Source organism: Xanthomonas axonopodis pv. maculifoliigardeniae (assembly GCF_041519315.1).
Classification (GTDB): domain Bacteria; phylum Pseudomonadota; class Gammaproteobacteria; order Xanthomonadales; family Xanthomonadaceae; genus Xanthomonas; species Xanthomonas euvesicatoria.
Genome location: NZ_CP167998.1, coordinates 3904885 through 3962555, shown reverse-complemented (window position 1 = coordinate 3962555; position 57671 = coordinate 3904885). Strand labels below are relative to the sequence as shown.

The 57671-nt window shown below is 66.2% G+C and carries 36 protein-coding genes and 1 pseudogene (1 of these 37 running past the window's edge); 28 read left to right on the top strand and 9 right to left on the bottom strand.

Annotation, left to right across the window (positions count from 1 at the left end):
• The first annotated feature begins 197 nt into the window (after positions 1 to 197).
• The gene (locus ACDH77_RS16775; RefSeq protein ID WP_218488656.1) at positions 198 to 3077 is read left to right on the top strand and encodes a TonB-dependent receptor plug domain-containing protein; all 2880 of its coding nucleotides are present in this window, start codon (positions 198 to 200) and stop codon (positions 3075 to 3077) included.
• 294 nt (positions 3078 to 3371) lie between these two features.
• Here the strand turns inward: ACDH77_RS16775 and ACDH77_RS16770 are convergent, their stop codons facing one another.
• From ACDH77_RS16770 to ACDH77_RS16755, 4 genes are all read right to left on the bottom strand, one after another.
• Positions 3372 to 6287: a valine--tRNA ligase gene (locus ACDH77_RS16770; RefSeq protein ID WP_031424380.1), complete on the bottom strand. Its 2916-nt coding sequence runs from the start codon at positions 6285 to 6287 to the stop codon at positions 3372 to 3374.
• Positions 6288 to 6485: 198 nt separating this feature from the next.
• Entirely contained in the window at positions 6486 to 6911 is a 426-nt protein-coding gene (locus ACDH77_RS16765) for a DNA polymerase III subunit chi (protein WP_008571796.1), read from the bottom strand.
• Entirely contained in the window at positions 6911 to 7282 is a 372-nt protein-coding gene (locus ACDH77_RS16760) for a hypothetical protein (protein WP_218555524.1), read from the bottom strand. The genes ACDH77_RS16765 and ACDH77_RS16760 overlap by 1 nt, the downstream gene beginning before the upstream one ends.
• Positions 7282 to 8754 (bottom strand): leucyl aminopeptidase, encoded by a 1473-nt coding sequence (locus ACDH77_RS16755; RefSeq protein ID WP_008571794.1) that lies wholly within the window; start codon positions 8752 to 8754, stop codon positions 7282 to 7284. Before ACDH77_RS16755 ends, ACDH77_RS16760 begins: the two co-directional genes overlap by 1 nt.
• 107 nt (positions 8755 to 8861) lie before the next feature.
• Between ACDH77_RS16755 and lptF the strand changes: the two genes are divergently transcribed.
• Genes lptF through ACDH77_RS16740 form a run of 3 tightly spaced genes read left to right on the top strand, consistent with a single transcriptional unit; the run spans position 8862 to position 11351 of the window.
• Positions 8862 to 9944: an LPS export ABC transporter permease LptF gene (gene lptF, locus ACDH77_RS16750; RefSeq protein ID WP_008571793.1), complete on the top strand. Its 1083-nt coding sequence runs from the start codon at positions 8862 to 8864 to the stop codon at positions 9942 to 9944.
• Positions 9941 to 11047: an LPS export ABC transporter permease LptG gene (lptG, locus tag ACDH77_RS16745; RefSeq protein WP_008571792.1), complete on the top strand. Its 1107-nt coding sequence runs from the start codon at positions 9941 to 9943 to the stop codon at positions 11045 to 11047. Before lptF ends, lptG begins: the two co-directional genes overlap by 4 nt.
• 4 nt (positions 11048 to 11051) lie before the next feature.
• Positions 11052 to 11351: a hypothetical protein gene (locus ACDH77_RS16740; RefSeq protein WP_014091062.1), complete on the top strand. Its 300-nt coding sequence runs from the start codon at positions 11052 to 11054 to the stop codon at positions 11349 to 11351.
• 110 nt (positions 11352 to 11461) lie between these two features.
• Here ACDH77_RS16740 and ACDH77_RS16735 read toward each other — a convergent pair whose 3' ends face one another.
• The gene (locus ACDH77_RS16735) at positions 11462 to 11929 is read right to left on the bottom strand and encodes an RDD family protein (protein ID WP_031424375.1); all 468 of its coding nucleotides are present in this window, start codon (positions 11927 to 11929) and stop codon (positions 11462 to 11464) included.
• Between the two features lie 355 nt (positions 11930 to 12284).
• On the opposite strand from ACDH77_RS16735, the gene xerD reads away from it, so the two are divergent.
• From xerD to ACDH77_RS16635, 20 genes and pseudogenes are all read left to right on the top strand, one after another.
• A complete protein-coding gene (gene xerD, locus ACDH77_RS16730) occupies positions 12285 to 13256 on the top strand; it encodes a site-specific tyrosine recombinase XerD (RefSeq protein WP_011348590.1) in 972 nt (323 codons plus the stop codon).
• Between the two features lie 18 nt (positions 13257 to 13274).
• Positions 13275 to 13510 (top strand): annotated as a pseudogene (locus ACDH77_RS16725) (hypothetical protein); the annotation flags it as partial.
• Between the two features lie 226 nt (positions 13511 to 13736).
• Positions 13737 to 14534 carry a DsbC family protein gene (locus ACDH77_RS16720; protein ID WP_008571787.1) on the top strand — a complete coding sequence of 266 codons (798 nt, stop codon included), beginning with the start codon at positions 13737 to 13739 and terminating at the stop codon, positions 14532 to 14534.
• A 304-nt stretch (positions 14535 to 14838) separates the two neighbouring features.
• Positions 14839 to 18885: a phosphoribosylformylglycinamidine synthase gene (purL, locus tag ACDH77_RS16715; RefSeq protein ID WP_372353562.1), complete on the top strand. Its 4047-nt coding sequence runs from the start codon at positions 14839 to 14841 to the stop codon at positions 18883 to 18885.
• Positions 18886 to 19532: 647 nt separating this feature from the next.
• Positions 19533 to 22730: a YadA-like family protein gene (locus ACDH77_RS16710; protein ID WP_372353561.1), complete on the top strand. Its 3198-nt coding sequence runs from the start codon at positions 19533 to 19535 to the stop codon at positions 22728 to 22730.
• Positions 22731 to 22832: 102 nt separating this feature from the next.
• Positions 22833 to 24716: a S8 family peptidase gene (locus tag ACDH77_RS16705; RefSeq protein ID WP_303403610.1), complete on the top strand. Its 1884-nt coding sequence runs from the start codon at positions 22833 to 22835 to the stop codon at positions 24714 to 24716.
• 538 nt (positions 24717 to 25254) lie between these two features.
• On the top strand, positions 25255 to 32328 hold the full coding sequence (locus ACDH77_RS16700; RefSeq protein ID WP_372353560.1) for an ESPR-type extended signal peptide-containing protein: 7074 nt from the start codon (positions 25255 to 25257) through the stop codon (positions 32326 to 32328).
• Between the two features lie 223 nt (positions 32329 to 32551).
• A complete protein-coding gene (locus tag ACDH77_RS16695) occupies positions 32552 to 34435 on the top strand; it encodes a diffusible signal factor-reguated S8 family serine peptidase (protein WP_008576211.1) in 1884 nt (627 codons plus the stop codon).
• A 129-nt stretch (positions 34436 to 34564) separates the two neighbouring features.
• Positions 34565 to 36292, top strand: a complete 1728-nt coding sequence (gspE, locus tag ACDH77_RS16690; protein WP_338338779.1) for a type II secretion system ATPase GspE — start codon at positions 34565 to 34567, stop codon at positions 36290 to 36292.
• Between the two features lie 175 nt (positions 36293 to 36467).
• Complete coding sequence (xpsF, locus tag ACDH77_RS16685; RefSeq protein ID WP_003490504.1) at positions 36468 to 37685, top strand: type II secretion system protein XpsF; 1218 nt, start codon at positions 36468 to 36470, stop codon at positions 37683 to 37685.
• Positions 37686 to 37955: 270 nt separating this feature from the next.
• Positions 37956 to 38387, top strand: coding sequence for a type II secretion system major pseudopilin GspG (gene gspG, locus ACDH77_RS16680; protein ID WP_003490502.1), 432 nt, complete (start codon positions 37956 to 37958; stop codon positions 38385 to 38387).
• Positions 38388 to 38396: 9 nt separating this feature from the next.
• The gene (gene xpsH / locus ACDH77_RS16675) at positions 38397 to 38906 is read left to right on the top strand and encodes a type II secretion system protein XpsH (RefSeq protein ID WP_031424347.1); all 510 of its coding nucleotides are present in this window, start codon (positions 38397 to 38399) and stop codon (positions 38904 to 38906) included.
• Positions 38903 to 39319, top strand: a complete 417-nt coding sequence (xpsI, locus tag ACDH77_RS16670; protein ID WP_008576216.1) for a type II secretion system protein XpsI — start codon at positions 38903 to 38905, stop codon at positions 39317 to 39319. Before xpsH ends, xpsI begins: the two co-directional genes overlap by 4 nt.
• Positions 39316 to 39951, top strand: coding sequence for a type II secretion system protein J (locus ACDH77_RS16665; protein WP_005920740.1), 636 nt, complete (start codon positions 39316 to 39318; stop codon positions 39949 to 39951). Before xpsI ends, ACDH77_RS16665 begins: the two co-directional genes overlap by 4 nt.
• Positions 39948 to 40799: a general secretion pathway protein GspK gene (locus tag ACDH77_RS16660; protein WP_005913507.1), complete on the top strand. Its 852-nt coding sequence runs from the start codon at positions 39948 to 39950 to the stop codon at positions 40797 to 40799. Before ACDH77_RS16665 ends, ACDH77_RS16660 begins: the two co-directional genes overlap by 4 nt.
• Positions 40796 to 41917, top strand: a complete 1122-nt coding sequence (locus ACDH77_RS16655; protein ID WP_031424345.1) for a PilN domain-containing protein — start codon at positions 40796 to 40798, stop codon at positions 41915 to 41917. Before ACDH77_RS16660 ends, ACDH77_RS16655 begins: the two co-directional genes overlap by 4 nt.
• A complete protein-coding gene (gspM, locus tag ACDH77_RS16650) occupies positions 41901 to 42554 on the top strand; it encodes a type II secretion system protein GspM (RefSeq protein ID WP_005913511.1) in 654 nt (217 codons plus the stop codon). The genes ACDH77_RS16655 and gspM overlap by 17 nt, the downstream gene beginning before the upstream one ends.
• Positions 42544 to 43332, top strand: coding sequence for a type II secretion system protein XpsN (gene xpsN, locus ACDH77_RS16645; protein WP_218488666.1), 789 nt, complete (start codon positions 42544 to 42546; stop codon positions 43330 to 43332). Before gspM ends, xpsN begins: the two co-directional genes overlap by 11 nt.
• Before the next feature lie 5 nt (positions 43333 to 43337).
• Complete coding sequence (gene gspD / locus ACDH77_RS16640) at positions 43338 to 45641, top strand: type II secretion system secretin GspD (protein ID WP_031424343.1); 2304 nt, start codon at positions 43338 to 43340, stop codon at positions 45639 to 45641.
• Positions 45638 to 46477 carry a glycosyltransferase family 2 protein gene (locus tag ACDH77_RS16635; protein ID WP_372173036.1) on the top strand — a complete coding sequence of 280 codons (840 nt, stop codon included), beginning with the start codon at positions 45638 to 45640 and terminating at the stop codon, positions 46475 to 46477. The genes gspD and ACDH77_RS16635 overlap by 4 nt, the downstream gene beginning before the upstream one ends.
• Before the next feature lie 413 nt (positions 46478 to 46890).
• Here the strand turns inward: ACDH77_RS16635 and ACDH77_RS16630 are convergent, their stop codons facing one another.
• The 4 genes from ACDH77_RS16630 to ACDH77_RS16615 all read right to left on the bottom strand — a co-directional run bounded on the left by ACDH77_RS16630 (position 46891) and on the right by ACDH77_RS16615 (position 51875).
• The gene (locus ACDH77_RS16630; RefSeq protein WP_008573738.1) at positions 46891 to 47619 is read right to left on the bottom strand and encodes a UTRA domain-containing protein; all 729 of its coding nucleotides are present in this window, start codon (positions 47617 to 47619) and stop codon (positions 46891 to 46893) included.
• A 105-nt stretch (positions 47620 to 47724) separates the two neighbouring features.
• On the bottom strand, positions 47725 to 48300 hold the full coding sequence (gene pnuC, locus ACDH77_RS16625; RefSeq protein WP_008573740.1) for a nicotinamide riboside transporter PnuC: 576 nt from the start codon (positions 48298 to 48300) through the stop codon (positions 47725 to 47727).
• A gap of 223 nt (positions 48301 to 48523) precedes the next feature.
• On the bottom strand, positions 48524 to 50686 hold the full coding sequence (locus ACDH77_RS16620; protein WP_372353559.1) for a TonB-dependent receptor: 2163 nt from the start codon (positions 50684 to 50686) through the stop codon (positions 48524 to 48526).
• Positions 50687 to 50717: 31 nt separating this feature from the next.
• Positions 50718 to 51875, bottom strand: a complete 1158-nt coding sequence (locus ACDH77_RS16615) for a phosphotransferase enzyme family protein (RefSeq protein WP_031424331.1) — start codon at positions 51873 to 51875, stop codon at positions 50718 to 50720.
• A gap of 603 nt (positions 51876 to 52478) precedes the next feature.
• Between ACDH77_RS16615 and ACDH77_RS16610 the strand changes: the two genes are divergently transcribed.
• From ACDH77_RS16610 to ACDH77_RS16595, 4 genes are all read left to right on the top strand, one after another.
• A complete protein-coding gene (locus tag ACDH77_RS16610) occupies positions 52479 to 53318 on the top strand; it encodes a glycosyltransferase family 2 protein (protein ID WP_011348572.1) in 840 nt (279 codons plus the stop codon).
• 128 nt (positions 53319 to 53446) lie between these two features.
• Positions 53447 to 54481: a hypothetical protein gene (locus tag ACDH77_RS16605; RefSeq protein ID WP_218488668.1), complete on the top strand. Its 1035-nt coding sequence runs from the start codon at positions 53447 to 53449 to the stop codon at positions 54479 to 54481.
• 10 nt (positions 54482 to 54491) lie between these two features.
• Positions 54492 to 56399, top strand: a complete 1908-nt coding sequence (locus ACDH77_RS16600) for a glycosyltransferase family 2 protein (protein WP_372353558.1) — start codon at positions 54492 to 54494, stop codon at positions 56397 to 56399.
• 49 nt (positions 56400 to 56448) lie between these two features.
• Positions 56449 to 57671, top strand: partial view of a hypothetical protein gene (locus ACDH77_RS16595; RefSeq protein ID WP_218488685.1) — the 5' portion only. It continues 73 nt past the right edge of the window; only the first 1223 of its 1296 coding nucleotides appear in the window; it begins with the start codon at positions 56449 to 56451; its stop codon lies beyond the right edge, outside the window.

Below are 57671 nucleotides of genomic sequence, written 5' to 3'. Positions count from 1 at the left end.
TGAGGAAAGTCTTCGCTTGCAAGCGCTATGGGTCGAGCACGCGCGTGCGTGCAGATGACACCTTGTTGCGACCGCTGTCGCGCGGTGCGCTGCTGCACCGCCAGTTGCGATGCGTTAATGTTTCGTTTAAGAATTGGGAAGGACCGCAGGGCACGGGGGCGTGCGGACACTCAAGAATCCTTCTGGAGAGAGAAAGGATGAAGCGTCTGATTGGCCCCCGTCGGTCATGCCTGGCCGTGCAGTTGTCGTTGTGTCTGATTCCCACACTGGCCTGGGCGCAACAGCCCGAGGCCGCACCGAACACGCGTACGCTCGACAGCGTGCAGGTCACCGGCACGCGCATCAAGACCGCGGAATTGCAGGGCCAGGTACCGATCCAGACGCTCAATCGCGCCGATATCGAACGCACCGGCCTGACCTCCATCGGCGAAGTGCTGCAGGAGCTCACCGCGTCCGGTTCGGCGCTCAACGCCAAGTTCAATTCGTCCGGCAACTTCGGCTTTCCGCCCGATGGCAGTGGCGTGGGTGCAGGCTCGGCGCAGGTGGATCTGCGCCATCTCGGTTCCAAGCGTGTGCTGGTGCTGGTGGATGGCATTCGTTGGGTCAATGAATCCTCCGCCTCCGGCGTGGGTTCGTCGACCGATCTCAACACCATTCCGCTGGCGATCGTCGAGCGCATCGAAGTGCTCGAAGACGGCGCATCGTCGCTATACGGCTCGGATGCGATTGCCGGTGTGGTCAACATCATCACCCGTCGCACGTTCGACGGTGCGCAGGTCACGCTCAACTACGGGCAGTACGGCAAGGGCGATGGCGCCAACCAGGGCATGGATCTGGCCTGGGGTAAAAGCGGAGAGAATTTCAGCCTGTTTTTGGGCGCCAGCTACGTCAAACAGGATCCGATCTATGCGCGCGATCGTGCGCAGGCCCGCTTCCCGATTCCTGGCACCGGGCTGACCTTCGCCAGCTCGGCAACGCCGGATGGCCGCTTCCAGTTCGTCGATCCCAACACCGGCGTGCGCCAGAACCTTACGCCCAATGCCGGCGTGGGCACACCGCAATACGATGGCGGCGGCGGTTGCACGCGCAGCGACGACTATCACTGCTTCGGCACCGCAGACCGCTACAACTTTGCCGAGCAGAACCTGTTGCTGACGCCGTCCGAGCGCAAGGGCGTGTTTGCACAGTTCCGCTATTACTTCAACGACGACGTGCAGTGGTACGTCAAGGCGTTGGGCAACCGGCGCGAATCGACCAACCAGGCCGCACCGGAGCCCATCTTCCTCGGGCCCGATGCCGGTACCGGCAACCCGTTGGCCGACAATATCGTGATCTCCGCGCTCAATCCGTTCAACCCGTTCGGATTCGATCTGGATTCGGCCACCAATCTGATCCAGATCGGTCGCAGGCCGGTGGAAGGCGGGCCGCGGCGTTACGAGCAACAGGTCGATACCCAATATTTCGGCACCGGCCTGGTCGGCACGTTCGAAGGCGCAGGGCGGACCTGGTTCTGGGACGTCAACGGCATGTACAGCAAGAACAAGGCCGAGCAGACCAACTACGGCAGCTACAACCTCTACAACATCAACCTGGCGCTGGGCGACCCGGCTGCCTGCGCGGCCGTGGCCGGCTGCGTGCCGCTGGATATCTTCAGCGGTGCCGGCAGCATCACGCCGGAGATGTTGCGCTGGATCCAACCGGTGGTGCGCGACCGCAGCCAGAACGAATTGAGCCTGTTCACCGCCAATCTCAGCAGCGAGTTGTTCCAGTTGCCCGGCGGTGCGGTGTCGTTCGCCAGCGGTTACGAATACCGCAAGTACGAAGGCTCTTATCAGCCCGATCCGCTCACCGTGGCCGGGCGTTACAACGGCGTGCCCTCCTTACCCACGGCAGGCAGCTACGACGTCAACGAAGCCTATCTCGAACTCAATATTCCGATCTTCGCCAACTCGGCATTGGGCGACAAACTCGATCTGAATATCGCCGGGCGCTATTCGGACTATTCGACATTCGGTGGCGAATTCACGCCCAAGTACGGCCTGCGTTGGCAGGTCACCGATGAGTTCGTGTTGCGCACCAGTTATGCCGAGGGCTTCCGGGCGCCCACCATCGGCGAGCTGTTCGGTTCGGCGGCGCGTGCGGACCTGCAGTTGTCGGACCCGTGCTCGATCGGTCTGGGCGGTACGGCGCCGCGCGGCAGTGCGGCCAACTGCGCAGCACTCGGTGTGCCTGCCGGTTATCAGCAGGCCAACCAGCAGATCTCGGTCACCACCGGCGGTAACGCGCAACTCGATCCAGAGCGTTCGCGCAGTTTCAGTGCGGGCTTCGTCTTCAGCCCGGGATTTGCGAGCGATGCCAGCTGGTCCGACCGCCTCGACCTGGAGGTGACCTTCTATCGCCATCATGTGGATGGCGCGATCCAGGCGATCAATGCGCAGACGCAGCTGGATCTGTGCGTGGATACGCTGGATGCGTTGTACTGCGATGGCATCGGGCGGGCATCCACCGGCGGCATCAACGCCTTCAATAACCGCTTGACCAACCTGGGCTCGATCAAGACCGACGGCTGGGACGTGGATCTATTCTGGACCTTGCCGCAAACCGCATTCGGGCGCTTCAAGCTATCGTGGCAGAACACCTTGGTAGGCCGCTACGAGGCGCTGGGTGCGGCGGGTCAGCGACAGCCGCAAGGGCCGGGCATCGAGGTGGTGGACAGCGCAATTCCGGAGTGGACCAGCAACGCGGTATTGGATTGGTCGCTGGGTAACTGGACGGCTTCGTGGACTGCGCGGCACATTTCCAAGCTCACCGAGCAGTGCGGTGACGCGGTGGAGTTTGCGGTGTGTTCGGATCCGTCGGTGGGAACCAACCGCTTGGATGCGATCACCTATCACGACGCGCACGTGGGCTATCGCATCGATTGGCTCAAGGGCCTGCAACTCACGGCCGGCCTGAACAACGTCTTCGACAAGGATCCACCGATCTGCCTGTCGTGCTCCCTCAATGGTTACGACGCATCCACCTACGATATTCCCGGCGGACGCTTCTGGTATGCGCGTGTGGATTTGAAGTTCTAGTCCAACGGTGCCTGGCTGGTGCGATGCGTTGGCAAAACGGCACTGGCGCTGCGGCTTTCCTGCAGGGTCCTCGCCCGCCCACCATCGCAGGACACGCCGCAAGTACGTCCTTGTAGGCTCCTTGGCAGCATCCATGCCGCCAAGGGTCCCGCGACGGTGGGCGGGCAAGGACCAGTCGAGCTGGTCGGTGCGTATGTCTGCAATCAAGACATGACGGACATGCTGATGTAACGGCTGGTCCCGCAAGCGGCGAGGGCACTACGCCCTCGATACGCTAGCAGCTGATCAACCGCTTCAGATCTTGGCGCGCTGCTCGCGCAGGCCGGTGAGCTGCGTGGTCCAGTCGTTCAAGCGCGCACGCTCTTGTTCGACCACGGCGGCCGGTGCGTTCTGCACGAAGGTGGCGCTGCCGAGTTTGCCGTTGCACTTGGCGATCTCGCCTTCCACGCGCTTGATTTCCTTGTCCAGGCGAGTGCGTTCGGCATCCATGTCGACCAGGCCTTCCAATGGCACCAGCAGCGTGAGTTCGCCGACGATGGCGGCGGCCGACGGCGGTGTGTCCTGGCCAGCGTCCAGCCAGTCGATGCGTTCGAGTTTGAGCAGGAACGACAGCTGCGAGGCGAAGCGGGCAACGCGCGGGCGGTCGTCGGCAGTGCCGGCCTGCAGCAGCAGGCGCACCTGCTTGGACGGTGGCACGTTCAATTCGCTGCGCACGCGACGCAGCGCCGACACCATCGACTTGAGCCATTCGACATCGGCTTCAGCGGTGGCATAGCTGCTGGTGTCGACATCGCCGGGCTGCGGGAAGCTCTGCAACGAGATCGTCGCAGTGGTGATGCCCAGGCGCGGCGCGACCTGCTGCCACAACTCTTCGGTGACGAATGGGGTGAGCGGGTGCAACAGGCGCAGCAACGACTCCAGCACATACAGCAGCGTGTGGCGCGTACTGGCGGCCGCGTCGGCGTCCTGGTTGTTGAGCGCCGGCTTGGCCAGCTCCACGAACCAGTCGCAGAACGCGTTCCAGGCGAATTCGTACAACGACTGCGCGAGCAGGTCGAAGCGATAGTTGGCGTAATGCGCGTGGGTTTCTGCGGTGGCCTTGTCCAGGCGCGCCAAAATCCACTTTTCCGCTTCGGTGCGCGGCTGCGGCACGCCGGTAAAGCGTGCGCCTTCGGTGTTCATCAACACGAAGCGCGTGGCGTTCCACAGCTTGTTGCAGAAGTTCTTGTAGCCCTCGGCGCGGCCCAGATCGAACTTGATGTCGCGGCCATGCGTGGCCAGCGCGGCGATGGTGAAGCGCAGCGCATCGGCACCGTGGGCGATGATGCCGTCCGGGAATTCCTTGCGCGTGGCTTTTTCGATCTTCTCGGCCATGCGCGGCTGCATCAGGCCATGGGTGCGCTTGGCGACCAGATCCTCGATGCTGATGCCGTCGATGATATCCAGCGGATCGAGCACGTTGCCCTTGGACTTGGACATCTTCTGGCCTTGCGCATCGCGAATCAGGCCGGTGATGTAGACATCGCGGAACGGCACCTGGCCGGTGAAGCTGTCGGTGGCCATGATCATGCGCGCCACCCAGAAGAAGATGATGTCGAAGCCGGTCACCAGCACGCTTGAAGGCAGATAACGCTCGAAGCCGCGCTCGGCCATCGCCTGCGCATCCGGCCAGCCCAGCGTGGAGAATGGCCACAGCTGCGAGGAGAACCAGGTTTCCAGCACGTCGCTGTCCTGGTGCAGCGCAATCTCCGCACCCAGGCCATGTTTGGCGCGCACCTGCGCTTCGTCATGGCCCACGTAGCACTTGCCGGCCTCGTCGAACCACGCCGGGATGCGATGGCCCCACCACAGCTGGCGGCTGATGCACCAATCCTGGATGTTCTCCATCCAATGGCGATAGGTGTTGATCCAGTTCGGCGGCACGAACTTGATCCGGCCGCTTTCGACCAGCTCCAGTCCGCGCTTTGCCAGCGCATCCATCTTCACGAACCACTGGTCGGTGAGGTAGGGCTCGATCACCTGGCCGGTGCGATCGCCGCGCGGCACCTGCAGCTTGTGCGGTTTGGTTTCCACAAGGATGCCCAGGTCTTCCAGCTCGGACAGCACCAACTTGCGCGCGTCGTAGCGATCCAGCCCGCGATACTTATCTGGAATAGCTTCCAATCCGTGAGCGTCTCTGACGCCCGACGCGAAAGGTGCGGTGCGATCGGAACTTGGGATGACGTGCTGGTCAGGGCCGCCAATGATTTTGGCTTCCGGGGTCAGGATGTTGATCATCGGCAGCGAGTGCCGCACACCCACCTGGTAATCGTTGAAGTCATGCGCCGGCGTGACCTTGACCACGCCGGTGCCGAAGGCGCGGTCGACGTAATCGTCGGTGATCACCGGCACGTGTCGGCCGGTCAGCGGCAACACGATGCGGGCGTCATGCAGCGTGAGATAACGCGCATCTTCCGGGTGCACCATCACCGCGGTATCGCCCAGCATGGTTTCCGGGCGCGTGGTGGCCACCACCAGATAATCGCGGGTTTCGCGCAGCGTCTCGTTGCCGTCGGCGTCGTGCTCGACGTGTTCGTAGCTGACGCCATCGGCCAGCGGGTAACGGATCGACCACAGGAAGCCGTCTTCTTCGACGTTTTCCACTTCCAGATCCGAGATCGCGGTCTTCAGCACCGGGTCCCAGTTGACCAGGCGCTGGCCACGGTAGATCAGACCCTGCTCGTACCAGCGCACGAACGCTTCGTTGACCGCCGCTGACGGCTGCGGATCCATGGTGAAGGTGCTGCGCGACCAATCGCTGGAGGTGCCCAGCCGGCGCATCTGGCGCTCGATGGTGTCGCCGGATTCGGCCTTCCATTCCCACACTTTGGCAATGAAGCCCTCGCGCCCCAGCGAATCGCGCGTTTCGCCTTTGCCTTCCAATGCCAGATTGCGCGACACCACCATTTCAGTGGCGATGCCGGCATGGTCGGTGCCCACCTGCCACAAGGTGTCGTACCCGCGCATGCGGTGATAGCGCACCAACGCATCCATCAACGTCTGCTGAAACGCGTGGCCCATGTGCAGCGTGCCGGTCACGTTCGGCGGCGGCAGCAGCACGGTGTACGGCTCACCCTTGCCGGACGGCACGAAATAACCGGCTGCCTCCCACTGCGCGTACAGGCGCGATTCGAAGGAAGAGGGGTCGTAGCTGGAGGCGAGGGTGGTCATAGGGGCGCCGGGATTCGTTGTTCGGGATTCGGGATTGGTTGCGTCATGGGGCCGGCGAGAGTCACCGGCAATCCACTCGTCAACGTCGGTGTTCGTGCTGCGGAGCGAAGATCGGCTGTCTGAGGTTGGATGCAGTCGTTGGAGACGCAAGATCTGCTTTACGAATCCCCAATCCCAACTCCCCAATCCCCGCCGCACTCACATGTCGTACTTGGTCAGTTCCAGGCCCAGGGCCTTGTACTGTTTCCAGCGTTCGCGCAGCGGTTCGCGGGCGGCGGGGTCGGCCGGCACCACTTCGAGCACGCGGTCGCAGGCGCCCAGGTAGGGGTCGTCGCGCAGGTTGATCACCAGCGGGCGCGAGGGGGCGGCGAACTCCGGGGCGGCAATCAGCACCGGGGCCAGTTCGTCTTCCTCATCGGTGCCGGCGATCTGGTGCGGCACGTAGGCCTCGTCGTCGAACGCCCACAGCAGGTCGTCCAGCGCCTCGGCCTGCTGCGTATCGCGGGCCAGGATCAAGGTGGGCAGGTTGGCGTCGTTGGCCTTGCGCGCCAGCTCGCAGACCAGCCGCAGCGGTTCGTTGAGGAAGCGCGGCTTGGCGATCAGGTAGAAGTCGGCACGGGGCATCAGGCGGTCACAAAGCGGGAGGAGAGCAACAATTCGGTGGTCATGCCGGCGGCCACGAACAGGGCCGCACAGCCGAGCACGGCCAACAGCAGGCCGCCGAATGCGCGCAGGCGGCGCCCGGGCGGGCGCGAACGGTACAGGTACACCGGCAGGAACAGCACGGCCAAGGCCACGATGCCGATATTCATCCAGGCCGGCCGGCGGTAGCCAAGCCGGCGGCTGTCGGCCGCCAGCCACACAAACAACAGCAACAGCTGCACGACGATCCAGAGCAGATCGATGCCGGGGCTGGTCCAGCCCGGCACCACGCTGGCGGCTCCGTTCACGACGGAGAAGCCAGCGATGAGCGCCAGTGCAGCGCGCGGCGACATCAGGCGGCGCGATCCAGCAACCACTGGGTCAGCAGACCGACCGGGCGACCGGTGGCCATGCCGCGCTTGCCTTCGTCGCTGGCCACGCCGGCGATGTCCAGGTGCGCCCAGCGCTGGTTCTCGGTGAATCGCGACAGGAAGCAGCCGGCGGTGATGGCGCCGCCCCAGCGGCCGCCGATGTTGTAGACGTCGGCGAAGGTGGAATCCAGCAGGCCCTGGTATTCGTCCCACAGCGGCAGGCGCCAGGCGCGGTCGAACACGTGCTCGCCGGCGGCCAGCAGTTCGTTGGCCAGGTCGTCGTGCTTGCTCATCAGCCCGGCTGTCTGGTGACCCAGCGCCACCATGCAGGCGCCGGTCAGCGTGGCCACGTCCACCAGCGCCTCGGGATTGAAGCGCTCGGCGTAGGTCAGTGCATCGCACAGGATCAGGCGGCCTTCGGCATCGGTATTGCCGACTTCGATGGTCTTGCCGGACATACTGGTGATCACGTCCGACGGGCGGTACGCGTTGCCGTCGATGGCGTTCTCCACCGCCGGCACCACCACCACCAGGTTGATCGGCAGCTCGGCCTTGACCGTGGCCACGAAGGTGCCGATGACGTTGGCGCCACCGCACATGTCGTACTTCATTTCCTCGATGCCGCCCTGCGTCTTGAGGTTGACGCCGCCGGTATCGAAGGTGATGCCCTTGCCGACCAGCACGTACGGGCGCGCGTCGCCGCCGCCGTTCCACTTCAGCACGATCAAGCGCGGGCGGTTGGCCGAGCCGCGTGCCACCGACAGCAGCGAGCCCATGCCCAGCGCTTCCATCTGCGCCTCGTCCAGGATCTCGGCTTCGGCACCCGGGAACTTGCCGGCAAATGCCGCGGCGGTCTCGGCCAGGTAGGCCGGGGTGCAGTAGTTCGGCGGCAGGTTGCCCAGCTCGCGGGCGAATTCCACGCCTTCGGCGGTAGCCACGCCCACGGCGAGCGCGCGGGCGTCGTTGCCGGCAATCGCCAGGGTGGTCAGGCCGGTCTCGTCCACCTTCTTCTTGCCCAGTGTGGCGGTGTAGCGGTAGGCGGCATGGTCGCTGACGGTCACCGCCTGGCGGATGTTCCAGGCCGCATCGCGGGCCTTGACGCTGAGTTCGGTCAGGGTGAGCAGGGCGGTGCCGACCGCGCCGGTCTTCAGCGCGCGGGTCGCATCGCCGACGGCCTTGAGGTAGGGCGCCACGCCGAACTTGCCGGCTTCGCCCAGGCCGACCACCAGCACGCGCGGCGCGGTGACGCCGGGCAGGTCGTGCAGCAGCGTGGTGCTGCCGGTCTTGCTGGCCACGTCGCCGCGCGCGACCAAGGCCGTCAAGCGACCCTGACTGGCGCTGTCCAGCGCCTGGGCAGCGGGCGAAAGGGTCTTGTCGGCGAACACGCCAACCACGATGCAGTCGACGGCAGCGCTTGCCGGCGCGTCTTGGTTCAGGGTGAATTGCAGGGCCATTGATCAGATTCCGTAGGCAAATCCGTACAATCGCGGGCTGTTTACGCCAACCGGACTAGGCTGGCGGCGCCGCGAACGAATCCGAGAGTTTAAAACAAGCCCACCCCATGCCGAAGCTCGATCGATACCTGCTTAGCGATTTCACCCAGAGCTTCCTGGCCACCTTGATCGTGCTGCTGGTCGTCAGCGTCGGCGGCGTGCTGGTGGATATCCTCGGCAATATCGCCGACGGCCGCATCCCGGCGCGCTTGCTGCTGTCGCAGGTAGGGCTGCAATTCGTGGCGTATCTGCCCATCATCCTGCCGCTGGCCTTGATGCTGGGCCTGCTGCTGGCACTGGCGCGGCTGTACCGCGATTCAGAAATGGCCGTCATTACCGCCATTGGCGTGGGCCCCAGGCGCATGCTGCGGCCGATGCTGATGCTGGTGGTGCCGGTGGTGGTGGTCATCGGGTTGTGCTCGCTGTGGCTGGGCCCCTGGGCGAGCCGTACCGCCGAGGCGATGCTGGAAGATGCCAACCGCAGCGTGCTGATGGCCGGCCTGGAGTCGGGCCAGTTCACGCCGTTGTCCGGCGGCGGGGTGGTCTACCTGCAAACGATCTCTGCCGACGGCAAGGGCCTGGGCAAGGTCTTCATGCAGCGCCAGCAGAACGACCGCATCGATGTGGTCACCGCCGACCGCGGCGCGATGTTCTTCGAAGGCAAGACCGACCGTTACCTGCGCCTGGACGATGGCTACCGCACCGAGGGCCCGGCGAGCGGCGCGACCCTGGACTACCGCTTGATGAAGTTCGCCAGCAGCGATATCGCCCTGCCAGACCGCACCCGCGTGCACGATGCCAACGACCCTGAAGTGATGTGGACCACCCAGCTGCTGTCCGACGAGCGCCCTGCCGCGCGCGCCCAGCTGCATGAGCGCCTGGCGCCGCCGTTGCTGGCGCTGGCGTTTGCCTTGCTCACCTTGCCGTTGTCGCGCAGTGCGCCGCGGCAACAGCGTTATGGCCGGATCATGCTGGCGTTTCTGGCCTACATGGTGGGCACCAATCTGATGATCGTCGGCACCCAGTGGATCGCCAATGGCAAGACTCCGGCGGCGCTGGGCCTGTGGTGGTTGACGCTGCCGCTGCTGGCCGTGGCGGTGTGGGCGTATGCGCGCGATGGCCGCGTGCGTCGGCCGGGGGCGCGCGCATGAAGCTGACGCCGCGGGTCCACGATTGGTATGTCGGTCGCGTGGTGCTGTTCACCGTGCTGCTGACCTGGGCGGTGCTGCTGGGGCTGGATCTGGTCAACGCCTTCGCCAGCGAAGCCAAGAACATCGGGCAGGGCAGCTACACCTTCGGGCACGCGGTGGCTTACGTGGCCTACACCGTGCCGCGCCGGGCCTATACCTTGTTCCCGACTGCCGCGGTGATTGGCGCGCTGATGGGCCTGGGCCAGTTGGCCGCCACCTCCGAGCTGACGGCGCTGCGCGCGCTGGGCGTGTCGCGCAAGCGCATGTCCGCCTCGGTTGTCGCAGCGATGGCGCTGCTGACCGCCAGCATGGTGATCAGTGGCGAAACCATCGGGCCGTGGGCACAGAATCAGGCCGACACGCTCAAGGCCAGTGCCCGCTTCAACAGCGATATGGCGTCTTCGCGCTACGCCGGGCTGTGGGCACGCGAGGGCGACACCTTCCTCAATGCATTGAGCGGTGAAGAGAAGCTGCTCGATGGCGGTGGCACTGCACTGGATCTGCACGATGTGCGGCTCTACCACCTTGATCCCAGTGGCAGGATGCAGCAGTTGACCTACGCCTCGGTGGCCGAACACCGCGACGGCCGCTGGACCCTGCGTCAGGTCCGTCGCGACACCTTCCAGGAACGCTCGGTGCAGCGCGAAACCTTTCCCGAATTGCCGTGGCAGTCGCAACTGAATCCTGCCGCGCTGGCCGCTGGCCTGGCCAAGCCGCGCAATCTTTCTGCGCACGATCTGGAGCAGAGCATCGAATACCGTCGCCGCAATGGATTGGACGCGCGCGATTACGAAGATCAGTACTGGAGCCGGTGGTTCTATCCGCTCAACGTGCTGGCGCTGTGCATGGCGGCAATCCCGTTCTCGTTCGGCTCGCTGCGCAGCGGTGGCCTGGGCAAGCGCCTGTTCCTGGGCATCCTGTTCGCGCTGGGTTTCTGGCTGCTGCAGCTGTTCTTCGGCCGCATGGCCGGCGCGCTCAAGCTGGATTACCGCATTGCCTATGCGCTGCCGCCCATGGTGATGCTGGGTGTGTCGGCGTGGTTGTTCCGCAGGCGTAGTAGCTGAGCGCATGCGGCGGGTAAGCGTGTTGGGTGTGGCGCTCTGCCTGCTGTATCTGGCGGCGGCTGCTTTTTGCGTGTGGGGAGCGCTCAGCGCTCAGGGCGATCCCAAGGGCCACTTCGTTCTGCTGCAACTGCCGTTGACGCCTCAGCTGATCGCACTGGATGCTCTCCACGCGGATGCCTGGTTGACCAACATGCCTTGGGCGACAAGTTATGCGTTGTTGGTTCCGCCATTTCTGGCAGTGCTGTATGCAGTTGGGCATGCGTTTCAGTGGCTGATTGCGCGCGTCTTCTTGGGCGCCAAATAAGCCGCAGCCTGGCTTGGTCACTGCCGCCGGCCCCATCCCACTCCAGGTGCAAGTCGCATGTATGGAACATACCGGAGCCTGGATATGGGGGTGATGGACTGCCGACCTGATTACTTCAATGGCCTGGCAGTCCGTTCCAGCCGTGTGTGACTCGCACGGTCGTGCCAGGTCAGCCGGTCGCGATCCAGCCACGCCCACCAGAACCCCAGCCCGCCCAGCGCCAGCGACAAGGTGCCGACGGCATAGCGGATCCACAGCGCACGCCATGACACCCGTGGGTCGATCAAGCGCAGCCGCCAGGGGCGCATGCCCAGCGTCTGCCCGCCGCGCCGCCAACTCACGGTGGCGTAGATACCTGCGGCGATCCAGCAGCACAGCCACAACAGCCATTGCCAGCCGCTGAAAGGCGCGATGTTTTCGCGCGCGGGGTGCCCGGCGAGCGTAAAGCCCAGCGTGAACACGGTGGAGATCAGCATCGACAGCGCCAGCACCGGCCAGGCGTCGTAGCACAACGCCAGCAGCCGCCAGCCCACCAGGGCAGGGGGGCGCGCAACGCGAGGCGAAGGGATCGAGGTCATGGCGCGAGCATAACGGTCGCCAAGCACGGCGCAACGCCGCGCTGCAGTAGCCGCGCTCTGGTGCCTGCACGCGCTGACGCACGCCACGCATCGAACGGCGATCAACCGCATCCTGGCGCGACGGCTGGTGCGCAGACGCGGCGTGTTTAATCGGGCGCATGCCCATGCCGGGACCTACCGGCCATGGCGGCGCTGGCGTCGCGATCCGGGTCGCCTTTGCGCCTGCGGCCGACGCGTGCTGATCAGGCAGAACAATGACGCGCACATCTACCGCCCCGCGCGCGCAGGCAACACACCTACCGGCAACCCACGCGCATCGGCGCTCAAAACGCGCGCCGCGTTTTATGCTGTGGCGATGTCTGCCAGCAGTCCCGCCGAACGCCGCCAACTTGCCCGCCAGCTGCCACCGGTGCAGGCGGCCGATGCCAGCGTGATCGAACGGTTTCTCGACCGGTTCTGGGCCGAGCAAGGCGTGGCGCGGCAGACCCTGGAGAGTTATCGGCGCGACCTGGAAGGGCTGGCGCGTTGGCGCGACGGCGCACATGGTGGCTTGCTCGGCATCGACCGTGCCGCCCTGTTCGACTATCTGCGCTGGCGTACCCAGGCCAATTATTCCCCGCGCAGCACGGCGCGGCTGTTGTCGACCTTGCGTGCGTTCTACGGGCTGTGCCTGCGCGATGGCGTGCGCAGCGACGACCCCACCACCCTGATCGATCCGCCGCAACTGCCACGCTCGCTGCCCAAGGCCTTGACCGAAAGTCAGATCGAGGCCTTGCTGGCCGCGCCGGACGTTGACACCCCGGCAGGCCTGCGCAATCGCGCCATGCTGGAGTTGATGTACGCCGCGGGCCTGCGTGTGAGCGAGCTGGTCAACCTGCCGGCAGTGGGGGTGAACCTGCGCCAGGGCGTGCTGCGGGTGACCGGCAAGGGCAGCAAGGACCGGCTGGTGCCGCTGGGCGAGGAGTCCCAGCATTGGCTGGAGCGTTACCTGCGCGAGGCGCGCCCGCTGCTGGCCGCGAACAAGCCGGTGGCGGCGGTGGACGGGCAGGTGCCATTGTTCATCGACGCCGCGCGCCGGCCGCTCAGCCGACAGCAGTTCTGGGCGTTGGTCAAACGCTATGCAGCAGTCGCGGGTATCGACCCGGACACGGTCAGCCCGCACGGGCTGCGCCACAGCTTTGCCACCCATCTGCTCAACCATGGCGCCGACCTGCGCGCGTTGCAGATGCTGCTGGGCCATAGCTCGTTGTCGACCACCCAGATCTACACGCTGGTGGCGCGCCAGCATCTGCAGAAACTGCACGCCAGCCATCATCCGCGCGGTTAGTCGGCCCAGCGCCCTGCCATGCGCATGCGTGCCGGCGACGCACCTGTCGCGGTTGCGGCAGAACTGCCAACAGGTCATCGCCGCGCTGGCGGCCGCACCAACATCGCCAGCCGACGTTGCTGGGTGGCTCGCCAGACACGCTCGGCGGCTCCGGCGGCGTTGCTGGTCAGGCTGGCATCGGCTGGCGTGACCTCCTGGTTGTCATACCTCGAGCTGACGCTCAGCGCCGGACGTCACGCGGCGGTGCACTCCAGGAAACAATCAGAGCGGGGGACGACGCTTACGGGCACCTTCAAGGCGCCTTGCGACGGCGAAAGTGCCCAGCCCGCCGCCAGACCCGGCAAGCCACGCTCCGTATTGCGTCTGTCCAGCAGGTGCAGCAACGGGGTGCCTGCAGCGTTCACAATCTGTCGCGGCCGCGGCCAGGCTTCATCTGCGCTGTGCGAGAATCTGGGCACCTCATTCCATCTGGATGCGTGAATGTATCGTCTTGCCATCGCCGCGCTGCTGGGCGCGATCAGCCTTACCGCCTGCGCACAATCCTCGCAGCCTGCGGCAAGCACTGCCGGCGCCAAGCCCGCCGCCGCGCCCGCCGCCACCGGCACGGTGGACCAGCGCGTGAGCACGGCGCTCAAGGCACTGGACCCGGATTTCAAGCCCGATTACATCGGTGCCGCGCCGTTCCCCGGCTTCCGCGAAGTGGTCGTCGGCGGGCAGGTGCTATACGTCAGCGACGACGGCCGTTACCTGATCCAGGCGCAGCCGTTCGACATCCAGAACAAGCAGTTCGCCGCCAGCCCGGGCTTGCTGGCCTACCGCCGCAAGCAACTTGACACCGTGCCCAAGGCCGACCGCATCGTGTTCGCCCCGGCCAACCCGAAGTACACCGTTACCGTCTTCACCGATGTGGAATGCGGTTACTGCCGCAAGTTGCATAGCGAGATCGGCGAGCTCAACAAGCAGGGCATCGCGGTGGAATACCTCGCGTTCCCGCGCATGGGCCTGGGCAGCCAGGACCACAAGGAAATGATTGCGGTGTGGTGCGCTGCCGATCGCAAGCAGGCGCTCACCGCTGCCAAGTCGGGTCAGCCGGTTGCCTCCAAGGACTGCAAGAACCCGGTGTCGATGGAATACAACCTGGGCCAGCGCCTGGGCGTCAACGGAACGCCGGCGATCTTCGCGCCCGACGGCACCCAGCTCGGTGGCTACCTGCCGCCAGCGCAGTTGCGTGAGGCGCTGGAAAAGCGTGCCGTGAGCACGGCAGGCGGCAGCCGCTGAGGCCGTCTCGGCTCTGATCATCGTGGCGTCGCCGATGGCGACGTTGCGGTGGTCGTTTGCGCAATGACAAGGGCCCAGGTGCGACCGCATCCGGGCCCTTGCCGTTTCTGAGGGGTGGCCGCCATCTGGCCACCTCCTTCATGCTGGCCGGCGCAACTCTCTGGCACGGAAGCGGCGACAACGCTCCCGCCCGACGATTCCCCATTCCCGATTCCCGATTCCCGGCCATCGCACGCCCGGTCCGGCGGCAACCCATCAGCTCCGTTACAATCTGCAGCCCCGTTTCTGACACGGTTCCCCGGACATGATGGTCCTCGAGGGCGCTTCCGCCCTTTCGCCGTTCCGCCGCGCTCGGCTCGAAACCCGCCTGCAAACCCTCGTTCCCGCGCTGCGTATCACTGGCGCCTGGCACGTGTACTTCATCCGTGCCGAGGCCGGGCAGTCGCCCGACCAGGCCACCTTGCAGCGGATCCTGCAGGCCAACGCCGCACCCGCCGCGCGCGATGCCGATGCCTCCTCGCGCTACGTGGTGCCGCGCCTGGGCACCTTGTCGCCGTGGTCGAGCAAGGCCACCGAGCTGGTGCGCGGGGCCGGGCAGCCGATCCAGCGCGTGGAGCGCGGCACCCGCATCGACCTGGCCGGCTGGCCGGACGACGCGGCCGCTCAGGCCGCCGTGGCCAAACTGCTGCACGACCCGATGACGCAATCCCTGCTCGGTTCGGCCGCTGCCGCCGAAGCGCTGTTCAACGTGCCCGACCCGGGCCAGTTGCAGCGCGTGCCGCTGGATGGGCTGGAGCAGGCCAACCGCGACCTGGGCCTGGCGCTGGCGCAGGACGAGATCGACTACCTGCGCGAACGTTTCGGCGCGCTGGGCCGCGACCCGGCCGACGTCGAACTGATGATGTTCGCCCAGGCCAACTCCGAGCATTGCCGGCACAAGATCTTCAATGCCAGCTGGACCATCGACGGCAAGCCGCAGGAGCGCTCGCTGTTCCGCATGATCAAGCACACCCATCAGCAGACCCCGCAGCACACCTTGTCGGCCTATAGCGACAACGCGGCGGTGGTGGAAGGCGTGCCGGCCGCGCGCTATCGCCCGGATCCGGCCACCGGCCAATACCGCAGCGAAGCGGTGCTGCCGTCGGCGTTTGCGATCAAGGTGGAAACGCATAACCACCCGACCGCGATCGCACCGTTCCCCGGCGCGGCCACCGGCGCCGGCGGCGAAATTCGCGACGAAGGCGCCACCGGCCGTGGCGGCAAGCCCAAGGCCGGGCTGACCGGGTTTTCGGTCTCGCACCTGCGCATTCCGACCCTGCCGCAGCCGTGGGAAGCGCCGCGCGCGCTGAACCCGCGCATGGCGCCGGCGCTGGACATCATGCTCGACGGCCCGCTGGGCGGCGCCGCGTTCAACAACGAATTCGGTCGCCCGAACCTGCTCGGCTATTTCCGCAGCTTCGAGCTGGCCGAAGGCCAGGGCCTGACCCGCGCCTACGACAAGCCGATCATGCTGGCCGGTGGCCTGGGCGCGATCGATCGCAACCAGGTGGAAAAGCTGCGCCTGCAGCCGGGCGATGCGGTGATCGTGCTCGGCGGCCCGGCGATGCTGATCGGCCTGGGCGGCGGTGCGGCCAGTTCGGTGGCGGCCGGCGACAGCGCCGAGGCGCTGGATTTTGCCAGTGTGCAACGCGAAAACCCGGAGATGGAACGCCGCTGCCAGGAGGTCATCGACCGCTGCGTGGCGCTGGGCGTGGATAACCCGATCCGCTGGTTCCACGACGTGGGCGCGGGTGGTTTGTCCAACGCCATTCCCGAGCTGCTGCACGATTCAGGGGTGGGCGGCATCATCGACCTGGGCCGCGTGCTCACCGACGACCCGTCGCTGTCGCCGCTGGAACTGTGGTGCAACGAATCGCAGGAACGCTACGTGCTCGGCGTGCCGCAGGCGCGCCTGGAAGAGTTCGCCGCCATCTGCGCCCGCGAACGCTGCCCGTTTGCCGCCGTCGGTGTGGCCACGGAAGAGGAGCGGCTGGTGGTGGGGTATGGCGTCCTGGATAACGGGATTGGAGATTCGGGATTCGGGATTCGCAACGGCGCATTGCCGGCAACCGATGCCGCTTCTAACCAATCCCCAATCCCGAATCCCGAATCCCAGCTTCCAATCGATCTGCCCATGGACGTCCTCTTCGGCAAGGCGCCGAAGATGCATCGCGATGCCGCGCATCCGGCCGCTCCCAGGTGGCCGGTGCTGCAGACCGCGTCGCTGGACCTGCAGCAGGCCGGTTTGCGTGTGCTGGCGCATCCCACCGTGGCGTCCAAGAGCTTTCTGGTCACCATCGGCGACCGCAGCGTGGGCGGGCTGACCGCACGCGAGCAGATGATCGGCCCGTGGCAGCTGCCGCTGGCCGATTGCGCGATCACGCTGGCCGGCTTCGAGACCTTCGAAGGCGAAGCGATGTCGATCGGCGAACGCACCCCGCTGGCGCTGTTGAATGCCGCCGCATCCGCGCGCATGGCCGTGGGCGAAGCCATCACCAACCTGTGCGCGGCACCGGTGCAGCGGCTGGACAGCATCAAGCTCTCGGCGAACTGGATGGCCGCCGCCGGCCACAGCGGCGAAGACGCGTTGCTGTACGACGCGGTGCGCGCCATCGGCATGGAGTTGTGCCCGGCGCTGGAGCTGAGCATTCCGGTGGGCAAGGATTCGCTGTCGATGCAGGCGCAGTGGGCTGAAGCCGGGATTGGTGATTCGGCATTCGGGATTGGCAACACACCGGAATCCGCCGCTGTTGCGAATCCCCAATCTCCAATCTCCAATCCCGTCTCTCACAAAAGCGTTTCGCCGGTCTCGTTGATCATCAGTGCGTTCGCGCCGGTGACCGATGTGCGCACGCAGCTGACCCCGTTGCTGCGCAGCGGGGAAGACAGCGAGCTGTGGTTGATCGGGCTGGGGGGCGGCAAGCAGCGGCTGGGCGGGTCGGTGCTGGCGCAGGTGTATGCCGACGACAGCGCGCTGCCGGCGTTCGGCGGCGAGGCGCCGGATCTGGACGATGCGCAGCGGCTGCGCAGTTTCTTCGAGTTGATCCGCGACGCGCGCGAGGCCGAGCTGTTGCTGGCGTATCACGATCGCAGCGATGGCGGTGCGTTTGCTGCGTTGTGCGAGATGGCGTTTGCGTCGCGGCAGGGCCTGGATATCACGCTGGATGCGTGGGGCGACGATGCGTTCCGCAGCCTGTTCAACGAAGAATTGGGCGCCGTGGTGCAGATCGACAGCGAAGACCGCGCCGCGTTCGCCGACCTGGTCGAGCGCCACGCATTGACCGAATGCGCGCAGCGCATCGCGCGCCCCACCGGCACGCCGCGCATCCGCGTGAGCGGGCAGGGCCGCGTGCTGGCCGAGTGGCGCTGGGAAGAGTTGTTCGACGCCTGGTGGTCGGTGACCCATGCGATGCAGAAGCTGCGCGACAACCCGGACAGCGCCGATGAGGAGCGCGCGCTGGCACGCGATTTCAAGGCGCCAGGCCTGCGTCCGAAGCTGGTGTTCGACCCTTCCGACGATGTGGCGGCGCCGTTCGTGGCCACCGGTACGCGGCCCAAGGTGGCGATCCTGCGCGAGCAGGGCGTCAACGGGCAGATCGAGATGGCCTACAACTTCGAGCGCGCCGGTTTCCGTCCCTACGACGTGCACATGAGCGACCTGATCGAGGGCCGCGTGAACCTGGGCGAGTTCGTGGGCTTTGCGGCGTGCGGCGGTTTCAGCTACGGCGACGTGCTGGGCGCCGGCCGCGGCTGGGCGACATCCATCCTGGAACGCTCGGCGTTGCGCGATGCGTTCGCCGCGTTCTTTGCACGCAGCGATACGTTCGCGCTGGGTGTGTGCAACGGGTGCCAGATGCTCAGCCAGCTCAAGGACATCATTCCCGGTGCCGAGCATTGGCCGCGCTTTTTGCGCAATCGCAGCGAGCAGTTCGAGGCGCGCACCGCGCTGCTGGAAGTGGTGGAGTCGCCGTCGATCTTCCTGCGCGGCATGGCGGGCTCGCGGATTCCGGTGGCGGTGGCGCACGGCGAAGGCCGCGCAGCGTTCGATAGCGCCGTGGACCAGGCCGCTGCACGCGTGGCGCTGCGTTACATCGATGGCGATGGTGGGGTGGCCTCGCAGTATCCGCTCAATCCGAACGGTTCCCCGGACGGCATCACCGGGCTGACCAGCAGCGACGGCCGCGTCACCATCCTGATGCCGCACCCGGAGCGTACGCCACGCAGCGCAAACCTCAGCTGGCACCCGGCCGACTGGGGCGACGACTCGCCGTGGCTGCGGATGTTCCGCAACGCGCGGGTGTGGTGCGGTTGATGGCGTGCGGCTGATCGGCAGCCGCTGACGCATGATCCGACGGCCGTGTGCAGCGATGCACACGGCCGTTGTCGTTTTGGCAGGCGCGCTGAATCTGCAATTGGAATCGGTTGCAGGCTCGTCGCGCGCTGCCGCTACCACTCCATTGCGCGGTGCCCATTGCAAACCCATGCGTGGTTGCCGGCCTCGCCAGCATCGGGCACACGCGACCGGTGGCGCGTGTGGCGCGCTCGAATCAGGCGATGGAGCGGCTCGATGACGATGGTCGCGCGATTAGCCAAGTGCGCCTCGAAATTTTTTCGAGACTATTTTTGTAGTGGCAGCGAAGATGGGACTAAATAATTAATCGGCACCTGGTCATTTTGAAATAACTAACAAAAGTATTAGTTATTTATTTCGCATGACTGATTGCGTGCTATGTGTGACGGCAATCGCATTTGAAAGTTGGTTTTTTCAATAAATTCATCCGGCGTTATCGATCTTTCGATCTCCGCATCTTCTTATTTACTGTGTTGAATCTTTCGCGGTGGAAAACTCCATCGCTGAAGCAAGTGCGCGCGAATATAAAACCTCAGGGGGACCGTGCGATCTGTTCGTGCGGTGGTCGGTTTTTTACACACCAGACCAAAATGGGGAGTTAGGCGTTAATGAAGCGAATTTATCTGGAGGCTGGTCGCGCGTCTTGTGCTCACGACCAAACGGTGACGCGTGCTCGCACGGTGGGAAATACGCAGGGGAGACTGCCGCGCGACCATGCCGGCGGAGTGCTGGCCACGGCAATGGTGATCGTGTTGTTCGGCATGGCCGGGGCGGCCTGCGCCACGACCACGCCGGCGGCAGCGACCACGCAGTGCCAGGTGATCGATGGCAGGCGACAGTGCCCGGGCGAGGCGGGCACGGTGGCTCAGGTCGCTACTGCAGGAGCCAACGACAGCGCCACGCAAGTGGCAGCAATATCCGCCGCCGATGCGCAGATCCCGGCATTCGCGGACGGCGAGGATGCGCTGGCATTGGGCAATGCGAGCAATGCGCTAGGCGATGGAACCATGGCATTGGGCGGTGGAAGCCTGGCCTTGGACCGCGACGCGACCGCGATCGGTCATAACGCTGCGGCCGCGGGAGAATCGGCGATTGCGGTTGGCGGCGTAACGACCGTGTTTGATTACGATGCCAACGGCTTCGTCATCGGCCAACGCGAACAGGCCACGCAGGCCTCAGGTGTGGGCGCCACGGCTGTGGGCGGTGGTGCGGTAGCGGGCACGCCGTATGCCAGCGCCATCGGCAGCGGCGCCAGCGCCAGTGGCGTGCAGAGCACGGCGCTGGGGTATCGCGCACAGACTTCCAGCGACGGTGCCACCGCCGTGGGCGGGCTTTCCAGCGCCAGTGGCTTTCTTTCCACTGCCGGCGGTTATTCCTCGCGCGCCAGCGCAGACACCTCGACCGCATTCGGTTACAGGGCGCGAAGCGACGGTGCCAGTAGCGTCGCAGTTGGCGACACCGCATTGGCCAGCGGAGCACAGAGCGTTGTCGTGGGCGGCGTCAGCAACTTCGGCTCGATTACCGCAGCGACCGGTCTTGGCGGCATTGCGCTGGGCTCGGGTGCGCAAAGCCAATCCGATTATGCGATTGCCATTGGCTACGATTCCAACGTGTTTCCGAATGCGCCCGGCAATACCGATGCGGTAGCGATCGGGCACAGCGCCGGGTCGTTCGCACCACGCACCGTGTCATTGGGCGGCTTTGCCCTGGCGTCCGGCGATGGCGGCATCTCGATCGGACATGGCAGCACCGCTTACAACGAAAATAGCGTGGCGTTAGGCGCGCGTGCGATGACCTCGCAGTTCAATGGCGACAGCACCGTCATTGGTGCGGACGCGCAGGCCAACGGCGTGGATGCCGTGGCGATCGGTTACGGCGCGAAGGTGGGATCCTGGGTCGACGATGCCTGGAATCGTTCGGCATCCAGCGCGGTTGCGCTGGGTGCGCACTCCTATGCGTTTCGCAGCAATACGGTGTCGGTCGGCGATGTGCAAGCCGGCTTGACGCGCCAGATCACCAGCGTTGCAGCCGGTAGCGAAGCCACCGATGCGGTGAATGTGGCCCAGCTCGATACGGTGCGCGCCGCCACGTCACGCATCGATGGCTATCTGGCAGTGACGCCGGCCACCACGGACGCAGCGGCGGCATCTGCGCAGGGACAGGGCGCCATGGCGCTGGGTGGCGCAAGCAGCGCGCTTGGCGCATCTGCCACCGCGGTGGGCTTCAATGCCACCAGCGTTGGCCAGGGTAGTGCTGCGTTGGGTAGCCTTGCGGTTGCTGCCGGCGAGCGCAGCGTGGCGGTTGCCTCCGGCAGCCGTGCCGCGGCCACCGGTGCCAGCGCGATAGGGGCGGACAGCAGCGCCAGCGGCGTGAACAGCACTGCGATGGGCCGGCAGACCAATTCCATCGGCGAAAACGGCGTTGCGCTGGGCTACAACGCCTTCGTCCGCGAAAGCGGCAGCAATGCCGTGGCACTGGGCGCGAATGCCGGTGCCAACGGCGCCGATTCGGTGGCTCTGGGCTCGGGCTCGCGCACCTACGATGCCAATACGGTGTCGGTGGGCAGCGGCAACGGCCGCGGCGGCCCGGCCACGCGCCGTATCGTCAATGTGGGTGCCGGCACGATTGCCAGTGCCAGCACCGATGCAATCAATGGCGGCCAGTTGTTCCAGTCGTTGAGCAATGCGGCCAGCTTCCTCGGCGGCGGTGCGGCGATCGGTGCGCAAGGCGTATTTGTTGCGCCGACCTACGTGATCCAGGGGGCCAGCTACAACAACGTCGGTGCGGCACTGACGGCGTTGGACAGCAAGGTCAGCGAGCTGGATGCCCGAGGCGGCGCGGCAACAGCTGCCTCACGTGCATCTGTCGCACGCCTGGCAACGGCGCGCACTGCAGCGGTCGACGCAACAGCCGATGGCGTGCAGCCGGCAGCGCTGGCAACCGACGCCACAGCCGACAGTGCCTTGTCGTCTGCAGCGACGGCCACTGCAACTGGGCTTTCCGCAAGCACGGCGGTGCAGGGCACGCCCACCGCTGCCGTGGACGGCAGCATCACGCCGGCGGTCACGTCCACGGCAGTGGGTACGGCAGCAGTGGCCAACCACGTCACCGGCACGGCCATTGGCGGCAGCGCGTATGCGCATGGTCCCAACGACACCGCCATCGGCAGCAATGCCCGCGTCAATGCCGACGGCAGTACGGCGGTGGGTGCCAACACGCAGATCGCGGCGGTGGCGACCAATGCCGTGGCGATGGGCGAAGGCGCGCAGGTGACGGCCGCGTCGGGCACGGCGATCGGCCAGGGCGCCCGTGCCACGGCACAAGGCGCCGTCGCACTGGGCCAGGGCTCGGTTGCCGACCGTGCCAACACGGTGTCGGTGGGCAGCGTGGGCGGCGAGCGTCAGGTGGCCAATGTGGCGGCCGGTACGCGTGCCACCGATGCGGTCAACAAGGGCCAGTTGGACAGCGGCGTTGCCGCCGCCAACAGCTACACCGACAGCCGCTACAACGCGATGGCCGACAGCTTCGAAAGCTACCAGGGCGATATCGAAGACCGCCTGCGCCGGCAGAACCGTCGCTTGGATCGCCAGGGCGCGATGAGCTCGGCGATGTTGAACATGTCCGCCAGCGTGGCCGGTATCGCCTCGCAGAACCGCATCGGTGCCGGTGTCGGTTTCCAGAACGGCGAGTCGGCGTTGTCGGTGGGCTACCAGCGTGCGATCAGCCCGCGCGCCACCCTCACCGTGGGCGGCGCACTCAGCGGCGATGACCGATCGGTTGGGCTGGGCGCCGGTTTCGGCTGGTAGCCGCAGCACGGCCACGCGGTCGCATGCATTCCCGCCGCCCGTTGCCGGGCGGCGCGCTTTCTTCGTCATGCCCTTTCGCACTCACCTCGAAGGAATCCCATCGTGATCCAGAGTTCTTCTACGCAGGTCCTTGTGCTTGCCTGCTGTGTCCTGGCGGCCTCGTGCAGTACAGCGTTGGCCGCCAACGCCAACGCCAACGCCGATGCGGCAGCAGCCAGTGCCCAACGCCAACAGGCCATGGCCAATGCGCCGGTTGACAGAATCATCGTCCGCTACCGCAGCGGGCAGGTCGGTACCGCGCGCGATATCGGCCGCAGTGCCTCGGCGGCAGTCAGTGCGGCCGCCTCGCGCGCATCCGTCCGTCTTGCGCCTGCCGCACGCACCAGTGCCACCGCAGCGCCAACCTATCTGCGCACGCTTGCCGCGGGCGGCGAACTGATCAAATTGCCCGCCCAGCTCAGTCGTGCCGATGCCGACCGGCTTGTGCAGGAATTGAGCGCAGACCCGGCGGTCGAATCGGCGCAGGTAGATCTGCGCATGTATCCGCTGCAAACCAGCGGCGCATTGCCGAACGATCCGCTGCTGCAAACCAATCAATGGCATCTCATCGACCCGGTGGGTGGCATCGACGTCGCCCAAGCCTGGAAAACAACGCAGGGCGAAGGCGTGGTGGTGGCGGTACTGGATACCGGCGTCCTGCCCGATCATCCGGACCTGGCCGGCAATCTGCTCACCGGCTACGACTTCATCACCGACCCGTTCTTCTCGCGTCGCGCCACGGCCGAGCGTGTGCCCGGCGCACTGGACCTCGGCGATTGGATCGCCGAAGACGGCGACTGCGGGCTGTTCTCGGTGGCCAGCGACAGCAGCTGGCACGGCACGCACGTGGCCGGCACGGTTGCCGAAGCCACCAACAACGGCATTGGCGGGGCAGGCGTCGCCTACAGGGCGAAAGTGCTGCCGGTGCGCGTGCTCGGGCACTGCGGCGGGCGACTCTCCGACATCTCCGATGCCATCGTCTGGGCGTCCGGCGGTCACGTCGATGGCGTACCGGACAACCGCGATCCGGCCGAAGTGATCAACCTGAGCCTGGGCGGTGGCGGCGCATGCGGTTCGGCAATGCAGGCCGCGATCGATGGCGCAGTGGCGCGCGGCACCACTGTGGTGGTGGCGGCGGGTAATTCAACGGCCGATGTATCGACGACGACTCCCGCCAACTGCGCCAATGTGATTGCCGTTGCCGCCACACGCGCAACCGGTGCGCTTGCCGATTACAGCAATTTCGGCCGTCAGATCGACCTGGCCGGCCCGGGCGGCAGCTCGATGTCCTTCATCACCAACGATGGCCCGGTCCGCAGTTTTGTTTGGCAAACCCTCTACACCGGCAAAACCACACCAACCTCCGGGCAGTTCACCTATGGCGGCACGCGTTACGCCGGCACCTCGATGGCGTCGCCGCATGTGGCCGGCACTGCCGCATTGGTGCAGAGCGCATTGATCGCCGACGGCAAACCGCCGTTGTCGCCGGCCGCAATGGAGAGCCTGCTCAAGCGCACTGCGCGCGCATTCCCGGTGTCGATTCCGGTGGCAACGCCGGCCGGGGCCGGCATCGTGGATGCCGGAGCCGCAGTTGCGCGCGCGTTACGTCGCTGCGATAGGGGCGATGTGGGGTGTCAGGTGGATGCGCAGCCTCTGCGTAATGGCGTGGTCCAAAGCGGCATCTCCAATCTGTCGGGCGATGCGGGGGTGTTCACGTTCCAAGCGCAGGCGGGTGCGGTGCTGAGTTTCATCAGCTTCGGTGGCAGCGGCCAGGCGGGGTTGTACGTGGCATTCGGGCGCGAGCCCACCGCCACCGACAACGACGGCGCGTCCACGCGTCGCGGCACCAGCCAGACGGTGCGCTTCACTGCGCCGCGTGCCGGCACCTACATCCTTAAGCTGGAAGGCAGCGGTTTCGACGCGGTGAGCCTGCTGGCGCGCCAATGATCCGACACGTCGCCATCGGTTCGGCGAAATCGTCATTTCCTTGGCGGTGAACGCCTGAAACACGGCCACCTCGCGCGCCGATCGACCGCGCATGCTGGCTGTGGGGCATGTTGGCCGCAGATCTGACCGGCCACCCCTGCATTTTGCGCAACCAAGCCCGCTGGCGTCCTGCCAGCGGGTTTTTTTGTCTGTTTCAGTTCCGCCTATTCAGCCCTGAAATGTCTCGAAGGACATGATCTAGGTCGCTGTTTTCCAAAGATTTATCAAAAATCTAATAAAAGCAAGCCGAAGTGTGATCAATCGCGCACTTCTCTTCGCTTTCTGTCAAAAACTTGACGCCCGAAATGACGGCTGTTAACACTCCGCTCAGTTCTATGGTTGGGTAGCGTTCACTTTTTGACTATCCAGGAAGCAGGCGCGAGCCGCTCCGCCGCAAGGCCCATGGGGCGAATCACTGCGGTCACTGCAGGCTGGAACGCCTTCTGCCGCCGGGTGTTCGCCACAAAAACCAGTCCAACAACTCAGGAGTCGTGCGTCGATGAATCGGATTTATCGCAAGGTCTGGAACAAATCGCTTGGCGTGTGGGCCGTAGCCTCGGAATTGGCCAGCGGCGACAGCCCCGGAGCGGTGGCCTCAGCCGCATTCATCGATCGCCGCCAGAGCCTGGCACTGGCCGCCGCCATCGCCCTTGCGCTGGGTGGCGCCGGATTGGCCACGCCGCTTCCTGCCAATGCGCAATCGGTCGAAGTGGGCCGCGGCGCCGCGGCGACGGCCAGCAAGGCCACCGCCATCGGCGCCAATAGCCATGCCAGCGCCATCGGTGCCGTGGCCACCGGCGCCGACAGCAGCGCCAGTGGCGTCAACAGCAGCGCGATCGGTCGCCAGACCAATGCGATCGGCGAAAACGCCGTGGCCATCGGCTACAACAGTTTCGTGCGCCAGAGCGGCGAAAACGGCGTGGCGCTCGGCGCCAATGCCGGCGTGACCGGCGCAAATTCGGTGGCGCTGGGCGCAGGCTCGCGCACCCACGAAGACGACGTGGTGTCGGTGGGCAGCGGCAATGGCCGCGGTGGCCCGGCCACGCGCCGCATCACCAACGTCACTGCCGGCGTCAATGCCACCGATGCGGTCAACGTGGCGCAGTTGCGCGACGTGGCCGATGTGGCCGAAGACACCGCGTTGTTCTTCAAGGCATCCTCGGGCGAAGACAGCGTGGGCGCGTATGTCGAAGGCGACAGCGCCCTGGCTGCCGGCGACGGCGCCAATGCCGTCGGCACGGCGACCACGGCGCTGGGAACCGGTGCCAATGCGGTAGCCAACAACGCCACTGCAGTGGGCGCAAACGCGCTCGCGTCCGGGCAGAACAGCGCAGCATTCGGTCACAACGCACAGGCCAATGGTCCGGCGAGCGTGGCGGTGGGCGGCGCTGCCGTGGACGAAGACGGCGAGCCGTTGGTCACCAACGGCGGCGTGCCGGTCACCACCGGCGCCACCAGTGCCGGCGTCGGCGGCACCGCAGTCGGCGCCAGCGCCAATGCCGATGGTTTCGCCGCCTCGTCGTTCGGCGTCGGTGCCTATGCGGCCGGTACGCAGTCTTCCGCGTTCGGTGCGGTGGCCAATGCGGCGGGCGATTACGCCACCGCCGTGGGCACGCAGACCAGCGCCAGCGGCACCAGCAGCACCGCGGTCGGTGGTCCGGTCGATTACATCCCGGGTCTGGGCTTCTTCGTGCAGACCCAGGCCAGCGGCGAAGCCTCCACCGCGCTCGGCGCCGGTGCGATCGCATCAGGCACCTACACCACGGCAGTGGGCACGCTCAGCGAAGCCTCCGGCACCGAAGCCACCGCAGTGGGCTACTTCGCGTATGCACCGGGCGAAGGCGCAACTGCAGTGGGTCCGGAATCGTGGGCCAGCGGCGAACTGAGCACGGCGCTGGGCTATTACAGCACTGCCCGCGGCGCAAATTCGGTGGCGTTGGGCGCCAACTCGGTCGCCACGCGCGCCAATACCGTGTCGGTGGGTGCTGATGGCGCAGAGCGCCAGATCACCCATGTGGCGGCAGGTACCGAGGGCACCGATGCGGTGAATCTCGATCAGCTCACTGCGGTGTCCGATGTGGCGTCCACCACTGCGCGCTCCTTCGTCGCAACCGGCGATGGCGTTGCGATCGCACAAGGCACCGACAGCGTCGCTGCCGGTTCCAACGCATTGGCCGACAGCGACTACAGCACCGCGCTGGGTTCCAGCAGCGCGGCATCTGCGCAGGGTGCAACTGCCGTTGGCAGTGGCGCCAATGCCACCACCGACAACGCCACGGCAGTCGGCTTCAACAGCACTGCGGTGGCGCAGAACACCACGGCGCTTGGCGGCAACAGCAGCGCCTCGGGCGATGCCAGCACCGCAGTGGGCGGCGCGAGCCAGGCCACCGCCAGCGGCGCGACGGCGCTGGGTTACGAGAGCATCGCCAATGGCGCGGACGCCACGGCACTGGGTGTGGGTAGCGTGGCATTCGGCGACACCAGTACCGCCGTGGGTGGTGCAAGCGTGGCCTTCGGTGCCGACAGCGCTGCTTTCGGCGCCAATGCCGCGGCCGGCGGCACTGCATCCACGGCGATCGGCGCAAACAGCAGCGCCTTCGGCGAGCGCACCGTTGCGCTGGGCGGCGCCAGCAACGCGTCGGGCGATGACAGCATTGCGCTCGGTGCGAGCAGTCAGGCCGCTGCGCTGGGCACCACGGCCGTCGGCAGCAATGCCAACGCCAGCATCGCCAATGCCACTGCAGTCGGTTTCAACAGCAGTGCCGGCGATGACTACGCCACCGCACTCGGCGGTGACAGCAACGCATCGGGATATTTCAGCACCGCCGTGGGCGGCACCAGCATCGCCAATGGGCGCGGTGCAACGGCGATCGGCTACGAAACCATCGGCAATGGGACTGCATCGACCGCGCTGGGTTTTGCCAGTGTGGCGTGGGGTGACGGTGGTACCGCCATCGGTACCGAAAGTCTCGCCTACGGCGACAACAGCACGGCAGTGGGCGCGAATGCGGCTGCGGCCGATACCGGCTCGATTGCGGTGGGCACCTACGCAAATGCATATGGTCCGCGTGCCATTTCGCTCGGCGGCCAATCCAGGGCGACCGGCGATGAGAGCATTGCGCTGGGTTGGGAAGCGCAGGCTGAAGGCGACCAGGGCATTGCGCTCGGCGCGCGCAGCCAAGCCGGTGAGATGAGCACGGCCATTGGTAACTACGCCAGCGCCAGTGCCTCTTCTGCCACGGCAGTGGGGAACAACAGCAGTGCTGTTGCTAACAACGCTACCGCGCTGGGTATCGTCAGCATGGCGTCGGGGGATTCCAGTACGGCCATCGGCGGTTTCAGTGTCGCCAATGAGCGTGATGCAACGGCGATCGGCCAGGCAAGTATCAGCAGCGGTGTCGCATCGTCAGCGCTGGGCTCCGCCAGTGTTGCGCGAGGTTTTAACAGCACCGCAATCGGTACCGAAAGTTTGGCCGATGGTTACTACAGTACAGCGCTGGGCGCGAGTGCGCGGGCGAACAACTATTCGTCAACCGCCTTGGGCACTTACGCAAACGCGGTGGGGACAAGCACCACTTCGCTTGGCAGCCAGTCCTTTGCGCTTGGTACCGAGAGTGTCGCGCTGGGCTGGCAATCCAATGCTTCGGGCGAGCAGAGCATTAGTCTCGGCAGCGGTGCGTATACACCTGCCGACAACAGCGTTGCGCTGGGTGCAGGTTCGCTCGCCGATCGCGCCAACACGGTGTCGGTGGGTGCAGCCGGAACCGAGCGGCAGATTGCCAATGTTGCGGCCGGCACCGAGGGCACCGATGCGGTGAACCTGGATCAGCTCAACGCCGTGGCTGGCGCCGCTGAAAACACCGCGCGCCTGTACGCCGGCACCGGCACCGGCACCGCCGATGCGCAGGGCGAAGACGCGACCGCCGCCGGCTCCAATGCCACGGCCGACGGCGATTACAGCAGTGCGTTCGGGTCCAGCAGCCAGGCCACGGCCATCGGTGCGGTGGCCATCGGCAGCGGCGCCAGCGCCACTGCGCAATACGCCAATGCGGCCGGTTACAACGCAGCGGCCAGCGGCTTTGGCAGCGTGTCCAATGGCGCCTTCAGCCAGGCCAGCGGCGACTATGCCGTGGCCGTGGGTGGCGAAAGCGAAGCGGCCGGTGCGCAGAGCACCGCACTCGGCGCCGCCGCCGGTGCGTATGGCGATGGCGCGCTGGCAGTTGGCGCATTGAGCGAAGCGCAGGGCAGCGAATCCACCGCGATGGGCTATTTCGCCAGCGCCAGCGGCGAATCGGCCACTGCCGTCGGCGCGGAGAGCGTTGCCAACGGCACCAGCGCGGCGGCGTTCGGTTTCGGTGCCGAGGCGACGTCCAACTACTCCACCGCCTTGGGTGGGTATTCCAGCGCCAGCGGTTTCAACAGCACCGCGCTGGGTAATTTCAGCACTGCCAGCGGCTCCAATACCGTCGCCGTGGGCGGTGATGCGGCCGCCACGGGTGCCTACAGTGTTGCCGCCGGCCAGGGTAGTGTGGCCAGCGGCTACCACAGCGTATCGGTCGGCGGTGCCTTGCTCGGCCTGTTGCCGACCGAAGCCTCCGGCGATTACTCCACTGCCGTTGGTGGCGCGGCGTGGGCGCCGGGTCTCAACAGCACGGCGCTGGGTAATTTTGCCGAGTCCACCGGCGAAAGCAGCGTGGCGCTCGGTGCCGATTCGGTGGCCGATCGCGACTTCGCGGTGTCGGTGGGCAGTGCCGGCAACGAGCGTCAGATCACCAACGTGGCGGCCGGCACGCAGGGCACCGACGCGGTGAATCTGGACCAGCTCAACGCCGTTGCCGAAGCCGGCGCAGCCACGAGCAAATACTTCCAGGCCAGCGGCAGCGCCGATAGCGATGCAGGTGCCTACGTCGAGGGCGATAACGCGCTGGCGGCAGGCGAGGGTGCCAATGCCACCGGTACCGGCACCACCGCATTGGGTGCGGGCGCGCAGGCCGTGGTGGACAACGCCACGGCCGTGGGCGTGGGCGCATTGGCTGGCGGCACCGGCGCGGCAGCGCTGGGTAACAATGCCCAGGCGCTGGGCGAAAACAGCAGCGCGGTCGGCAGCAACGCGTTGGCCAGCGATATCGGCGCCACGGCAAATGGTGCAGGCGCGCAGGCGATTTCGACCTACACCACAGCGCTGGGCAGCGAAGCGGTGGCGTCCGACAATCAGGCCATCGCTGCGGGTTTCCGCAGTACCGCATCCAATGTCGGTAGCGCCGCCTTCGGCGGTTACAGCGAATCGACCGGCCGCCTGTCGTCGGCACTGGGCTATGGCGCGGTCGCGTCGAGCGATTACAGCACCGCCGTCGGCGCCGTTGCGTTGGCCTCCGGGGCCAGCGCCGTCGCCGTCGGCGAATTCAGCGAAGCTACCGGCGACGAGAGCGTGGCCGTGGGCGGCAGCACGTTCTTCGGGTTCATCCCGGCACGTGCCTCCGGCACGGGCGCAGCGGCATTCGGTGCCGGTGCCTGGGCCACCGCGGACTACACCACCGCCATCGGCTGGAATTCCTATGCCGACGGCGTCAATGCCAGCGCCTTGGGCCAGAGCGCAGCGGCGCTTGCAGACAACACCCTGGCATTGGGCGGCGGCAGCCGCGCCGATGCGGTCGGCGCCAGTGCGGTTGGCGTGGATGCGTCGGCGACCGGCATCAACAGCACCGGCGTCGGTCGTCAGGTGAATGCCATCGGCGAAAATGCAGTCTCGGTGGGCTACAACTCGTTCGTGCGCCAAAGCGCGGTCAACGGCGTGGCACTGGGTGCCAATGCGGGTGCGACCGGTGCCGATTCGGTGGCACTGGGGTCTGGCTCGCGCACCTACGAAGCCGACACGGTGTCGATCGGTAGCGGCAATGGCCGCGGTGGTCCGGCCACGCGCCGCATCGTCAACGTCAGCGCCGGCCAGGCGGCCACCGACGCGGTCAACAAGGGGCAACTGGATGCGCTGGCGGCCGATGTGCAGACCACCAGCGGCATGCTCAAGACCACCGGCGACGGCGTGGCCTCGGCCACTGGCGATCGCGCCACGGCGGCAGGTGCCGGCGCCACCGCCAGTGGCGCACGCAGCGTGGCGGTTGCCTCCGGCAGCCGTGCCTCGGCCACCGGTGCCAGCGCAATGGGTGTGGATAGCAGCGCCAGCGGCGTGAACAGCACCGCGATGGGCCGGCAGACCAATTCCATCGGCGAAAACGGCGTTGCGCTGGGCTACAACGCCTTCGTGCGCGAAAGCGGCAGCAATGCCGTGGCACTGGGTGCCAACGCTGGCGCCAGCGGTGCCGATTCGGTGGCATTGGGCTCGGGCTCGCGCACCTACGATGCCAATACGGTGTCGGTGGGCAGCGGCAATGGCCGCGGCGGCCCGGCCACGCGCCGTATCGTCAATGTGGGTGCCGGCACGATTGCCAGTGCCAGCACCGATGCGATCAACGGCAGCCAGTTGTTCCAGTCGTTGAGCAATGCGGCCAGCTTCCTCGGCGGCGGTGCGGCGATCGGTGCGCAAGGCGTGTTCGTGGCGCCGACCTATGTGATCCAGGGAGCCAGCTACAACAATGTCGGTGCGGCACTGACGGCGTTGGACAGCAAGGTCAGCGAGCTGGATGCACGCAGTGGCAGCACGCCGACCAGCACCGCCGCACGCACCGCATCGCTGCGCACTGCAACGGTGCCGGCAGTGGCGGCGACTGCGGTCAGCGATATGTCCAGCAATGTCGCCAGCACTACGGGCAATGCAACGGCCGCGGTGCAGGGCACGCCCACCGCTGCTGTGGACGGCAGCATCACGCCGGCGGCCACGTCCACGGCAGTGGGGACGGCAGCAGTGGCCAACCACGTCACCGGTACTGCAATTGGCGGCAGCGCGTATGCGCATGGTCCCAACGACACCGCCATCGGCAGCAATGCACGCGTCAATGCCGACGGCAGTACGGCGGTGGGTGCCAACACGCAGATCGCGGCGGTGGCGACCAATGCCGTGGCGATGGGCGAAGGCGCGCAGGTGACGGCCGCGTCGGGCACGGCGATCGGCCAGGGCGCCCGCGCCACGGCACAAGGCGCCGTGGCACTGGGCCAGGGTTCGGTTGCCGACCGTGCCAACACGGTGTCGGTGGGCAGCGTGGGCGGCGAGCGTCAGGTGGCCAATGTGGCGGCCGGTACGCGTGCCACCGATGCGGTCAACAAGGGCCAGCTGGACAGCGGCGTTGCCGCCGCCAACAGCTACACCGACAGCCGCTACAACGCGATGGCCGACAGCTTCGAAAGCTACCAGGGCGATATCGAAGACCGCCTGCGCCGGCAGAACCGTCGCCTGGATCGCCAGGGCGCGATGAGCTCGGCGATGTTGAACATGTCCGCCAGCGTGGCCGGTATCGCCTCGCAGAACCGCATCGGTGCCGGTGTCGGTTTCCAGAACGGCGAGTCGGCGTTGTCGGTGGGCTACCAGCGTGCGATCAGCCCGCGCGCCACCCTCACCGTGGGCGGCGCACTCAGCGGCGACGACAGCTCGATCGGCGTGGGTGCCGGTTTCGGCTGGTAAGGCGTTCTCGCATCAAGCGCGGCGGCGCCAGGTGCGCCGTCGCGATCTGCAAGGCCTGAGGGGGCGGGCAAGGACCGTGGCTGGGCCGGCCAACGGATTCGCATGGAGTGATGGCCGTACCAGGGGTGGCCGACAAGGACGCAGCGCACCGCACCGCGGCTACGCAGCGATTGCGCCGGCTGCGCCAAGCCTGATTCACGAAAAATACGAAGAGGACTTCACCGTGATCGACAAGAATTTCCGTCTCAACCCGCTGACCGGCGCCATCCTGATGATGGCCCTCGGTGCCTCTGGCACGCTCGCTGCCGCCCCCAAACTGCTGGTCAAGGAACCGACCCAGGCAGCCCCGGCCGGCGCAGCGTTCGGTAGCCGGTTGATCGTGCGCTACAAGGACAATACCGCCGCTGCAACCGATCGCAGCAGCAAGCTGAGCGCCGTGCAGGCCGCGGTGGGCCGCGTTGGCGCCAGTACCGGCGCGCGCAGCAGCGCTGCCGCCGCCAAGGCGACGTATGTGCGCAAGCTGGGCATCGGCTCGGACCTGATCAAGCTGTCCAGCACGCTGACCGCCGCGCAGGTGGATAAAGTGGTGGTCGAGCTCAAGAACGACCCATCCGTGGCCGACGTGCAGATCGACCGCATGCTGCGCCCGATCGATATCAGCAAAAGCCTGCCTGCCACCGACGTGAGCCCGCAGCTGGTTCCCAACGACCCGTTCTACGCCCAGTACCAGTGGCACCTGAGCAACCCCAACGGCGGCATCAACGCACCGGGCGCCTGGGATCTGTCGCAGGGCGCAGGCGTGGTGGTGGCGGTGCTGGATACCGGCATCCTGCCGGATCACCCCGATTTTGCCGGCAATCTCCTGCAGGGCTACGACTTCATCACCGACGCCGAAGTCTCGCGTCGTCCCACCGATGCGCGCGTGCCGGGCGCACTCGATTACGGCGACTGGGAAGAGGCCGACAACGTCTGCTACGCGGGCTCGCAGGCGCAGGAAAGTTCCTGGCACGGCACCCACGTTTCGGGCACCGTGGCCGAGGCGACCAATAACGGGGTGGGCATGGCGGGCGTCGCGCCGAAGGCGACCATCCTGCCGGTGCGCGTGCTCGGCCGTTGCGGCGGCTACACCTCCGACATCGCCGATGCGATCGTGTGGGCCTCCGGCGGCAGCGTCGACGGCGTGCCGGCCAACACCAATCCGGCCGAAGTGATCAACATGAGCCTCGGGGGCGGCGAGCCCTGCGATTCGGCCACCCAGCTGGCGATCAATGGCGCGGTGTCGCGCGGCACCACCGTGGTGGTCGCGGCCGGCAACAGCAGCGAAGATGCGGCCAACCATTCGCCGGCCAGCTGCAACAACACCATCACCGTTGGCGCCACGCGCATCACCGGTGGCATCGCCTACTACTCCAACTACGGCAGCAAGGTCGACCTCTCTGGTCCGGGCGGCGGCGGTAGCGTGGACGGCAATCCGGGCGGTTACGTCTGGCAGGCCGGGTACACCGGTGCGACCACGCCGACCTCCGGTAGCTATACCTATATGGGTCTAGGCGGCACCTCGATGGCCTCGCCGCACGTGGCCGGCGTCGTGGCGCTGGTGCAGAGCGCAGCCATCGGTCTGGGCGATGGCCCGCTGACCCCGGCTGCGGTCGAAGCCCTGCTCAAGCAGACCAGTCGCCCCTTCCCGGTGACTCCGCCGGCCAGCACCCCGATCGGCAGCGGTATCGTCGACGCCAAGGCCGCGCTGGAAGCCGTGCTGGAGGAGCCGTGCGACCCGGCCACCGAGAGCTGCGCGCCGAGCGCCATTGCGCTCACCAACAAGGCGCCTGTTGCTGGATTGAGCGGTACCGCCGGCAGCTCCACGCTGTACAGCTTCGAGGCCAAGGCCGGCGCCGTGCTCAGCTTCATGACCTACGGCGGCACCGGCGATGTGTCGATGTACGTCAGCTTCGAGGCCGAGCCCAGCGCCACAAGCTACGACGCCAAGTCGACCCGTCCGGGCAACAGCGAAACCGTGCGTTTCACTGCCCCCAAGGCCGGCACCTACTACATCAAGTTGGTCGGCGCGGCGAGCTACGCGAAGCTGACGCTCGTTGCACGACAGTAAGTAGCGAAATAGTGTGACCGATGCCCCCGGCCAATCGCCGGGGGCATTGTTTTTCAGGGCGTTTCAAATGCGTGCGGTTGATCGTCGCGGCAAACTGCTACAGTCGGCGCCGGACCAGTGGAGACGAGTGTGAACGCGGTTGCCGTCGATCCAATCGAGCATCGAAGTGCGGAGCAGCGCATCGTCGATGCGCTGCTTGAACGCCGTCGTCTGAAAGACACCGATCTGCTGCGCGCGCGCCAATTGCAGGCCGAATCCGGCATGGGCCTGCTCGCCTTGCTCGGCCGTTTGGGTCTGGTGTCCGAACGCGATCATGCAGAAACCTGCGCTGACGTGCTTGGCTTGCCGTTGGTGGACGCACGCCAGCTCGGCGACACGCCGCCGGAAATGCTGCCGGAAGTGCAGGGGTTGTCGCTGCGCTTTCTCAAGCAATTTCATCTGTGCCCGGTCGGCGAACGCGATGGCCGGCTGGAACTGTGGATCGCCGATCCTTACGACGATTACGCCATTGATGCGGTGCGTCTTGCCACCGGCTGCACGTTGCTGTTGCAGGTGGGCCTGCGTTCGGAAATCGATGACCTGATCGAGCGCTGGTACGGCCAGGGCCGCAGTGCGATGGGCACCATCGTGGAAACCGCCGATGGCGATGCCAACAGCAGCGACGACATCGAAGCGCTGCGCGATCTGGCCTCCGAAGCGCCGGTGATCCGGCTGGTGAACCTGGTGATCCAGCACGCGGTGGAACTGCGTGCCTCCGACATCCATATCGAACCGTTCGAAAGCCGGCTCAAGGTGCGTTACCGCGTGGACGGCGTGCTGGTGGAAGGTGAAAGCCCACCGGCCAAGCTCACTGCTGCAGTCATCAGCCGCATCAAGATCATGGCCAAGCTCAACATCGCCGAGCGCCGCCTGCCGCAGGACGGCCGCATCATGCTGCGCGTGCAGGGCAAGGAGCTGGACCTGCGCGTCAGTACCGTGCCAACTGCGCATGGCGAAAGCGTGGTGATGCGCCTGCTGGATCGCGAAACGGTGGTGTTCGACTTCTACAAGCTGGGCTTTACCGAAGACTTCTTGCCGCAGTTCCGCAAGGTGCTGGAGCAACCGCACGGCATCATGCTGGTCACCGGCCCCACCGGCTCGGGCAAGACCACCACGCTGTACACCGCGCTGAGCCAGCTCAACACCTCGGATGTGAAAATCATCACTGTCGAAGACCCGGTGGAATACCAGATCGAAGGCATCAACCAGATCCAGGCCAAGCCGCAGATCGGGCTGGATTTCGCCAACGCATTGCGCAGCATCGTGCGTCAGGATCCGGACATCATCATGATCGGCGAAATGCGCGACCTGGAAACCGCACGCATCGCGATCCAGTCCGCGCTCACCGGCCACCTGGTGCTGTCCACGCTGCATACCAACAACGCGGCCGGCGGCATCACCCGTCTGCTCGACATGGGCGTGGAGGATTATCTGCTCACCTCCACCATCAACGGCATCCTGGCGCAGCGCCTGGTGCGCAAACTCGACCTGGCCAACGCCGAGCGCTACGCCGCCTCGCCGGAAGAAATCGCCAGGTTCGACCTGCGTCGCCTGCAACCGGAGGGCGAGATCTTCCTGTATCGCCCGCGACCCTCGGCCACCGCGCCCACCGGTTATCTGGGCCGCACCACCATCGTCGAATTCCTTGTGATGAACGACGAATTGCGCCGTGCGGTGATGCGCCGTGCCGGCATGGGCGAAATCGAACAACTCGCCCGCCAGGCCGGCATGCGCACCATGTACGAAGATGGGCTGTCCAAGGCCCTGCGCGGCGAAACCACCATCGAAGAAGTCCTGCGCGTCACGGAGGATGCGTGATCGGTAAGGCGGCAGAAACACGCCTGGCAGGCACCGGACCAACGAACCGCCAGCACAGCCACCCGCCGGCTCTGCTGTGCGTGCACAGCGATGCGTGCGCGATGTCGCCAATACGCAGCGACGTGCTTTTCCCGATTCCCCAATCCCAATTCCACAATCCCGGCCTCCCAGCCTGATGCCCCTCTACCGTTACAAGGCCCTGGACGCCCACGGCGAAATGCTCGACGGCCAGATGGAAGCGGCCAGCGATGCCGAGGTGGCGTTGCGTCTGCAGGAACAGGGCCATCTGCCGGTGGAAACGCGCCTGGCCACCGGCGAAAACGATTCGCCGTCGCTGCGCATGCTGCTGCGCAAGAAGCCGTTCGACAATGCGGCGCTGGTGCAATTCACCCAGCAACTGGCCACGTTGATCGGCGCGGGGCAACCGCTGGACCGTGCGCTGTCGATTCTGATGGATCTGCCCGAAGACGAAAAAAGCCGGCGGGTGATCGGCGATGTGCGCGATACCGTGCGCGGCGGTGCGCCGTTGTCGTCCGCACTCGAGCGCCAGCACGGGCTGTTTTCCAAGCTGTACATCAACATGGTGCGCGCCGGCGAAGCTGGCGGCAGCATGCAGGACACGCTGCAGCGGCTGGCCGATTATCTGGAGCGCAGCCGTGCGCTCAGGGGCAAGGTGATCAACGCGCTGATCTACCCGGCCATCCTGCTGGCGGTGGTGGGCTGTGCGTTGCTGTTCCTGCTCGGTTACGTGGTGCCGCAATTTGCGCAGATGTACGAAAGCCTGGATGTGGCACTGCCATGGTTTACCCAGGCGGTGTTGAGCGTGGGCCTGCTGGTGCGCGACTGGTGGATCGTGCTGATCGTCGTGCCGGGCGTGCTGGGGCTGTGGCTGGATCGCAAGCGTCGCAATGCCGCGTTCCGTGCATCGCTGGACCAATGGCTGCTGCGCCAGAAGGTGGTCGGCAGCCTGATTGCCCGGCTGGAAACCGCACGCCTGACGCGCACCCTGGGCACCTTGCTGCGCAATGGCGTGCCATTGCTGGCGGCGATCGGCATCGCGCGCAACGTCATGTCCAATCTGGCGTTGGTGGAGGATGTTGCCAATGCGGCCGACGACGTCAAGAATGGCCATGGCCTGTCGATGTCGCTGGCACGCGGCAAGCGCTTTCCGCGGCTGGCGCTGCAGATGATCCAGGTGGGCGAAGAGTCCGGCGCACTGGACACGATGCTGCTCAAGACCGCCGACACCTTCGAACTGGAAACCGCGCAGGCCATCGACCGCGCACTGGCCGCGCTGGTGCCGTTCATCACGCTGGTACTGGCCTCGGTGGTGGGTCTTGTCATCATTTCGGTCCTGGTCCCGCTGTATGACCTCACCAATGCAATCGGCTGAGAGCGGAGCTCTGCGCAACGGTGCAGTCTTCACTTGGGCACAGCCGCTGCTCGGAATCGGCATGGCGCGCTCGTACACTGCACATCCCGCGCGTGTGCCGCGTCCAAGGGCCAAGCGCGCGCAATGCCCTGTCAGCCACGCGCTTGACCGGGCAGCGTATTCACCACAACGTTCCGGTGACCGCACGACACCCATGCGGGAACCTTTGCAATGCCCGCCGTGTCATGTGTTGGCGGCAGCATCCTTCATCGACGTGCAAGGAAATCGTTCATGATCAAGCGTTCCATCACCCGCAGTCCGTCGCGCGCAGGCCAGGCCGGTATGAGCTTGCTGGAAATCATCATCGTCATCGTGCTGATCGGTGCGGTGCTCACGCTGGTCGGCAGCCGCGTGCTGGGCGGTGCCGATCGCGGCAAGGCCAATCTTGCCAAGTCGCAGATCCAGACGCTGGCCGGCAAGATCGAGAATTTCCAGCTCGACACCGGCAAGTTGCCGAGCAAACTCGATGACCTGGTCACCCAGCCCGGCGACAGCAGCGGTTGGCTGGGCCCGTATGCCAAGCCGGCCGAACTCAACGACCCATGGGGCCACGCCATCGAATACCGGGCGCCCGGCGACGGTCAGCCGTTCGATCTGATCAGCCTGGGCAAGGACGGCAAGCCCGGTGGCAGCAGTTACGACGCGGACATCAAGTACCAATAAGCGCTCGCCATGCGCGTTGCGTGTCAGCCGTTGCGTCATCGGCATGGAGTGGTCGGCCCTGGTCGGGCACGCGCGCGTGGCACCTCGTTGCTGGAGATGCTGCTGGTGATCGCGTTGATCGCAATAGCCGGCGTGCTTGCTGCCGCAGCATTGAACGGCGGCATCGACGGCATGCGCCTGCGCACTGCCGGCAAGGCCATCGCCTCGCAGCTGCGCTACACGCGCACCCAGGCGATTGCCACCGGCACACCGCAGCGGTTTCTGATCGACCCGCAGCAGCGGCGCTGGGAAGCACCCGGCGGCCATCACGGCGATCTGCCGCCGTCGCTGGAAGTGCGCTTCACCGGCGCGCGCCAGGTGCAATCGCGGCAGGATCAGGGCGCGATCCAGTTCTTTCCGGATGGCGCGTCCACCGGCGGGCGCATCGATCTGCAGGTCAAGGACGCCCGATGGCGTGTCGACGTGGGATGGATCACCGGTGAGGTGCGTTCGGGCCCCTTGCGGACGCCGGCGCCATGAAGCGTCAGCGCGGTTACACCCTGATCGAAGTGATCGTTGCCTTTGCGCTGCTGGCGTTGGCATTGACCCTGTTGCTGGGGTCGTTGTCCGGCGCCGCACGCCAGGTGCGCGCGGCCGATGAAAGCACGCGCGCCACCTTGCACGCGCAGTCGCTGCTGGCCGTGCAGGGCATCGACAAGCCGCTGCAGCCCGAGCAGCAGCAAGGCACGTTCGAAAACGGCCACTTTCGCTGGTCGATGGACGTGCGCCCGTACGACGAGCCACGGCGCAACCCGCAGGCGCCGATGTCGCCCGGCGCGCACCGGCTGCTGCAACTGACCTTGGTGGTGCGCTGGGGCGAGCAGCCCAATCAGATGCTGCAATGGCGCACGTTGCGGCTGGTGGCGGCCAACACGCAGGGCAGCCCGCCATGAGCCGTTCGCGCAGCGCAGGCTTCACCTTGATCGAAGTGCTGCTGGCCACGATGTTGCTGGTCGGTGGGTTGGCGTTGGCGTTTGCCACCTTGCGCTCGGCCAGTGCGGTGAGTCAGCGCGGCGAAGCGATCGCACAGCGCAGCGAGCGCGTACGTGCGGTGGAAGAATTCCTGCGGCGGCGCCTGGCCGCCGCATTGCCGATCGCCATGGGCATCGATACGCAAAGCCAGCAGCCGATCCTGTTCATCGGCGAGCCGCAACGCCTGCGCTTTGCCGCAGACGTGCCCGATTACCTGGGCCGCGGCGGGCCGTATCTGCACGACCTGTCGGTCGCCGGCGATGGCGATCGGCGCAACCTGCTGATTGCCTTGACCATGCTGCAGTCCGGCAAGTCGATCGAAGAAAGCAGCCCGCTGCCGCCGGAGACCCTTGCCCAAGGCGTGCAACAGGTGAGTTTTCGGTATCGCGGCATGGATCCGCAAACCGGGCGCCTGAGCGCGTGGCTGCCGCAGTGGGAATGGCACGACCGCCTGCCGCTGATGGTGCGCATCGACATCCGCAGCGACGATGCCGCATGGCCGCCGATGGTGGTGGCGTTGCCGCAATCCAGCAACCCGGGGGCAGGGCAATGAGTCGTTCGCGCGGTGCCGCGCTGGTGCTGGTGTTGTGGTTGATCGCATTGCTTACCGCGATGATCGGTGCGTTCGCGCTCACCGCACGGGTGGAAGCGCTGCAGGGCAGCATGCTGCGCAACGGTGCGCAGGCGCAGGAGTACGCACGTTCTGGCCTGGAATACGCATTGTTTCGCTTGCAAGATGCCGACACCCAGGCACGCTGGCGCCCGGACGGCCGACGTTATCGCTGGCAGATGGACGATGCCAGCGTGGAGATTCGTATCACCGATGAAAGCGGCAAGGTGGATCTGAACATGGCCGAGCCCACCTTGCTCGCCGGTCTGGTGCGCGCGGTGGGCGGCGAGCAGGCCAGTGCCGGGCGCATCGCCGGTGCCATCGTCGATTGGCGCGATGGCGATTCGTTGAGCCAGCCCGGCGGTGGCGCGGAAGATCGCGATTACGCCGATGCCGGGCTGCCGTATGGCGCAAAAGACAGTCCATTCGAAACCCTGGGCGAACTGCGCCTGGTGTTGGGCATCGACGGCGAGTTGTATCGCAAGCTGTTGCCCAACGTCACGCTGTACAGCGGTCGTTCGCGGCCTGAAGCGCGTTTTGCGCCCGCCCCGGTGCTCACCGCGATGGGGCTGGACGCGCAGCAACTGCTGGCCCAGCGTGACGCGCCGCTGGGTTTGCCGGGCAGCGAGGCGACGGTCGGTGGGTCTGACACTTATAGTATCGAGAGCCGGGCGCGACTGAGTCAGGGACGCGAGGCCGTGTTGCGGGCGGTGGTGTCGACCAGCGCGTCCGCATTACCAGGGTCGGCCTATACCGTGTTGCGTTGGGAAGAGGGAGCAGCAGTGCAATGACCGCATGGCGGGATACCTTGGGTCGTATCGGCGTACGCGCCATGCCGGGAGCCGGAGGCTTCTGGCGTTGGTGGCAACAATCGCTGCTGGCCTGGCTGCCGCAGCGGTGGCAATGGCAGTTGGGTCTGTCGCAGGCACGCCTGTTGTTGCAACAGGATGGCGACACGCTGCAGTTGCTGCGCCAGCGCGATCACAGCTGCGACACCGTCGCCAGCCTGCCGTGGCCGGTGCATCCGCAGGAAGTCAATGGCTTGCTGCCGACAGCGCTTGAAGGCCTGCCGCGGCATTGGCTGTTGCCGGCCGCGCACGCCTTGCGCCGGCCATTGCGCCTGCCCGCAGCGGCAGCGGCGCGCCTGCAGGACGTGGCGCGTTTCGAGATCGATCGACAAACCCCGTTCACTGCCGACCAGGTGTATTTCGATGCGCGCGTGCTCGATGTGCGCGAAGACGGCCAGCTCGATGCCGAACTGGTGGTGGTGCCGCGACGCATGGTCGATGGCCCGGCCGGTGTGCCGGACGCATGGAACAGCGCGCTGTCGGGCATCGATGTGACCGACGCCAATGGCCTGCCGTTGGGCGTGAACCTGCTGCCGCCGACGCGACGCCTGCGCCGCAGCGACCCGATGCAGCGCTGGAATCTGTTGCTGGCCGCCTCTGCGCTGGTGCTGCTGGCCGTTGCCGGCTGGCTGCTGCTCGACAACCGCCGCCAGGCCGCCGACGATCTGCGCGCCAAGGTGCAGGCCAACGCCGCGCGCGCGCGCAAGGTCGCTGCCGAACGGCAGCAATTGATGGACCTGGTCGAAGGCGCGCGGTTCTTCCAGCAGCAACGCGCCACCCGCCCGACCTCGGTCGAAATCTGGGACGAACTGAGCCGGCGCCTGCCCGGTGGCACGTATCTAGAAAAATTTTCGGTCGAAGGCGGGCAACTGCAGTTGATCGGATTGAGCAACGAAGCCTCTTCGCTGGTGCGTCGTCTGGAAGGCTCGCCGTTGTGGCGTACGCCGTCGTTGACCGGCGTGCTGCAGAGCGATGCCGGCCGGAATGTCGACCGTTTCACCATCACCGCCGAGCTTGCCGGCCCCGATGCGAAGGAGGCGGCCGATGCCACGCAGCGTTAAGCGCGATCGCTGGATCGCTTTGGGCCTGCTGTTGCTGGTGATCGGCGTGGCCTACCTGGTGCTGGTGCACCCATGGTTCACCCAACCGATGATCGCGGTGCAGGACGACCTGCAGGCGCTGCGCGAACGCGAGCTGCGCGTGCGCGTGCAATTGCAGCAGGCGCCGGAAGTCAGCAAGCGGCTGCAGCAGGCGCGGCAGACGCTGGAAAGCCGCCCGGGCTTCCTGCCGGAAACCTCGGCCGAACTCGCCTCCGCCGGGCTGGTGCAGCGGCTGGAACGCGCGGTGGTGGAGGCCAGCCCTGGCAACCGCAGCTGTGCCATCAGCAACCGCTCGCCGTTGCAGCCGGAGAGCAAGAACCGCTTCACCCGCGTGGCGGTGCAGGTGCGTCTGCGCTGCGGCACGCCGGAACTGGCCTCGGTGCTGTACAGCCTGGAAAACGGCACGCCGCGCTTGTTCGTGGACAACCTCAACGTGATGGCGCAGCGCTACCAGCTTTCGCCCAACGAAAGCGGCAACGGCCTGGATATCGCCTTCGAGCTGGCCGGCTATCTGCGCCCGGGCGCCAGCGCCGCACCGCTGAACAACGAGGCCGCACCTGCTGCCCCCAACGCCGCGGAGGCCAGCAATGCGCCTTGACATGATCGGCCTGCGCACCTGGCTGCTGGCCACCGTGGTCGGTTGGGCGCTGCTGGTGTGCGTGCTGGCCGTCGCCGGCCTGGGCAAGCGCGTCGAGCTGCTGCCCGACGACCCGGCGCTGGTGCAGCGTCTGCCCACGTTGCCGGCACCGGCGCCGGAGCGCCTGGGCGCATTCGAGAAATATTCGGAAATCGCCGCGCACCCGGCGTTTGCCGAAGACCGCCTGCCGCATCCGTTCTTCCTGTCCGGCAACGATGGCAGCAGCGCCGCTTCGACAGTACGCCTGACCGGCGTGCTGCTGACGGACAACTTCAAGATGGCGACGTTGACCCTGGACCCGCAGGATTCGGTGCGCGTGCAGCTGGGCGGCGAAGCGGTGAAAGGCTGGCGCCTGCTCGCCCTGCAGCCGCGTAGCGCAACCATCGAAGGCCCCAGCGGCACGCAAACCCTGGAATTGCATGTGTTCAACGGCCAGGGCGGGCAGCCGCCCACCGCCAATGCCGCCGCACGGGGTGCCGCCACTGCCACCCCGCCGGTACCGTCCCCCGACGCTGCCGCACTTGCCCCGCCGCAGCCGCCGCAACCGCAACCGGTCGCGCCGGTGCAACAGCAGCAGCCAGGCGGGCAGACACCGCCAACCGTGCCGCCGCAGCGCAGCGATGGCGCGCAGGAAGCCCCACGCCCCTCCGACGATCAGATGCGTGCCATCCGCGAACGCATCGAAGCCCGACGCCGCCAGCTGCAACAGCAGCGCCAGAGCGGCTCTACCCCCGGTTAGACCCAATGAGTGAACGCATGACGCCGCGCCTGTTTCCCGTGTCCCTGCTGATTGGCCTGCTGGCCGGTTGCGCCACCACTCCGCCGCCGGACGTGCGCCGCAACGCGCGCCTGGATCCGCAAGTCGGTGCTGCCGGCGCCACCCAGACCGCCGCCGAGCAGGCTGCCGATGGCAACGCCAACGCCAGTGCCAAGCCCAGTCCGGTGATCCGGCGCGGCAGCGGCACCATGATCAACCAGGGCGCCGCGTCCGCGCCGGCGCCCACGCTGGGCATGGCCAGCAGCGGCAGTGCCACCTTCAATTTCGAAGGCGAATCGGTGCAGGCGGTGGTCAAGGCGATCCTGGGCGACATGCTCGGCCAGAACTACGTCATCGCGCCCGGCGTGCAGGGCACCGTGACCTTGGCCACGCCCAATCCGGTGTCGCCCGCGCAGGCGCTGAACCTGCTGGAGATGGTGCTGGGCTGGAACAACGCCCGCATGGTATTCAGCGGTGGCCGCTACAACATCGTGCCGGCCGACCAGGCGTTGGCCGGCACCGTGGCGCCCAGCACCGCATCGCCCTCTGCCGCACGCGGTTTCGAGGTGCGCGTGGTGCCGCTGAAGTTCATTTCCGCCAGCGAAATGAAAAAGGTGCTGGAGCCGTACGCGCGCCCGAATGCCATCGTCGGCACCGACCCGGCGCGCAATGTGATCACCCTGGGCGGCACTCGCGCGGAGCTGGAAAACTACCTGCGCACCGTGCAGATCTTCGACGTGGACTGGTTGTCGGGCATGTCGGTGGGCGTGTTTCCGATCCAGTCCGGCAAGGCCGAAAAGGTCAGCGCGGATCTGGAAAAGGTGTTCGGCGAGCAGAGCAAGACCCCCAGCGCCGGCATGTTCCGTTTCATGCCGCTGGAAAACGCCAACGCGGTGCTGGTGATCACCCCGCAGCCGCGTTATCTGGATCAGATCCAGCAATGGCTGGACCGTATCGACAGTGCCGGTGGCGGCGTGCGGCTGTTCTCCTACGAGCTGAAGTACATCAAGGCCAAGGACCTGGCCGATCGGCTTTCGGAAGTGTTCGGTGGCCGCAGCAACGGTGGCGATTCCAATGCGTCGCTGGCGCCGGGGTCGGAAACCAGCGTGCTCGGTGGCACGCTCGGCAACCGCGACAGCAGCCTGGGCAGCAGCTCCGGCATGACCGGCGGCAGCATCGGCGACAGCAGCGATGGCAGTTCGTCGGGCAGCGGTTTCGGCACCAGCGGTAGCAGCAGTGGTGGTTTGGGTAACGGCAGCCTGCAGCTGTCGCCGCGCAGCAATGGCAACGGCGCAGTGACGCTGGAAGTGGCCGGCGACAAGGTGGGTGTCTCGGCGGTGGCCGAGACCAATACCTTGCTGGTGCGCTCCACGCCGCAGGCATGGAGCTCGATCCGCGACGTCATCGAGAAGCTCGACGTGATGCCGATGCAAGTGCATATCGAAGCGCAGGTAGCCGAGGTGAACTTGACGGGCGCGCTGAGTTACGGCGTCAATTGGTATTTCGAAAATGCGGTGAATGCTGCCTCCGATTCGACCACCTACGGTTTCGGCGGCGCGGGGTTGCCCAGTGCCGCAGGGCGCAACATCTGGGGTGATATCGCCGGCAAGGTGACCGGCACCGAGGGCCTTGCCTGGAGCTTCCTCGGCAAGAATGCCGCCGCCATCATCACCGCCTTGGACAAGGTCACCAATGTACGGTTGTTGCAGACCCCTTCGGTGTTCGTCCGCAACAACGCCGAAGCAACGTTGAATGTCGGTTCGCGTATCGCGATCAACTCAACGTCCATCAATACCGGCATCGGCACCGACACCAGCTATTCGTCTGTGCAGTACATCGACACCGGCGTCATCTTGAAGGTGCGTCCGCGCGTGACCAAGGACGGCATGGTGTTCCTGGATATCGTGCAGGAAGTCAGCAGCCCGGGCGATCGGCCGGCGGCGTGCACATCGGCAACCGCCACCATCAACGCCGCTGCCTGTAACGTCGACATCAATACGCGCCGTGTCAAGACCGAGGCGGCGGTGCAAAGTGGCGATACCATCATGCTGGCCGGTTTGATCGACGACACCACGTCCGATACAAGCGACGGTGTGCCTTTCCTGAGCAAGTTGCCGGTAGTGGGTGCGCTGTTCGGAACCAAGGGCAAGACCAGCAACCGCCGCGAAGTCATCGTGCTGATCACCCCGTCGATCGTGCGCAACCCGCAGGAAGCGCGCAATCTCACCGACGAATATGGCCAGAAATTCAAGGCCATGGAACCTCTGAAACCCAACCAGAAGCCGCAATGAGTGCAGCGCTGCCGGTCGTGCTGGTGCCGGTGGGCACCGACGACGAGGCGCTGGATGCGTGTCTGGGCGCATTGGATGCGGCCACGCCTGCAGGAACACGCGTGTGGCTGGCCGATGATGCGCAGGCCGGCCCGCGCGGGCGCGCAGTGATCGAACATTGGCTGGCACGCACGCCATTGCAGGCGCATTACACCCGTCGCCAGCGCATGCTGGGCGAGGTGGCGCATCTGGACGAAATGCTCAGCGCCTGCGGCGATGCCGACGTGGTGGTGCTGGGGTTGGATGCTTGCCCGTTGCCGGGGTGGTTGCGGCAGCTGACCGCGTGTTTTGCACGCGACGCCGCGATCGCCACCGCCACGCCATGGAGCAATGTGGGCGAGGCCTGCAGCTGGCCGCGGCTGGGCGAACTCAACCCGATGCCGGATTCACCCGAGCGGCTTGCGGCTGCCTGTGCCGCGATGCCGCCGCTGCACCCGGAACTGCCGTCGGCGATCGGGCATGCGGTGCTGTTGCGTGGAACGGCGCGGCGCAAGGCCGGTGGCCTGGACGCCAGCAGTTACGGCTCCTGGTACGCGGCGCTGGTGGATCTGAGCCTGCGCATGGGTGGGCTGGGCTGGCGTAACGTGCTGTGCGACACCGCCTTCGTTGCCTCCCCGCACGAGGGCCGCCCGGCCGAAGGCGACATGGACGCGCTGGCTACCCGCTGGCCGGCCTGGCATGCGCGCCTGGCCAATTTCCTCATGCACGACCCGTTGCGCGCGCAGCGCGACCAGCTGACGCAACTCCTGGCGCACCTCCCGCCACCGGATCTGCAACGCGCGTTGTTCGACGCCTAGCGTCGCCGCCGGAACGACCTGCCCACCGCCAGGCACGGTGATCGTCCGCAATCTACATGGATCACGCAGGCACGACGACGTTCGTCATCCGATCATGCGCACATGGCAACTGCAGGTTCCACTCCGCTGCAGCCTCGCTGCTCTCGCGATCGCACTTGTCGCATGACCGGATCGATGTCGTTACACCTGCATCAAGCGAAAGGCGGAACCACCGCTCAATCAGCAGCCGTGCCCCGTCGATGCCGCCGGCACGTCACCGATGCGTTCTGGCCGAAAACGTCATCCGTCCTATCAAGCAGCTTCGAATCTGCTGTTGATGACACCGAGGTGGCAGCAAAGCCGCACACACCACGAACGCAATAATGCGGCACGCTCTTCAACGATTCCCGATTCCCGATTCCCGATTCCCACCCCTAAAAAGCAGACCGCGTCGGCGCCTCGGTCCGCACCACCACATCCAATGCGTCGTGGCGCCAGGATTCGATATCCAGTTCCACCGCGCGGCCGTCTTCGGCAAAGCTGATCCGCTGCAGCCGAAAACACGGCGTGCCGGGCGTGGACTGCAGCAGCATCGCCTGTGTCGCGTCCAATCCGGCCGGATGCATCGACAGCTGCGCGCGGCTCAGGAACAGTCCCAGCCGCTGGTTGAACACGCTGGACAGCGACCCTGCCAGATCGTGTTCGAGCAGGCCCGGCGCCCAGTCCGCAAGCACCACATTGGTTTCCAGCAGCACTGCGCGGCGGTCGATCCAGCGCCGACGTTGCAGGACGAACACCTCGTCGTACGGGCTGTCCAGTCGCAACGCCGCGGCGTACGCCGCGCCCGCGACCTGCCGGGTGGCGCTCAATAATTCAGTGCGCGGCTTGCGTCCTTGCGCCGCCACGTACTGCATGAAGCCGGCGATGCTGGTGGGGTCGTAGCGCACGCGCGGCGCGCTGACGAACCAGCCGCGGCGGTTTTCGCGATAGATGCGGCCTTCGGCTTCAAGCTGCTGCAGCGCTTCGCGCAGCGTGATGCGGGTGCAGGAAAATCGCTCGGCCAACGCGCGTTCCACCGGCAGGCGCTGATCCGGTCCCCATTCGCCGGCTGAGATTTGTGCGGAGATCGCTTCGGTGATGGTGTGTTGGCGCGACACGCTCATGCGGCGAACCGCAGGCGGAAGACGCAGGGCGTGAGCAAGGCAATGAGGTGGCAGGCGTGCATGTTGCGATGGTAAAGAAGAACGCGCGCACAAACCGCGACCGGCTTAGCGTGCGACGGCCAGGTTCTGTTTCTGTTGGGTTTTCCAGCTATGCCAGCCGTACACCGCAAGCGCCACGAAGCCTGCGTAGAGCAGGGCAGTAGGGTACAGCCCCTTGCTGATGAAGACGCCGACGTAGACGCAGTCGAGCACGATCCACAATACCCAGTTGGCGATGCGCTTGCGTGCTGCCCATACGCTGGCCACCAGGCTGAAACTGGCCAGCGCCGCGTCCAGCCACGGCAGCACCGCATCGGTGCGGTAATGCATATAGGCGCCGAGCGCCGCAGCGAACGCCGCGCCGATGCCCAGCGAAAGCCAGCGTTCGGCGGACGGCATCGGCAGCGGGCGTATCCGCGTGTCTGCAGCGTTGCCGGGTTGCCAGTGCCACCATCCGTAGAGCTGGGTCAGCACGTAGACCCCTTGCAGCAGCATGTCCGAGTACAGCTTCCACTGGTAGAACAGCCACGCATACAACGCCACCGCCACGATGCCCACCGGCCAGCACCAGCGAATGCGCCGCGCGGTGAGCCACACGCCCAGCAGGTTGATCACGACAGCGATGGATTCGAGCAGCGACATGCGGTACCTGGTGCGTGATAGGTCAACGTGTTGCGGCGTAGGAGGCGTTGGGACGACGGTGCATACAGTTCAGCCTTGGAACACGGCACCTCGTCGTCCACGAGCACAATCCGCAGGCGAGCTGGCAGCGCCGGTGACCGGCTGTCGACGCTGCCCGACAGCGCATTCCCCCTCATTCCTGTGCATGCACGGCAGGGCGCGCAATGTGTGCCTACAGTGCAGGTTAGAAATCCACCTGCACCGTCAGCCGTGCGGTGCGCGGCGCACCGGGGAACAGATACGCATCGCCCTGATATTCGCCGGAATCGCGCCAATAGCGCTTGTCGAACACGTTGTCCACGTTCACGCGCCAGGTGGTCGCCAGCCCGCCCAGCGCCGTGGCGTAGCGGGCACCCAGGTTGGCCACGGTGTAGGCCGGCACGCTGGCGTTGCCGAGGCGGTCGGCAAACTTGCGCCCGCTGTATTGCACACCGCCCAGCAGGGCCAGACCATCGATACCGGGCACGCTGTAATCGGCCTGCACGCTGGCGCGCAGCTTGGGCACGTTGATCGCCTGATGGCCTTCGTACTCGGCAATGTCGGTGTCCTCTGCACGCGCGCGGATTGCCGCGACGCTGGCGAACAGACGCAGCTGCCGGGTCGCTGCACCGTCGGCAGATAGCTCCAGACCGCGGTTGTGCAGGCGGCCCTGCTGCACATAGAGCAGACCGCCGTCGGCCTGCGGTTGGGTGAACTGATAGGCCTGGCGGATGTTGAACAGTGCCGCGCCCAGACGCAGGCCCTGCAGGTCGATCTTTGCGCCGGTTTCCAGTTGGTACGCATTGGTGGGCGGCAGGATCTGGTCGGCGTTGTCGGCAAACCACGGCGCCGTGCCGCCGGCCGCCAGGCTCTTGGCGTAGCTGGCATACAGCGACATGTTCTGCTGCGGTTTGAACAGCAGCGCCGCCTGCGGCAGTACCGTGTCTTTGCGCGTGCGTCGCTCCAGCAGGCCGTCGCGATCGAAGCTGCGCTCGTCCAGCTGCACGTAGCGCGCGCCAAGCGACAGTTCCCACTGCGCGCCCAGGCCGATCCGGTCGGCCATGACCAGCGCGCGTTGGCGGCTGTCCAGACGGCGCTGCTTGGGGTCCAGCGCAACATCCGTCTGCGCAAAGACCTCCGGGTCGCGATCGATGCTGCCGCTGCCGACGAATTCGTTGACCGAACCAAAACGGTCGATGGTGCGGCGCAGCCACTCGCCGCCCATGCTCAGGTGTTGCTCCAGCGCGCCGGTCGCGACATGGCCTTCGAGCGTGGCACGCAGCTGATCGTGCATGCGGGTGTCGTCGGGACTGCGGTAATCGTAGATGTCGTATTCGCCCTGCGCGCTGAAGAAGTTCGGCGTGGCGATGTCGGCGCAACTTGCCGCGCCATAACAGCCCCAGGCGAATGCAGAGAAATCGTTGATCTTCGAGCGACTGCGCGATGCTTCGGCGGTGGCGCGCCAGTCGTCGTTGAACTGGTAGGCGTAACGCAGCTGCGCGTTGAGCGAATCCATTTCCACCGGCCGCGCCCACGGCTGGTAGCCGAGCAGGCGGTGCACATCGATATCGCGCGGTACCTGCGTGCCGCCCAGCAGTTGATAGCCGGGCACCGAGCGCTGTTGCCGGTGCTGATACTCCACGTCCAGCTGCAACAGCGCCTGCGGGGTGATCTTCCAGTCGCCGGCCAGCGACAGGAAATTGCGGTAGCCGTCGGCGTGATCGACATAGCTGTCGATGTCTTCGCGTGCGGCGTTGACGCGTAAGCCCAGCGTGCGTTCGGCACCGAACCAGTCGCCCAGATCGGCGGCGATATAGCGCGAGCCCTGTTCGTCGGTGCCCAGGGTGACGCTGCGCACGTGCTCGGGTCGCTTGGTGCGGTAGTCGATCAGTCCGGCCGGTTCGTTGACGCCCGATTGCAGCCCGGCCAGGCCCTTGAGCAGTTGCACCTGCTGTTTGTTTTCCAGTGCGATCGATTGTTCGCCCACCGCGCTCATGCCGTTGATGCGGTAACTGTTGGCGGCATTGAGCGAATAGCCGCGCACCACGAAGTTTTCGTAATAGCCGATCGGCGCATACGCATCGCCGGAAGAGGCATCGGCGCGCAAGACCTCGCTGAGTACGCGTGCCTGGCGATCAAGCAATTGCGCACGATCGATGACCGCGATCGAGGCGGGGGCGTCCAGCAGCCGGGTGGCGCCAAATCCGCTCAATGCCGTGCTGGTCTGCGCGCGCTCGCCACGCACGTTGACCGTGTCCAGTTCGACCGCATCGGCGCCGGGTTGTTGCTGCGCCAGTGCGGGGGCGCAGCACAATGCCAGTGCAAGCGCGAGCGGGCAGCGGGACAGCAGGGGGAAGGCAACGGACATTGGGCAGGACTCGACAGAGAAAGGAAAGTGCTCACGGCAGCCGGCGCGCACGTGCGTGCAGATGCGCGAGCAGGTGCTGGCCATCGGTGCTGGCGAACCAGTCCGCGTGGCCGAGCAGATAGCGGTGATAGGCGATATCGACATTGGCGGGCGAACGCGTGATGCCGGCGAAATATTCCATTTCGCTCAAGGCGAAGTCGGCATGCACGATCGGCAGCAGCGCAGCCAGGCGGTGCAAGTGGTTTGCGTCCAGTGGGCGATGCTGCGCGTAGCCCTCCAGCAGCGCGTCGAGCTGGTCGAGCTCGGCCTGTGCGCGTGCGCCGGTGTCCAGCCGCAACCAGGGGATGAGGTTGCGTTCGATCGCGGTGGCCAGATCGAATAGCGCGCTGCTGCAATCGCTCAATCCGAAATCGAAGACGGCGCTGACGCGGGTGGCTCCGTCGGTGGTGTCCCACAGCAGGTTGGACGCATGCCAATCGCCGTGGGTCCACAGCGGCGGTAGCGCGCCTGGCGCAGACAGCAGCGGCCACGCCTGCGCATGCCAGGGCAGCACGTGGGTGGCCAGATCGTCTGGCCAGGGGCGGTCCTGCAGGGCTGCTGCAAGGTGCGGCCGCGTTGGCAAGGCATCGTGCAACGCCTGCAGGGGGTCTGCCTGGGCAAACAATCGCAGATTGGCGACCAGCACGCTGGTGGAGCGTGCCGGCGCATCGAAGCCCTGGGCCGCGCAATGCAGTTGCGCTAACGCAGCGCCGGCCGCCCGCGCATGCGCAACATCGGAGAACGGTGTCCATGACAATGCATCGCGGTAGAGGTCGTGCCCCGCACCCACCCGCTGCACTTCGTACACCCAATCGGCGTGCGCCAGCGCAGTGCGGCCCCGGGCGTCGTGCAGCACCTCCACCACCGGCGCGCCGGCCCAGCGCAGATGGGCCATGAAGCTGTGTTCCTCGCGCAGCGCGGCTACGCTGCGCACACTGCAGTGGTGGCGTTTGACGATGACCGGGCCGCTTGCAGTGTCCACGCAGGCCGCTGCCGAGAACGGGCGCGCGCTATGCCAGCGCACCGCAGTGAGGCGGCCCACCGCCGCAAACCGCTGCAGCACGCGATGGATTTCATCGGTGGTCAGGACTGGCCAGTCCGGCAATGCCAGTTCCAGGCTCATGCCATGCACCTGATGCGGCACGTTCATGGCCTGACTCCCGACGGGCGCGGCAACCGTGCTGCGCCGGTGAGTGGTATAGACCAGGTTATCGGGAGTAAGGCGGCGGACGCGGCGCGCGCGCCGGCAAGAACAAGAACGGCGCTGCCGGGCCGTTGTCGCATCGCATCCGCCATCAGGTCGCGGCGATGCAAGCAATGAAAAGGCAGCGCGAAACCGCAAGGTCGCTAACCGTCATCTCAACAATCAGGTGTGGGAGTGCACCAAAAGCAACCTGCAACCCGGCTGGCGATCAGGTGCAGCGGGCGACGCGCTCTGACGCAGATGTACCCCTGGTACATGCATCGCGTGCTGCCCGCGCTTGCCTGGCTGCGCAGTCGGTTTGCCGGTTGCACAAAAGTGTGGCAACGGAAACCGCGTGCGGCTCCGGGCGCGCAGTATGCGCCTTGCGGCGGTGGGTCGCCATGCTGCAAGGCGCGTTCGCGCCCGGTCACTGCGTGCAAGCGGAAGCGTGGCGCCGTTCCAATCGCGTCCGGACGTCGGCGCGATGCGGCCGCGGCAGCGCCTGTCGCGCAGCGAGCATCGGCCAACCCAAGATGGCGCTGCGCCGCTCCGGCACCGGATAATGGCCGGATGACTCCCGTCCAGATCGCCGCCGTCGTCGTCACTTATGAAAGCAGCAGCACCATCGATGCGTGCCTGTCGCGATTGCGCGCGGCCGAGGGCATCAGCGAGATCCGCGTGGTCGACAACGCTTCCAGCGACGACACCCTGGAAGTGGTGCAGCGTCATGCCCTGGCCGATGCGCGGCTGCATTTCATCGCCAATCCCGACAACCCTGGTTTTGCGACTGCCTGCAACCAGGGCGCGCGCGATTCGCAGGCACCCTGGCTGGTCTTCATCAACCCGGACCTGATGGTCGCGCGCGATACCTTGCTACAGCTGTACGACCGGGCAGCGGGACATCCGGCGGTGTTGCTGGGGGTGGAGCAGGTGGATGAGCAGGGGCGCCCGGATGCGGCCGTGCGCCGCCGCGACCCTGACTTCGCCGCGATGCTGCGCGCGCCGCGCGCCGCCGCCAATCTGGCGGTGCCGGCCGATCCGTCGCGCGCCTTGCAGCCGGTGGATGCCATTTCCGGGGCGTTGATGCTGATGCAGCGCAGCCTGTTCGACCGGCTGGGCGGCTGGGACGGCAATTACCGGCTGCATGCTGAAGACCTGGATCTGTGCCGGCGCGCCCGCCAGGCCGGTGCCCTGGTGGCGGTGGCCAACGATCTTCAAGTGCTCCACGTACGCGGAGTCTCCAGCCGCGCGCGGCCGTTCTTTGTGGAGTGGCACAAACATCGTGGATTGTGGCGCTATTTTCGTAAATTCGAGGCCGATCGACGCGGGCTGCCGACGCGGCTTGGCGTGTGGCTTGCGATCTGGATCCACGCAGTGGCCCAGGTGCCGCGTTTGTTGCAAAACAAATGAGTTGGATCGCGTTAAATTTGTGATAAGTCGGTGATGGGGCGCCGGCCGCAACTGTGATACGTTTCGCCCCGAAGTGTGATCAACCCTAGCTTCCTGTCCCTTCCGGGTCCCCCATCAGGAATCGTGCAATGTCTTTACAGAACGACCCGCAAAGGCGGGTACGTCGGTCGTGCGCTACCCCGCTGCAGTCCAGTTCGATTGCCTCGCCGTGTCATCCCAATCCAACCCAACCGCGTGCGCTGTCGGTCCTGGCATCGGCGCTTGCACTGAGCTGTGTGCTGGCCGCATTGCCGGGCACCGCATTGGCCGGTGCGTGGACCCAGCCGCAGGGCGATGCCCTGGTGATCGTCAAGGCGCTGCATAGCGATGGCCGCGGGTGGTTCGACGACAGCCACCACCGCACGACCTTCGGCGACGGCCAGCAGTTCGATGGCAATGGCCGCAGCCGTCAGGACCAGCTCAACGTCTACGTCGAGCATGGTCTGACCGAAAAGCTCAGCTTCATCGGCAACTTCTATTTCAACGACGTGGGTTTCAGCAACCACGATGCCGTCAACGGCCGTCAGCAAACCACGACGACCGGTTTTGCCGATCAGGAAATCGGCTTGCGCTATGCGTTGCCGAGCGCGCAGAACGATGTCTGGCGCAGTGCCGTGCAGGCCCTGGTGAGCATCCCCGCGTATGGGCGCAGCAAGACCTACCACCCGAACAATCCTTCTGCCAATTCCGACCCTGCGCTTGGCCTGGGCGACTATGGCCTTGAGCTGCGCTACAGCCGCGGCCGTGGCTACACGCTGGGCGGCCGCAACGGCTATGTCGATCTGGGGGGTGCGGTCCGCCTGCGCGGAAGCGCGGCGTCCGACGAACTGCGGGTAGACGCGTCCACAGGTCTGAGTCTGACCCCGAGTTGGCTGCTGTTGGGCGAACTCAATGTGATCCAGGGGTTGGGCAACGGGCGTGGCAACTTCGATGTTGCCGGTAGCGGTGGCGGCGTGGGCTTCGTCGCCACCGGCACCAACTACGATCTCACCAAGTTGCAGTTGTCCACGCTGTACACGGCGCCGGGTGGCAGCCAATGGCAGGTGGGGTATCAGCAGCCGGTGATGGGGCGCAACACCGGTGCCGCGGGCGGGCCATTCGTGGCCGCCTGGTGGCGTTTCTGAGGGGCCGCACATGACGGTCACCTGCGAAACGGACGCGCTGGGACGAGCACCGGACATCGGCCGCGAACGCGGTCTGCTGGGTCGTGCGCTGGTGTCTGCAGGCGTCATCACCGATGAACAGCTGCGCTCGGCGCTGGCCTTGCAGCAACGCTGGAATTCGCGCCTTGGCGATGTGATCCTGGCCCAGCGCGGCGTGCCGGCGCAGCGGTTCTACGCCATCGTTGCCGCGCACTTCGGGCTGCAATTCATCGATCTGGTGCAGCAGCCGCCGGATCCTGCACTGCTCACCCCCGGCGACCTGGATAGCTACGCGCAGCGCCTGGTGTTGCCGTGGCGGCGCGAGGACGGTGTGCTGGTGCTGGCGGTAGCCGATCCGGATCCGGCCTTGTTCGCCTGGGCACGTGCCCATTACGGCGAAGACGTGCGCTTTGTCGGTACCGCCAAGTTCGACATCATCTGGAGCCTGCAGCGCTATGCCGACGAGCAGCTCACCGACAACGCGCTGAACCTGCTTGCGGCGCATGCGCCGACGTATTCGGCACGCCAGGTCATCACGCGCGGGCAGAAGTTCGCGTTGTGGGCGTTGGCGGCGGTGATGCTGGCGACGTTGGTGCTGTTCCCGGTGCCGGCCCTGATTGCCGTCAACGTGCTGGTGGCGCTGGGCTTTCTGGCCACCTTCGGGTTGAAGTTGCTGCTGGTGTGGTTCGGCTCGCGCCATCGCATCGACATCAAGGTCACCGAAGACGAGGTGGCCGCGCTGCGCGACGACGACCTGCCGGTCTATACCGTGCTGGTGCCGATGTACAAGGAGCCGGAAGTCCTGCCGATCCTGGCCAACGCGCTGCGCAAGCTGGATTACCCGATCAGCAAGCTGGACGTCAAGCTGGTGCTGGAAGCGGACGACCTGGACACCATCGAAGCGGCCAAGAAACTCGGCCTGGAAGCGTTCTTCGAAATCATCCGGGTGCCGCCGTCGCAGCCCAAGACCAAGCCCAAGGCCTCCAACTACGCACTGCATTTTGCGCGTGGGCAGCTGCTTACCATCTACGACGCCGAAGACAAGCCCGAGCCGGACCAGCTCAAGCGCGTGGTGGCGGCATTCCGCAAGGCCGAAAAGGATGTGGTGTGCATCCAGGCGCGGCTGAACTACTACAACGCCGACGAAAACTGGCTGACGCGGATGTTCACGCTGGAGTACACGCTCTGGTTCGACTTCTACCTGCCGGCGCTGGAATACCTGCGCATTCCGATTCCGTTGGGTGGCACCTCCAATCACTTCCGTCTGGACGTATTGCGCCAGGTGCGCGCGTGGGATCCGTACAACGTCACCGAAGACGCCGATCTGGGCGTGCGGCTGATCCAGAACGGATACCGCGTCAACGTGGTCAATTCCACCACCTTCGAAGAAGCCAACGTCAGCATTCCCAACTGGATCCGGCAGCGGTCGCGCTGGCTCAAGGGCTATATGCAGACCTGGCTGGTGCACATGCGCGACCCGGTGCATCTGTATCGCAGCACCGGCTTCAAGGGATTTTGGGGGTTCCAGTTCTTCATCGGCGGCGGTTTTTTCACCGCATTGGGCGTGCCGGTGCTCTGGGCGTTGTACGCGGCGTGGGCGCTGACCGGCACCACGATGTTCGAGCGCTTCTTCCCGCCGTGGCTGGCGGGGGTCTCGCTGGTCAATCTGCTGCTGGCCAATGCGTTCTTCATCTACATCACGCTGGTTGCAGCGTTCAAGCGCGACTACTTCAAGCTGGCGCCGTACGCACTGACGGTGCCGTTCTACTGGGCGTTGCAGTCGATCGCCGCCTACAAGGGTCTCTGGCAGCTGATCCACAATCCGTTCTATTGGGAGAAGACCACGCATGGCATCAGCAAGCATTCGGAAAACGAGCGCCGCGCCGCACTCGAAGAGTGAGCCGGTTGCGCAGCGTCGCGAGAGCGGGCTGCCGGCGTTTCTCATCGCCGTGGTGGCGCTGTCGCTGCTGAGCCAGCCGCTGCTGGTGCAGTCGGTGGCCACGACGCCCGCGCTTGCGCCGGACATCGGCGTGCCGGCGACCGGGTTGCTGGCGTGGGCGGTCGATCTCACCTTGCATCGCTGGAATCTGCCGTTCCAGGTCTGGCCATGTGTCGCGGTTGCTGCGAACGCGCTGTTCCTGTCGCTGCTGTGGCGCGATCTGGCTGGCGTGTTCGGGCGCGGCTGGGCCAGTGCGCTGACGCTGCTGGTGGGCTGCAACCCGCTGTTCCTGCTGCCGATCGCTGCCGGCGGCAGCCAGGCAGTGGGGTTGCTGGCCTTCTACGGTTTGTGCCGCACCTTGCGCCGCTTGCAGGCGCCAGTGGAAGCCTTCACCTATCTGCGCATTGCGGGCTGGTTGTGCATTTTGCTGTGCCTGGATGTGCAGACGCTGGCGCTGTCGACAATGGTCGCGCCGTGGCTGCTGCTGGTCATGCCGCCGCAGATGCTGCGCAAGGCACCAGGCTCGTTCTATCTGGTGTGCTATCTGCCGTTCGCATTCCTGGTCGGCATGTGGGCCTACGTGAATCTGGTCGTGTTCAATGCGCCGTGGCCGACGCTGTCCAGCATTGCCCAGGCGTCGCATCCGTTGCCGTTGCCACTGGCCGGCCATGCCGACGGCTGGTTGCCGGCGGTCCGCTGGGGTGTGGCGGCCGTGGCGTGCTTCCCGGTGCTTGCGCTGGTGGCGCGTGCGCGCAGCGGTGCGTTGGCGCGTGGCGTGGTGGCCAGTGCCGGCACCGTGATCTGCGCGGCTGCGTTGTCGTTCGCGTTCGGCTGGGCTGGCTTCGATGCCCTGCTGCTGTTGTGGGTGCCGGCGGCGTTGTTGCTGCGTGCGCTGCACGCCGACCAGCGCGGCCAGGCGGCCGGATTGCTAGTGTTGGGCCTGGTGGGTGCGATCTGGGCACAACCGCAGGGTTGGGGTAGCTGGATGCGTGCCGCAGCGCCCGACGAACAGGCCCTGATGCAGGGCGAGGCCGTTGTCATGACGACGCCGGTATCGTTGCCGGTGCGTGCGGCGGCCGCTCCCGCTACGCAGGAGGCTGGGGTGATGCAGCCGGCGATGGCCCAGAGCGCTGCGGTGGCCCCGGCTGCAACGGCATCTGCCGACACTGCCGAGCCGGCCAACCCGGCAGCGGTCACGGCGGTGCCGCAGGACAAGAACAGTGCATCCTTGCG

What these genes read in the sequence shown, in the direction of transcription:
- ACDH77_RS16660 (WP_005913507.1), top strand. Translation starts at nt 39,948, where the DNA reads ATGAGTCGTTCGCGCGGTGCCGCGCTGGTGCTGGTGTTGTGGTTGATC.
- ACDH77_RS16635 (WP_372173036.1), top strand. Translation starts at nt 45,638, where the DNA reads ATGAGTGCAGCGCTGCCGGTCGTGCTGGTGCCGGTGGGCACCGACGAC.
- ACDH77_RS16655 (WP_031424345.1), top strand. Translation starts at nt 40,796, where the DNA reads ATGACCGCATGGCGGGATACCTTGGGTCGTATCGGCGTACGCGCCATG.
- xpsN (WP_218488666.1), top strand. Translation starts at nt 42,544, where the DNA reads ATGCGCCTTGACATGATCGGCCTGCGCACCTGGCTGCTGGCCACCGTG.
- xpsI (WP_008576216.1), top strand. Translation starts at nt 38,903, where the DNA reads ATGAAGCGTCAGCGCGGTTACACCCTGATCGAAGTGATCGTTGCCTTT.
- gspD (WP_031424343.1), top strand. Translation starts at nt 43,338, where the DNA reads ATGAGTGAACGCATGACGCCGCGCCTGTTTCCCGTGTCCCTGCTGATT.
- lptF (WP_008571793.1), top strand. Translation starts at nt 8,862, where the DNA reads ATGCCGAAGCTCGATCGATACCTGCTTAGCGATTTCACCCAGAGCTTC.
- ACDH77_RS16700 (WP_372353560.1), top strand. Translation starts at nt 25,255, where the DNA reads ATGAATCGGATTTATCGCAAGGTCTGGAACAAATCGCTTGGCGTGTGG.
- ACDH77_RS16775 (WP_218488656.1), top strand. Translation starts at nt 198, where the DNA reads ATGAAGCGTCTGATTGGCCCCCGTCGGTCATGCCTGGCCGTGCAGTTG.
- ACDH77_RS16665 (WP_005920740.1), top strand. Translation starts at nt 39,316, where the DNA reads ATGAGCCGTTCGCGCAGCGCAGGCTTCACCTTGATCGAAGTGCTGCTG.
- xpsH (WP_031424347.1), top strand. Translation starts at nt 38,397, where the DNA reads ATGCGCGTTGCGTGTCAGCCGTTGCGTCATCGGCATGGAGTGGTCGGC.
- ACDH77_RS16760 (WP_218555524.1), bottom strand. Translation starts at nt 7,282, where the DNA reads ATGTCGCCGCGCGCTGCACTGGCGCTCATCGCTGGCTTCTCCGTCGTG.
- xpsF (WP_003490504.1), top strand. Translation starts at nt 36,468, where the DNA reads ATGCCCCTCTACCGTTACAAGGCCCTGGACGCCCACGGCGAAATGCTC.
- ACDH77_RS16615 (WP_031424331.1), bottom strand. Translation starts at nt 51,875, where the DNA reads ATGAACGTGCCGCATCAGGTGCATGGCATGAGCCTGGAACTGGCATTG.
- ACDH77_RS16710 (WP_372353561.1), top strand. Translation starts at nt 19,533, where the DNA reads ATGAAGCGAATTTATCTGGAGGCTGGTCGCGCGTCTTGTGCTCACGAC.
- gspM (WP_005913511.1), top strand. Translation starts at nt 41,901, where the DNA reads ATGCCACGCAGCGTTAAGCGCGATCGCTGGATCGCTTTGGGCCTGCTG.
- gspG (WP_003490502.1), top strand. Translation starts at nt 37,956, where the DNA reads ATGATCAAGCGTTCCATCACCCGCAGTCCGTCGCGCGCAGGCCAGGCC.
- ACDH77_RS16770 (WP_031424380.1), bottom strand. Translation starts at nt 6,287, where the DNA reads ATGACCACCCTCGCCTCCAGCTACGACCCCTCTTCCTTCGAATCGCGC.
- ACDH77_RS16610 (WP_011348572.1), top strand. Translation starts at nt 52,479, where the DNA reads ATGACTCCCGTCCAGATCGCCGCCGTCGTCGTCACTTATGAAAGCAGC.
- ACDH77_RS16620 (WP_372353559.1), bottom strand. Translation starts at nt 50,686, where the DNA reads ATGTCCGTTGCCTTCCCCCTGCTGTCCCGCTGCCCGCTCGCGCTTGCA.
- ACDH77_RS16630 (WP_008573738.1), bottom strand. Translation starts at nt 47,619, where the DNA reads ATGAGCGTGTCGCGCCAACACACCATCACCGAAGCGATCTCCGCACAA.
- lptG (WP_008571792.1), top strand. Translation starts at nt 9,941, where the DNA reads ATGAAGCTGACGCCGCGGGTCCACGATTGGTATGTCGGTCGCGTGGTG.
- ACDH77_RS16720 (WP_008571787.1), top strand. Translation starts at nt 13,737, where the DNA reads ATGTATCGTCTTGCCATCGCCGCGCTGCTGGGCGCGATCAGCCTTACC.
- ACDH77_RS16605 (WP_218488668.1), top strand. Translation starts at nt 53,447, where the DNA reads ATGTCTTTACAGAACGACCCGCAAAGGCGGGTACGTCGGTCGTGCGCT.
- ACDH77_RS16735 (WP_031424375.1), bottom strand. Translation starts at nt 11,929, where the DNA reads ATGACCTCGATCCCTTCGCCTCGCGTTGCGCGCCCCCCTGCCCTGGTG.
- ACDH77_RS16765 (WP_008571796.1), bottom strand. Translation starts at nt 6,911, where the DNA reads ATGCCCCGTGCCGACTTCTACCTGATCGCCAAGCCGCGCTTCCTCAAC.
- xerD (WP_011348590.1), top strand. Translation starts at nt 12,285, where the DNA reads ATGTCTGCCAGCAGTCCCGCCGAACGCCGCCAACTTGCCCGCCAGCTG.
- pnuC (WP_008573740.1), bottom strand. Translation starts at nt 48,300, where the DNA reads ATGTCGCTGCTCGAATCCATCGCTGTCGTGATCAACCTGCTGGGCGTG.
- ACDH77_RS16600 (WP_372353558.1), top strand. Translation starts at nt 54,492, where the DNA reads ATGACGGTCACCTGCGAAACGGACGCGCTGGGACGAGCACCGGACATC.
- ACDH77_RS16740 (WP_014091062.1), top strand. Translation starts at nt 11,052, where the DNA reads ATGCGGCGGGTAAGCGTGTTGGGTGTGGCGCTCTGCCTGCTGTATCTG.
- ACDH77_RS16755 (WP_008571794.1), bottom strand. Translation starts at nt 8,754, where the DNA reads ATGGCCCTGCAATTCACCCTGAACCAAGACGCGCCGGCAAGCGCTGCC.
- purL (WP_372353562.1), top strand. Translation starts at nt 14,839, where the DNA reads ATGATGGTCCTCGAGGGCGCTTCCGCCCTTTCGCCGTTCCGCCGCGCT.